The organism is Longimicrobiales bacterium (assembly GCA_035764935.1).
Lineage (GTDB): Bacteria > Gemmatimonadota > Gemmatimonadetes > Longimicrobiales > RSA9 > DASTYK01.
In genome coordinates, this window is record DASTYK010000173.1 from 1 (window position 1) to 46,233 (window position 46,233).

At 68.4% G+C, this 46,233-nt stretch carries 35 protein-coding genes; 19 read left to right on the forward strand and 16 right to left on the reverse strand.

Features of this window, described 5'->3' with window-relative positions; translation table 11 throughout:
- Nucleotides 1-49: 49 nt before the first annotated feature.
- From VFU06_15305 to trpC, 5 genes are read right to left on the reverse strand one after another with little or no spacing between them, the layout of a single operon-like run.
- Nucleotides 50-1,495 carry an HD-GYP domain-containing protein gene (locus tag VFU06_15305; GenBank protein ID HEU5210761.1) on the reverse strand — a complete coding sequence of 482 codons (1,446 nt, stop codon included), beginning with the start codon at nucleotides 1,493-1,495 and terminating at the stop codon, nucleotides 50-52.
- Nucleotides 1,492-3,372, reverse strand: a complete 1,881-nt coding sequence (locus VFU06_15310; protein ID HEU5210762.1) for a HEAT repeat domain-containing protein — start codon at nucleotides 3,370-3,372, stop codon at nucleotides 1,492-1,494. The genes VFU06_15305 and VFU06_15310 overlap by 4 nt, the downstream gene beginning before the upstream one ends.
- Nucleotides 3,373-3,385: 13 nt before the next feature.
- Entirely contained in the window at nucleotides 3,386-4,582 is a 1,197-nt protein-coding gene (gene trpB / locus VFU06_15315) for a tryptophan synthase subunit beta (GenBank protein ID HEU5210763.1), read from the reverse strand.
- Entirely contained in the window at nucleotides 4,582-5,241 is a 660-nt protein-coding gene (locus VFU06_15320) for a phosphoribosylanthranilate isomerase (GenBank protein ID HEU5210764.1), read from the reverse strand. Before VFU06_15320 ends, trpB begins: the two co-directional genes overlap by 1 nt.
- 46 nt (nucleotides 5,242-5,287) lie before the next feature.
- Nucleotides 5,288-6,100, reverse strand: coding sequence for an indole-3-glycerol phosphate synthase TrpC (gene trpC, locus VFU06_15325; protein ID HEU5210765.1), 813 nt, complete (start codon nucleotides 6,098-6,100; stop codon nucleotides 5,288-5,290).
- 58 nt (nucleotides 6,101-6,158) lie between these two features.
- Here trpC and lexA point away from each other — a divergent pair, with 58 nt between their 5' ends.
- Nucleotides 6,159-6,767: a transcriptional repressor LexA gene (gene lexA, locus VFU06_15330; protein HEU5210766.1), complete on the forward strand. Its 609-nt coding sequence runs from the start codon at nucleotides 6,159-6,161 to the stop codon at nucleotides 6,765-6,767.
- A gap of 68 nt (nucleotides 6,768-6,835) precedes the next feature.
- Nucleotides 6,836-6,967 (forward strand): hypothetical protein, encoded by a 132-nt coding sequence (locus VFU06_15335; protein ID HEU5210767.1) that lies wholly within the window; start codon nucleotides 6,836-6,838, stop codon nucleotides 6,965-6,967.
- Between the two features lie 48 nt (nucleotides 6,968-7,015).
- Here the strand turns inward: VFU06_15335 and trpD are convergent, their stop codons facing one another.
- Entirely contained in the window at nucleotides 7,016-8,068 is a 1,053-nt protein-coding gene (gene trpD / locus VFU06_15340) for an anthranilate phosphoribosyltransferase (GenBank protein HEU5210768.1), read from the reverse strand.
- Between the two features lie 170 nt (nucleotides 8,069-8,238).
- On the opposite strand from trpD, the gene VFU06_15345 reads away from it, so the two are divergent.
- From VFU06_15345 to purF, 12 genes are all read left to right on the forward strand, one after another.
- Nucleotides 8,239-9,198, forward strand: a complete 960-nt coding sequence (locus tag VFU06_15345) for an NAD-dependent epimerase/dehydratase family protein (protein ID HEU5210769.1) — start codon at nucleotides 8,239-8,241, stop codon at nucleotides 9,196-9,198.
- A gap of 33 nt (nucleotides 9,199-9,231) precedes the next feature.
- Entirely contained in the window at nucleotides 9,232-10,455 is a 1,224-nt protein-coding gene (locus VFU06_15350; GenBank protein ID HEU5210770.1) for a pyridoxal phosphate-dependent aminotransferase family protein, read from the forward strand.
- A gap of 248 nt (nucleotides 10,456-10,703) precedes the next feature.
- Nucleotides 10,704-11,519 (forward strand): tRNA pseudouridine(38-40) synthase TruA, encoded by an 816-nt coding sequence (gene truA / locus VFU06_15355; protein HEU5210771.1) that lies wholly within the window; start codon nucleotides 10,704-10,706, stop codon nucleotides 11,517-11,519.
- Nucleotides 11,503-12,183 (forward strand): fructose-6-phosphate aldolase, encoded by a 681-nt coding sequence (gene fsa / locus VFU06_15360; protein HEU5210772.1) that lies wholly within the window; start codon nucleotides 11,503-11,505, stop codon nucleotides 12,181-12,183. Before truA ends, fsa begins: the two co-directional genes overlap by 17 nt.
- A 1-nt stretch (nucleotide 12,184) precedes the next feature.
- On the forward strand, nucleotides 12,185-13,645 hold the full coding sequence (locus VFU06_15365; GenBank protein ID HEU5210773.1) for a trypsin-like peptidase domain-containing protein: 1,461 nt from the start codon (nucleotides 12,185-12,187) through the stop codon (nucleotides 13,643-13,645).
- A 2-nt stretch (nucleotides 13,646-13,647) separates the two neighbouring features.
- Nucleotides 13,648-15,120: an adenylosuccinate lyase gene (gene purB, locus VFU06_15370; protein HEU5210774.1), complete on the forward strand. Its 1,473-nt coding sequence runs from the start codon at nucleotides 13,648-13,650 to the stop codon at nucleotides 15,118-15,120.
- On the forward strand, nucleotides 15,117-16,082 hold the full coding sequence (locus tag VFU06_15375; GenBank protein ID HEU5210775.1) for a phosphoribosylaminoimidazolesuccinocarboxamide synthase: 966 nt from the start codon (nucleotides 15,117-15,119) through the stop codon (nucleotides 16,080-16,082). The genes purB and VFU06_15375 overlap by 4 nt, the downstream gene beginning before the upstream one ends.
- A gap of 5 nt (nucleotides 16,083-16,087) precedes the next feature.
- A complete protein-coding gene (gene pssA / locus VFU06_15380; protein ID HEU5210776.1) occupies nucleotides 16,088-16,960 on the forward strand; it encodes a CDP-diacylglycerol--serine O-phosphatidyltransferase in 873 nt (290 codons plus the stop codon).
- The gene (gene purS, locus VFU06_15385) at nucleotides 16,957-17,214 is read left to right on the forward strand and encodes a phosphoribosylformylglycinamidine synthase subunit PurS (protein ID HEU5210777.1); all 258 of its coding nucleotides are present in this window, start codon (nucleotides 16,957-16,959) and stop codon (nucleotides 17,212-17,214) included. Before pssA ends, purS begins: the two co-directional genes overlap by 4 nt.
- Nucleotides 17,214-17,918 carry a phosphoribosylformylglycinamidine synthase subunit PurQ gene (gene purQ / locus VFU06_15390; protein HEU5210778.1) on the forward strand — a complete coding sequence of 235 codons (705 nt, stop codon included), beginning with the start codon at nucleotides 17,214-17,216 and terminating at the stop codon, nucleotides 17,916-17,918. The genes purS and purQ overlap by 1 nt, the downstream gene beginning before the upstream one ends.
- 72 nt (nucleotides 17,919-17,990) lie before the next feature.
- A complete protein-coding gene (gene purL / locus VFU06_15395) occupies nucleotides 17,991-20,273 on the forward strand; it encodes a phosphoribosylformylglycinamidine synthase subunit PurL (protein HEU5210779.1) in 2,283 nt (760 codons plus the stop codon).
- A gap of 83 nt (nucleotides 20,274-20,356) precedes the next feature.
- Entirely contained in the window at nucleotides 20,357-21,739 is a 1,383-nt protein-coding gene (gene purF / locus VFU06_15400; protein HEU5210780.1) for an amidophosphoribosyltransferase, read from the forward strand.
- Nucleotides 21,740-21,828: 89 nt separating this feature from the next.
- On the opposite strand, the gene VFU06_15405 is transcribed toward purF, so the two are convergent.
- Nucleotides 21,829-22,191 carry a four helix bundle protein gene (locus VFU06_15405; GenBank protein HEU5210781.1) on the reverse strand — a complete coding sequence of 121 codons (363 nt, stop codon included), beginning with the start codon at nucleotides 22,189-22,191 and terminating at the stop codon, nucleotides 21,829-21,831.
- Between the two features lie 201 nt (nucleotides 22,192-22,392).
- Between VFU06_15405 and ppdK the strand changes: the two genes are divergently transcribed.
- The 3 genes from ppdK to add all read left to right on the forward strand — a co-directional run bounded on the left by ppdK (nucleotide 22,393) and on the right by add (nucleotide 29,671).
- Nucleotides 22,393-25,119, forward strand: coding sequence for a pyruvate, phosphate dikinase (gene ppdK, locus VFU06_15410; protein ID HEU5210782.1), 2,727 nt, complete (start codon nucleotides 22,393-22,395; stop codon nucleotides 25,117-25,119).
- 205 nt (nucleotides 25,120-25,324) lie between these two features.
- On the forward strand, nucleotides 25,325-28,582 hold the full coding sequence (locus tag VFU06_15415) for a 5'-nucleotidase C-terminal domain-containing protein (protein HEU5210783.1): 3,258 nt from the start codon (nucleotides 25,325-25,327) through the stop codon (nucleotides 28,580-28,582).
- A 39-nt stretch (nucleotides 28,583-28,621) separates the two neighbouring features.
- Nucleotides 28,622-29,671: an adenosine deaminase gene (add, locus tag VFU06_15420; GenBank protein ID HEU5210784.1), complete on the forward strand. Its 1,050-nt coding sequence runs from the start codon at nucleotides 28,622-28,624 to the stop codon at nucleotides 29,669-29,671.
- A gap of 211 nt (nucleotides 29,672-29,882) precedes the next feature.
- On the opposite strand, the gene VFU06_15425 is transcribed toward add, so the two are convergent.
- From VFU06_15425 to alr, 8 genes are all read right to left on the reverse strand, one after another.
- Nucleotides 29,883-33,275: a TonB-dependent receptor gene (locus VFU06_15425; GenBank protein HEU5210785.1), complete on the reverse strand. Its 3,393-nt coding sequence runs from the start codon at nucleotides 33,273-33,275 to the stop codon at nucleotides 29,883-29,885.
- A gap of 354 nt (nucleotides 33,276-33,629) precedes the next feature.
- On the reverse strand, nucleotides 33,630-35,087 hold the full coding sequence (gene fbp / locus VFU06_15430; GenBank protein HEU5210786.1) for a class 1 fructose-bisphosphatase: 1,458 nt from the start codon (nucleotides 35,085-35,087) through the stop codon (nucleotides 33,630-33,632).
- Entirely contained in the window at nucleotides 35,084-37,438 is a 2,355-nt protein-coding gene (locus VFU06_15435) for a ComEC/Rec2 family competence protein (GenBank protein ID HEU5210787.1), read from the reverse strand. Before VFU06_15435 ends, fbp begins: the two co-directional genes overlap by 4 nt.
- Nucleotides 37,439-37,611: 173 nt before the next feature.
- Complete coding sequence (locus VFU06_15440; GenBank protein ID HEU5210788.1) at nucleotides 37,612-39,186, reverse strand: MiaB/RimO family radical SAM methylthiotransferase; 1,575 nt, start codon at nucleotides 39,184-39,186, stop codon at nucleotides 37,612-37,614.
- A gap of 27 nt (nucleotides 39,187-39,213) precedes the next feature.
- Entirely contained in the window at nucleotides 39,214-40,398 is a 1,185-nt protein-coding gene (locus tag VFU06_15445) for a hypothetical protein (protein HEU5210789.1), read from the reverse strand.
- Entirely contained in the window at nucleotides 40,395-41,678 is a 1,284-nt protein-coding gene (locus VFU06_15450; protein ID HEU5210790.1) for a hypothetical protein, read from the reverse strand. Before VFU06_15450 ends, VFU06_15445 begins: the two co-directional genes overlap by 4 nt.
- On the reverse strand, nucleotides 41,675-42,070 hold the full coding sequence (cdd, locus tag VFU06_15455; GenBank protein HEU5210791.1) for a cytidine deaminase: 396 nt from the start codon (nucleotides 42,068-42,070) through the stop codon (nucleotides 41,675-41,677). Before cdd ends, VFU06_15450 begins: the two co-directional genes overlap by 4 nt.
- Nucleotides 42,067-43,194 (reverse strand): alanine racemase, encoded by a 1,128-nt coding sequence (gene alr / locus VFU06_15460; GenBank protein HEU5210792.1) that lies wholly within the window; start codon nucleotides 43,192-43,194, stop codon nucleotides 42,067-42,069. Before alr ends, cdd begins: the two co-directional genes overlap by 4 nt.
- Before the next feature lie 133 nt (nucleotides 43,195-43,327).
- Between alr and mazG the strand changes: the two genes are divergently transcribed.
- Nucleotides 43,328-44,101 carry a nucleoside triphosphate pyrophosphohydrolase gene (gene mazG / locus VFU06_15465; GenBank protein ID HEU5210793.1) on the forward strand — a complete coding sequence of 258 codons (774 nt, stop codon included), beginning with the start codon at nucleotides 43,328-43,330 and terminating at the stop codon, nucleotides 44,099-44,101.
- Nucleotides 44,102-44,160: 59 nt separating this feature from the next.
- Nucleotides 44,161-44,562 (forward strand): immunoglobulin-like domain-containing protein, encoded by a 402-nt coding sequence (locus tag VFU06_15470; protein HEU5210794.1) that lies wholly within the window; start codon nucleotides 44,161-44,163, stop codon nucleotides 44,560-44,562.
- A gap of 193 nt (nucleotides 44,563-44,755) precedes the next feature.
- Here VFU06_15470 and asnS read toward each other — a convergent pair whose 3' ends face one another.
- Nucleotides 44,756-46,051, reverse strand: coding sequence for an asparagine--tRNA ligase (gene asnS / locus VFU06_15475; GenBank protein ID HEU5210795.1), 1,296 nt, complete (start codon nucleotides 46,049-46,051; stop codon nucleotides 44,756-44,758).
- Nucleotides 46,052-46,233 lie beyond the last annotated feature (182 nt).

The following is a 46,233-nucleotide window of genomic DNA, read 5'->3' on the forward strand; positions in this document are numbered from 1 at the left end:
CGCGCGGTGGCCGGCGGCGCGCCAGGCAGCGAAGCGGGAGTCGAGCGTATCAGACGAAGTAGTCGGCAACCCGGATACCATACTTCTCGGGATCAGTCGTTTTGATGATCGTACGCACGGGCTCACCCGTCACCGCATGCACCTCGCTCAGGTCGGCGGTCACGGGCTCGGCGAGGCGCATGCCCCAGGCGTTCGTGATGATGCGCACGATCGGCTTGTGAACCTGATCGGGATCCGGGTTGCGCGCAACGACGACGGCCAGCTCGTTGGTGTCCAGGATGACGGCGGTGCCCGGCGGGAACACGCCGGTCACGTTGATGAGCGCCTTGACGAGCAGCGGATCGAAGCCGCGCTGCTTCGACTCGCGCATCTCGCGCAGCACCTCGTCGGGCGGCCAGGGCTGCGACTGGTAGCTGCGCTTGGACGTCGCGGCGTCGAAGCCGTCGGCCGTGGCCACGATTCGGCTGAAGAGCGTCGGCTCACGGGGTCGCCGGTTCCGCGGGTAGCCGGTCAGGTCGAGCTTCATGTGGTGCTCGTAGGCCTGCAGCATCGCGCGGTACGGCATCTCGGAGAGGCCGCGCATGGTGAACAGTGCGAGCAGCCCCTCGACGGGATGCCGCTGCATCTGGTTCCACTCCTCCTCGTTCAGCTTGGCCGGCTTGTTCACGATCTCCGGGTCGATGCGCATCTTGCCGATGTCGTGGAACAGCGCGCCCAGGCCGAGCTCGTAGAGCTGGACCTTGCTGAGGCCGAGCTTCTGCCCGATCACGACGCTGAAGATGCACACGTTCACGGAGTGCGTGAACGTGTACTGGTCGTAGTCGCGCAGGGTGGTCATGCCGATGATCGACGTCTCGTTGTTGAGCACCTGGTCGACGATCGACTGCACCGCGCGCTTTACCCTGCGGAGGTTGACCGCGCGCCCCATGCGCATGTCGGTGAGCACGTCCTTGGCGACCTGGACCGACTGGAAGTACGTCGCCTTGGCCGCCTGTTTTGCGTCCTCGTCGAGGATCTGCTCGTAGGCCCCGCGCGTGGGCTCGACCGCGATGTGCTGCGTGGGCGTCTGCCGGAAGCGGTCCTCGAACTGTGCGTACGCCTCCTCCGCCCTGGACGGCCCCTCCCGCAGCAGCAGCGAGAGAAAGAGCGCCAGGTCCCGGGGCGTGACCCCCTGCTGGATCTCGATCTGCCCGATACCGTGCCGGCGCAGCATGCCGGCGAACTGCGCGAAGGACGCGTAGTCCGAGAGGTCGAGACGAAGCCGTGCGTCGTTGAGGAACATGAAGTCGCCGACGAGTCGCAGCTCGACGACGCCCTCACGCTCCAGCACCCGGTCGACGATCTTCATGCCCTCGCCGACCGTGTTCTGCACGGTGGCATTCTCGAGCGGGTAGATGCGGAGCGCCTGTGTCGCCGCGTAGAGCGCAGTGACCAGTGCGCGGCCGAGCGGCTGGAGGACGGTCTCGCTCTGGACGAGCGGCTGCCCCGCGCTCACGATGCGCCTCCCTGCTCGCGCCGCAGCGCCTTCAGCACGGCGTTGCGGACGATCGGCTGCGGGTCGCTGGCCGCCTGCTCGAGTGCCGTGCGCGCAGCCGGTGCGTTGATCTTGCCGAGTGCGAGCGCGGCGCACGCACGCAGCTCCGGCGTCGTACGCGAGAACAGCTTCTTGCCGTTCAGCATGCGGTCGAGCATGTCGATGTTGTCGGCGGTCGCGACTGCACCGAATGCCTCGAAGAACGCCATCTTCTCCGTGAGATCCGCGTCGCGGACGAGCTTGCCGTCGAGCGCCTTTTCCAGGCGCTGCCGTGCGGGGGCATAACGGAGGCTGCCGAGGCCGCGCAGCGCCGCGAGGCGAACCTCGCGGTCCTCGTCGTCGATGGTGTTCTGCAAGGCGTCGAGCGCCGCTGCATTGCGGATGCGGATCAGCGCGTCCACGGCCGTCCGACGCGCGGGTGCGCTCCCGCGCTCGACCAGTGCGACGATGCCCGGTACGGCATCGCCGATGCCGATACGGCCCGCGAGACGCGCGGCGCCGGCGGCAACGGACTCCTCGGTGGCCGCCAGCAGCCGCACGACTTCCGGCTGGTGATCGCGCGCGAGCGTTTCGACAGCCGCCTGCAGCCGCGCCTGCAGTGCCGGCGTGGTTGTCGTCTCGACGGCGTGCAGCAGCAGTGGCAGCGCGCGGGGCCCGAGGTGGGCGAGGAAGGCGCCGAGCTCGCCGGGATCGGGCTGGATGGAGGCTTCCTCGATCGAGCGCAGCAGCTGGCCGACGACGGCCGGCTCGCTCACTTCGCCAAACAGGCGATCCGCCTCGCGCTGCACCGCCTCATTGAGCCCTCCGGCGGCTGTGACGGCCCGGAGCTCCGTGATGAGGTAGGTCGCCGAGCGAAGGTCGCCGCGGCTCAGGAACGCCGGCAGCATCTGGCGCAGGATGCGCAGGATCTCCTCCTGCCACTCGGGAACCTGGTCCTCGAGCCGGTCGAACAGCGCGTTCAGCACGTCCCGCTTGGTATCGCGCGTCCACTCGCGCTCCACTTCCCGCTGCAGGACCTGCATCTCGTCGGGCTCGAGGAAGTACAGCGTCTCCTGGAAATCCTCACGCGTGATCGATGATGCGACCGGCGGCATGCCCGCCTGCACCATCGGCGACTGCTCCTCCACCGGACCGCCCGTCGCGAGCTCCTGCTGGATGGTCGCCGGATCGATGCGAAGTGTCTCGTCGTCTGCAGCTACCACCGGGGGCGGCGCCTGCGGGACGTCGAGGCCCTCTGCAAGCGCATCCACGTAGCTGTACTGGAAGCAGGTGAACTCCTCCTCCCACAGCAGGGTGACCATGTCGTCATCGCCCTGCTGGTCGGCGGCCCGCGCGCGATGCACCACGGAAAGGAAGCGGTCCACCTCGTCCTGGAAGCCGTCGAGGAACGTGAGCTGGCGGACGCCGTCCTTGAAGAACAGGAAGGCCAGGTTGTCGCGGCCGCTGCCCGTCTCGATCAGGTGCCCGTACCAGCGCAGGCCGTTTTCTTCGACGTTGACCGTGACGCTGGCCCCGAGAGAGAAGACATGCGCCGCAATGTCGTGCAGCGTGCGCCGGAAGTTCTGGTAGACCGGGTTGTTGTCCTGGTACAGCCGCCGGGCCCGGACAGTCTTGTCGAGCGCGCCGAACAGCTCGATGACCTCGGCCTCGGGGATGGGCGAGATGCGCTTGGACTCGAGGTCCGACGGACCGTCGGATCCGGCAGCCTGCACGGAAGCGTCAGCAGCGCCGGTGGCAGGCGCGACCGCGGGGCTTTGCTGCGACGCACCGGGGGCAGCGTCGGGCGTCCCCTCGACGCTTGCGCCCGTCCTCAGCGGTCCGTCGGCAGCGCTTCCCATGCGTTCAGCGAGTTCAGTTGACTGGGTCGTCGTCGAATGCGGCGACCTGCTCCACGTCCTTGTCGCCACGGCCACTCAGGCAGATCACGGCCGGACCCGCCGCGCGCCACTGACGCGCCTCCCGCAGGTAGTACGCGACGGCATGCGCGCTCTCGAGCGCGGGGATGATGCCCTCCAGGCGTGCGAGCCGGTGGAACGCATCCAGTGCCTCCGCATCCGTCACGCTCACGTAGCGTGCGCGGCCGCTGTCCTTCAGCCAGGAATGCTCCGGTCCCACGCCGGGGTAGTCGAGGCCTGCGGAGATGGAGTGCGCCGGCGCGACCTGACCGCCTGCATCCTGCAGCAGGTAGCTGAGCGAGCCGTGCAGCACGCCGGGTGATCCGGCGGCCAGCGACGCGGAATGCCGACCGGTGTCGATGCCCGCACCGGCCGCTTCCACTCCGATGAGCTCGACGTCGCTGTCCGCCACGAACGAATGAAAGATGCCCATCGCATTCGATCCGCCACCGACGCAGGCGATCACGGCAGCGGGCAGGCAGCCTTCGCGTTCCTGCACCTGCTGCCGGGCCTCCCGGCCGATCACGGACTGCAGGTCGCGCACGAGACGAGGGTAGGGATCCGGGCCTACGACCGACCCGATAATGTAGTGCGTGCCCTCGACCGAGGCCACCCAGTCGCGCAGCGCCTCGTTGGTCGCATCCTTCAGGGTGCGCGTGCCGCTGTGCACCTCGCGCACTTCTGCGCCCAGCAGCTTCATGCGGAACACGTTCAGCGCCTGGCGCCGCGCGTCCTCCGCGCCCATGTAGACAACGCACTCCAGCCCGAAGAGCGCGCACACGGTCGCGGTCGCCACCCCATGCTGCCCCGCGCCGGTCTCCGCGATGATCCGGTGCTTGCCCATCCGGCGCGCGAGCAGGACCTGGCCCAGCGTGTTGTTGATCTTGTGCGCGCCGGTGTGGTTCAGGTCCTCTCGCTTGAGGTAGACGGTACCGCCCCCGGCGGCTTCCTCCAGGCGACGCGCACGATACAGCGGCGTCGGCCTGCCCACGTAATCCCGCAGCAGCTCGTCCAGCTCCGCCCAGAACGACGCATCCGCGCGGGCCTCGCTCCACGCGGTGTCGAGCTCGTCCAGCGCTGCCATCAGTGTCTCCGGCACATAACGGCCGCCGAACTGGCCGAAACGCCCGGGCCGCACCTTGATCGTGCTCATCAGGTCGCTGCTTCCTTCCGCTGCATGCGCGCCGCTGCCACGAACGCGCGAATCTTCTCCTCGGACTTCTCACCCGGTCCCGTCTCGACACCGCTGCTCACGTCGACCACGTCCGGTGCCAGCACTTCGATCGCGCGCGCGACGTTCTCGGCGCTCAGCCCGCCAGCGACGACCAGCGTGACGTGCTCCGGTACCAGCGCACGGACGTCGTGCAGTGCTTCCCATTCGAACGCAGTGCCGGTACCCCCCGCAGCGTGCGGCGACCATCCGTCCAGCAGGAGCCCGTCCACATGCGACGTCCACGCCGCGACCGCCTCGCGCGCTCCGCGTGCATCCCGCACGCGCACCGACTTCCAGATCGACGCATCCGTGCGTGAGCGCAACATGCCGACGTCCGCGATCGTTTCGCGGCCGTGCAGCTGGAGCGCCCCCAGGCGCAGCCGCTCTGCACATGCGACGATGCGGTCGAGGGGCTCGTCCACGAATACACCGACCGCGCGCGCAGCTCCGCGCTCCGCCAGCACGGCGCGCGCACGCGCCTCGTCCAGTGCGCGCGGCCCGTGCGCGCTCAGGATGACGCCGACGTACGACGCCCCCGCGGCAACAGCCGCTGCCGCATCTTCGGGCCGGCACAGGCCGCACACCTTCACACTGGTCATTGCCCCGGATACACTCCGTCAGAGCCCGTCGGCTTTCGCAACGGAATCACCGACGCGCTCCCCGGTCCCGCGGGCAGGCCGTGAATGCGCGCAGTGCGCCAGCGGGATCCGGCGCGCGCATCAGCGTTTCGCCCATCAGGACCGCGTCCACCCCCGCACGCCCGAGCCGCTCCACGTCCGCAGGACTGCCGATGCCGCTTTCGCCGACGAGCACGACGTCCGCGGGTACCCGTGCCGCCAGGCGCTCAGAAACCGCCAGGTCCGTGCGGAACACCGAAAGGTCGCGGTTGTTGACGCCCACGATGCGCGCGCCTGCGCCGAGTGCCCGCTCCAGCTCCGCCTCGTCGTGTACTTCGACGAGCGCCGCCACCCCCGCGTCACCTGCGGTGGCCAGGAGATCACCAAGCAGCGCGTCATCCAGGATGCGTACGATCAGCAGCACCGCGTCGGCACCTGCCGCGCGCGCTTCCCAGATCTGCGCCGCGGCAACCACGAAATCCTTGCGCAGCACCGGCACGTCGACCGCGGCCCGGATCGCGCCCAGGTCGTCCAGCGAGCCGCCGAACCACTCCCTGTCCGTCAGCACGCTGATCGCGGCGGCGCCGGACACGGCATAGCCGCGGCCTGTCAAGGCGGCGTCGGCGTCTTCGCGGATCCAGCCGGCCGAAGGGGAGCGCCGCTTGAACTCTGCGATCACGCGCACCACACCGGCGTCCCGCAGGGCGCCGCCGAAATCCCGCGCCGGCGGCGCATCTGCCGCTATGGCCTGCACTTCGGCGAGTCGCAGCCGCGCCGCGGCGCCACGCTTGGCCGCCACGATGTCATCGAGCACGGAGACGACTCTTGCGCTTCGGTTCACCTTCGGGTACCTTCCTTCGGTAGATGTTCGGCCCAACCGCACTGCCCAGAGGCTTGCCATGCCGCTGACGAAGCGCCAGAAGGAGATCCTGGATTTTCTCGAGGAGTTCCACGGCGAGAACGGCTACTCACCGAGCTTCGAGGAAATCGCGCAGCACTTCGGGTACACCTCGCTCGCGACGGTGCACGAGCACCTCGAGAATCTGCGCCAGAAGGGCTACATCCGGAAGTCCTACAACGCGAGCCGTTCGATCGAGCTGGTGCCCGCCACCGTTTCGGCGGCGGCGGTCGAGCTGCCCCTGTTCGGCAGCGTTGCGGCGGGTGAGCCGATCGAGGCGATCAACGACACCGAGACGATCGCGGTTCCGGAGGACATGCTGAGCCGGCGCGGCGAGCACTATGTGCTGCGCGTGCGCGGAGACTCGATGATCGAGGAGCAGATCCGCGACGGCGACTACGTCGTCGTCAATTCGCGCAACACCGCGGAGAATGGCGACATGGTCGTCGCGCTGGTCCAGGGCGAGGCGGCGACAGTGAAGCGGTTCTACCGGGAGCGCGACGGTCGCATCCGCCTGCAGCCGGCGAACGAGCGGATGAAGCCCATGTACTTCCCGTCGCACAGCGTGATGGTACAGGGAATCGTGGTCGGCGTGATCCGGCGCTACTGATGTCGCCGGAACGGAACGGTCGCTGGCCGGGACCCCGGGTCCCGGCCGACACAACGCGAGGAGCGAAGATGTCCCAGTCGAGGCGTGGATTCGTGGTAGGCCGCTGCAGCAGGAAGAACACGACGTACGTGGTGCTGACGCTTTCGGCGGGCCCGATCCTCGGCCCGTGGACGCTGAAGGCGGTGGTGTCGAGCAACTGAGATGGACGGAGGTGCCGCGGCATTTCCCCGATGCCCGGATGCTCCTCCTCACACCTCGTGCGTCGCCAGGCGCAAGCGCTCCAGCGTGGCGAACGCCGTACCCTCCTCGATTGCGGCAGCTGCTGTCGCGACGCCCTCCTCCAGGGTTGCCGCGCGGCCGGCGACGTAGATAGCGGCACCCGCGTTCAGCTCCACTGCCGCGCGGGCGGCGCCGCGGGTTCTCCCTGCGAAGATGTCGTGGATGATGCGCGCATTGTCGGCGGGGTCGCCGCCGGCGAGCTCGTCTGCCGTCAGCCCGCTCCAGCCGTACTCCGCGGGATCGATGCGAAGCGGGCGCAGCTCACCCCCTGCGACCTCCACGCCTGACGTGATGCCGAGCGGGCTGATCTCATCCAGCCCGGGCTCGCCGTGCACTACCAGCGCATGGTCGTGGCCCAGCTCGTTCAGTGCGCCCGCGATCAGCTCGATCAGGCGTGGATCCGCAACGCCGACGACCTGCCGGTGCGCGCCTGCCGGGTTCGCCAGCGGGCCGAGCACGTTCATGATGGTGGGCATTGCGAGCTCGCGGCGCACGGGTCCGACGTGTCGCATTGCGGGATGGAGCAGCGGCGCGAACATGAACACGATGCCGGTCGCGTCGAGCACCGCGCCCATCTGTTCCGGGGACAGCTCGATGCGGACACCGAGTGCCTCCAGCACGTCGGCGCTGCCGCAGCGGGAGCTGAACGAACGGTTGCCGTGCTTCGCGATGCGAACGCCGGCCGCGGCCGCGACGACCGCGGCGGCGGTCGAGATGTTGAAGGTGGTGACGGAGCCGCCACCCGTACCGCAGGTATCGACGACGTCGTCGCCGTCCGAGACCGGCACGGGTACCATCACGCGTCGCAGCGCGCGCACGCCCCCGGCGATTTCGGAGGACGACTCCCCGCGCACGCGCATCCCCATGAGCAGCGCACTGACCTGCACGGGCGACGCGCGCCCTTCCATGATCTCGGCAAAGGCGGCTTCGGCGTCGTCTGCCTGGAGACGCTCGCCGCGACCCACGCGCACGATCAGCTCACGCAGTGCGGGCCCCCCGGCGGCTTCATTCTCGCTCGTCATCGATTCTCCTGCAGGGCGCCGGACGTGAGCGGCGCCGCGTGTTTCCGGCGTAACGCGTACGCCCTGACCGCCTCGCTGGCAAGTGCGCGCACGTGCTTGCGCGTGCGCCGGGTGCGCTTATGCTACCCGCGGCCGCGCGCGAAGCAGCGGCATCCACACGGGCGGAACCGATGAAGAGGATCCTTGTTACAGGGGCGGCGGGCCAGGTCGGCACGGAGCTGGTCGCGGCACTGCGCGAACGCTTCGGCGCGGACGAGGTGCTGGCCACGGACATCCGCCAGCCTGCGACCGAAGGGAACGGCCCGTTCCGGACGCTGGACGCGATGGATGCCGCCGCACTGTCGGCCGCGATCGACGCGCACCGGGCGGACACGGTCTACCACCTCGCCGCGATCCTTTCGGCCAACGCCGAGCGCAACCCGCAGCTCGCGTGGGATGTCAACATGCAGACGCTGGTGCATGTTCTCGAGGCCGCGCGCGAGCGAGGGCTGGCGGTGTTCGTGCCGAGCTCCATCGCCGCGTTCGGCCCCGATACACCGGCCGACCCGACGCCACAGGACACGATCCAGCGACCGACATCGATGTACGGAGTGACCAAGGTCGCGGGAGAGCTGCTCTGCGACTATTACGCGCAGCGCTACGACATCGACGTGCGCGGCCTGCGCTACCCGGGGCTGATCTCCTACACCGCGCCACCCGGCGGCGGCACGACGGATTACGCCGTGGAGATCTTCCACCAGGCGCTGCTCCACGGCCGCTACACGTGTTTTCTCGGTCCGGACACGCAGCTCGACATGATGTACATGCCGGACGCTGTGCGGGCGTCGATCGACGTGATGCTCGCCGACCGCTCGTCGCTGCGACACCGCAATGCGTTCAATGTCTCGGCGATGCAGGTCACGCCGGCGGTACTCGCGGACGCGATACGCGAGCACATCCCGGGGTTCCAGGTCGATTACGACGTCGATCCGGTGCGCCAGGCGATCGCGGACTCCTGGCCGCGCCGACTCGATGATTCCGCCGCGCGCGAGGAGTGGGGCTGGCAGCACCAGTACGACCTGCCGCGCATGGTCACAGACATGATCACCCGGCTGCGCGAGCGACTCGGCTCCAGCGCAGCAGCGGGCTGAACGAATCGACGGTTGACCTTCACGGAGCACAGCATGCCTCTCGATCGCCTGGATGACGTACTCGCAGCACATGTCGCGAAGCTGGACGAGGCCGGCACCGCCAAGGGCGCCGAGACCGTGGTGGTCGAAGTGCTCCCATCATCCGGTGAGCGCGGACCGCGCTTCCGGCTCGAGGGAGAGGGCCAGCGCGAGTTCATCCGGATGAACTCCAACTCCTACCTCGGACTGTCGCTGGTCCCCGAGATCATGAGCGCCGAAGAGGAAGCAACCGCACGCTGGGGCGCGGGCCCGGGCGCGGTGCGCTTCATCAGCGGCACCTACGAGCCGCATGTCGCGCTCGAGCGGCGGCTCGCCGCGTTCCACGGCCGCGAGGCCGCGATGATCTTCAGCTCCGCCTACGCCACGGTGCTCAGCACGATCGTGCCGCTCACCACCGACCAGACGGTTCTCATCAGCGACGAGCTGAACCACAACTGCATCATCAACGCGATGCGCCTGGCCAGGCCGGCGGACAAGTTCGTGTACCGCCACAACGACGTGGCCGACCTGGAGCGCGCGCTCGAGGAGGCCAGCGGCAAGGGGCAGCGTGCGATCGTCGTCACGGACGGCATCTTCTCGATGCGCGGTGATCACGCGCCGCTCGCGGAAATCGCCGAACTGTGCAGCCGCTACGACGACCGCTTCGCGGAGAACGTCGTGCTGGTCGTCGACGACTCCCATGGCGTGGGCGCCTTTGGCCGCACCGGCCGCGGCACGGAGGAGTACACGGGCGCCCACTGTGACGTCCTGGTCGGCACACTCGGCAAGGCGTTCGGCGTGAACGGCGGCTACGTCACGGCCGACGCTGCGGTCATCCGTTTCCTGCGCGAGACCAGCCCCATGTACATCTATTCGAATCCGATCACCGTCGGCGAAGCCGCCGCCGCGCTGCGCGCCGTCGAGCTGCTCGACAGCGACGCCGGGCGCGCGCGACTGGATCGCCTCCGCTCGCTCACCCGCCGCTTCGAGCAGGGGCTCCTGGACGCCGGCTTCGAGACGATTCCGGGCGAGCACCCGGTCGTTCCCCTGATGGTCCGCGACACCGCGCGCACCCGCGCGCTCATCGCCCACCTCCGCGCCAACGGCGTCCTCGCCACGGGACTCGCCTACCCCGTCGTGCCGCGCGGCGACGAGGAGATCCGGTTCCAGGTGAACGCGGATCATACGGAAGGGGACATCGATGAGGTGCTGGCGGTTTTGCGGGCGTTTACGGCATGAACGGCGGGTTATGGGCGGTGGGGGTCGGGAGACGCGCTTCGCTGCGCTCGCGCTTGGGTGGTGGACACTTCGGGACGTCTTGACACCGGGCGCTCGGCGGTGGGTGCCGGGCGGCCCACCCAGGGTCCGCCGCCCGGTGTCGTGACGTCCCGAAGTGTCCACCACCCACGCCTGCCCCCGACGCCCATAACCCGAATTTCTTTACCACACCGAGTTGACAGCCCCTCGCGCGCGCGTAGAATTCCGCCGTGACTCCAACGACAGCGGAGCAGGACGACCGGCGGCGGGTGAAGCTGACGCTCCACTACGACGGGGCGGGCTTTTTCGGATGGCAGACGCAGCCGGACACGCGCACCGTGCAGGGAGAGCTGGAAGCGGCGCTGGAGCGGCTGACGCAGACGCGCGGCAGCGTGATCGCGGCGGGCCGGACGGACCGCGGGGTGCACGCGACCGGCCAGGTGGTCGGGGTGGCGGTGCCGCGGCGGTGGGAGCCGGCGGAGCTGCGGCGTGCGTTGAACGCGGTGCTGCCGCCGGACGTGTGGGTTGCCAGGGCGGAAGCGGTTCCGTGGAGCTTTCACGCGCGCTACGATGCGATCGGCCGCGCGTACGTGTACCGGGTCGGCGTGGACGGGGTGGCGCGCTCGCCCTTTCTCCGGCGCTGGTGCTGGCCGCTCGGCCGGGCACTGGCGCCGGCTGCATTGGAGGCGGCGGCGTCGCGCTTCCCTGGCGAGCACTCGTTCCGTGCCTTCGCAAAGTCGGGCCAGCCGGAACGTGGCGAGATGTGCACGGTACACCGTGCCGGGTGGCGGCCGTGGCGCTCGCTCGGATGGGAGCTGCACGTAACGGCGAACCGGTTCCTGCACCACATGGTGCGCTACATGGTGGGCACCATGGTGGACGTGGGACTGGGGCGACGTCCGGTCGAGGACATCGACCGGCTGCTGGCCAACGAGCCGGGGGCGGAGACCAGTGTTCCCGCACCGCCGGAAGGGCTGTATCTGAGCCGCGTCATCTACGAACGCGACGAACTGGAGAGCGAGACGGCAGATGAAGTTCTTTCTTGACAGCGCCGACCTGGACGAGATCCGCCGCGCAATGGACGCGGGGCTGATCGACGGCATCACCACCAACCCGTCGCTGCTGTCGAAGGCCGCGGGCAATGGCGCGAGCCCGCGCGACATCCTGAAGGGGGTCTGCGAGCTGGTGCCGGGCCCGATCAGCGCGGAAGTCGTCGCGGTCGACAAGGACCGGATGTACGCCGAGGGGCGCGAGCTGGCGAAGCTGGCGGACAACATCGTGATCAAGGTCCCGCTCACGGAGGACGGGCTGATCGCGTGCCGCCGCTTCCGTGCCGACGGCATCCACGTCAACGTGACGCTGTGCTTTTCCCCCGCGCAGGCACTCCTCGCCGCCAAGGCCGGTGCGTCCTACATCTCGCCCTTCGTCGGGCGGCTGGACGACGTGGGCGAGAACGGGATGGACCTGATCGCGCAGATCGTGCAGATCTACGACAACTACGACTTCGAGACCGAGGTGCTGGTCGCCTCGGTGCGGCATCCGATGCACGTGGTCGAGGCGGCCCTGCTGGGCGCGCACGTGGCCACCGTCCCGGCCAAGGTGCTGCACCAGCTGATCGGGCATCCGCTGACGGACAAGGGGCTGAAGGCCTTCCTGGCCGACTGGGAGAAGCTGCCGGAGAGTGCGCGACACATCGTCACGCAGGGGTAGGGTGCGCAGGCTCGCCTGGATCGCGCTGCTGCTGTTCGCGGCACCGCCGGCGGTGCTCGCGTTCTACGCGCGCACGGATGCAGAACGTCCGGCGGCGATTGCGGAAGCGCTGCGCGAGGCCGCGCCTGCGGCCAACGCGCAGGCGGTCGCGGACGCGCAGCAGACGGTCGCCGAGGAGCGTCGCAACGCCATCGTGCGCGCGGCGCAGCGGGCGGCGCCGTCGGTGGTGAGCGTGAACACGGTGCGCCGCCAGCGCGTGCGTCCACGCTCCATCTGGGAGCAGTTCTTCATTGGCCCCGGCGTTTCGCGCGAGGTACCCGGGCTCGGCTCGGGCTTCATCATCGATGCGAGCGGGCTGATTCTCACCAACGAGCATGTCGTACGCGGCGCGGACGAGGTGGTGGTCACGCTGAGCGACGGCACGGACCTTCCCGCAGAGATCGTCGGTGCGGACGAGGCGACGGACCTGGCGCTGCTGCGGGTTACGGCGCCGGCAGGACGTCGCCTGCCGGTGGCGCCGCTCGGGACGTCCAGTGATCTGGTGATCGGCGAATGGGCGGTCGCGATCGGCAACCCGTTCGGCTTCCTGCTTTCGAACGTGGAGCCGACCGTGACGGCCGGCGTGATCAGCGGCGTCGGCCGCAACATCATTCCGGACGCGACGGGCCAGGAGCGCGGCTTCTACCTCGACATGATCCAGACGGACGCGTCGATCAACCCGGGCAACTCCGGCGGCCCGCTGCTGAACGCGCTGGGCGACGTGATCGGCGTGAACAGCTCGATCATCTCGGGCAGCGGCGGCAGCGTGGGCCTCGGCTTCGCGATCCCGATCGACCGCGCACGCCGCGTGGCGGCGGACCTGCTCGAGCATGGTGAAGTGCGGCGTGCCTGGGTGGGTGTGACGCTGGAGACGGGTGACACCGACCGCTTCGGCCGCTCGCGCGACGTCCGCATCGCCAGCGTCGCGCCGGGCTCCCCGGCGGAGCGCGCGGGGCTGCGGCCCGGCGACACGATCATCCGTGCGAACGGCCGCCGTGTCGCGACGCCGCTCGACTGGGAGGCGCGCCTGCTCGACTCCAGCGTGGCCCAGCCGCTGCAGCTCGTGACGCGGCGTGGCGGCAGCGAGCGGCAGATCACGGTGACGCCCACGGCACTGCCCTCGCTCACCGCGGAGCGGGTGCGGGCGCTGAGCGATCTCCAGCTCGTGACGGTGACGCCCGCGATCCGGGCGGAGCGCAACCTCGCGAGCGAGCAGGGCGCGCTGATCGTGGAACTGTCCGACGTCGCCCGTTCCGTGGGTCTCGCACAGGGCGACGTCATCGTGCAGATCAACCGCGTGCCGGTCGGCAGCGCCGAGGACGCGGCGGCGCTCCTCCGTCGCCTTGCCGGCGGAGCGGCACGTGTCATCATCGAGCGGCGCGGGCAGTACGGCTCCGTCTCGTTCACCATCGGCCAGGAGTGACGTTGAGCGCAGATCCCGACGCCGGCTACGCGGCCCCCGAGCCGCCCGCCGGCGCCACGTACCGCAATCCTCTTGTGGAGCGGTACGCGTCGCAGGAAATGACGCGGATCTTTTCGGACGAGTACAAGTTCGGCATGTGGCGCCGGCTGTGGCTGGCGCTCGCGGAATCCGAGAAGGAGCTGGGGCTCGAGATCAGCGACGAGGCACTCGCCGCGATGCGCGCGAACCTCGACACGCTGGATCTGGCGCGCGCCGCCGAGCTGGAGAAGAAGCTGCGACACGACGTGATGGCGCACGTCCACCACTTCGGTGAGGTCGCTCCGGCGGCGAAGCCGTACATCCACCTGGGCGCGACCAGCGCCTTCGTCACCGACAACACGGAACTGCTGCAGCACCGCGAGGCGCTGCTGCTGGTGCGGCAGCGGCTGATCGCCGCGATCGGCGCGCTGGCCGGCTTTGCGCGCGAGTACCGCGACCTGCCGACACTCGGCTACACGCACTTCCAGCCGGCGCAGCCCACGACGGTGGGCAAGCGCGCCTGCCTCTGGCTGCAGGACTTCGTGCTCGATGTCGAGGAGATCGAGCACCGGCTGGACACGCTGCGCTTCCGCGGCGTGCGCGGCACGACCGGCACCGAGGCGAGCTTCCTGGAGCTGTTCGACGGCGACGGCGCGAAGATCGACGAGCTCAACCGTCGCATTGCGGCGAAGCTCGGCTTCGACCGGCTGTACGGCGTCACCGGCCAGACATACACGCGCAAGAGCGATTACGCCTTCCTTTCGACGCTCGCAGGGCTCGCCACCTCCGCGTCCAAGTACGCGCACGACCTGCGGCTGCTGCAGCACCTCAAGGAGATCGAGGAGCCGTACGAGAAGCACCAGATCGGGTCCAGCGCGATGGCGTACAAGCGCAACCCGATGCGCACCGAGCGGATCACCGCGCTGGCGCGCCACGTGATCGCGCTCACGATCGATCCGGCGTTCACGGCGGCGACGCAGTGGCTCGAGCGCACGCTCGACGACTCGGCGAACCGCCGCATCGCGATCCCGGAATCGTATATCGCCACGGACGCGATCCTGCTGCTGGTGCACAACGTGTCCGCAGGGCTGGTCGTGCGGCCGGGCGTGATCCGGAAGCACCTGATGGAGGAGCTGCCGTTCATGGCGACGGAGCCGATCCTGATGCGTGCCGTCAAGGCCGGCGGCGACCGGCAGGAGCTGCACGAGCGGATCCGGCAGCACAGCGTCGCGGCGGCGAACCGGGTCAAGGACGACGGCGCCCCGAACGATCTGATCGAGCGGATCGCGTCGGACTCCGCGTTCGGCCTGAGCCGTGCAGCAATCGAGGAGACGCTCGACCCGGCGCGTCACACGGGCCGCGCCGCGGAACAGGTGGACCATTTCCTGGAGACGCACGTCGCGCCGGTGCTCGCGCGCTACGCGGCGGATGCGTCCGTACCGGAGCTGCGTGCATGAGTAACGGAACCGCGGTGGATCGAACCGAGCTTCCCTTCCCTCTCCTGGCGCGGGGCAAGGTCCGCGACGTCTATGACGTCGGGGACGACCGCCTGCTGCTGGTCGCGACCGACCGGATCAGCGCGTTCGACGTCGTGATGGAGGAGCCGATCCCGCACAAGGGCGCGGTGCTCACGCAGATCACGGCGTGGTGGCTCGCCCGCCTGGGCGACCTCACGCCCAACCACCTGATCACCGCCGACCCGGACGAGATCCAGAAGGCGCTGCCCAAGCTGAAGGCGACGCGCCAGGTCTGGGAGCGCAGAAGCATGCTCGTGCACAAGGCGAAGGTGGTGCCGATCGAGTGCGTGGTTCGCGGCTACATCTCCGGCTCGGCGTGGAAGGAGTACCGGTCACACGGAACGCTGGCCGGCGAGCGGCTGCCGGAGGGACTGACGGAGAGCGCGCGGCTGGATCCGCCGATCTTCTCGCCCGCCACCAAGGCCGCGGTGGGTGAGCACGACGAGAACATCACGTTCGACGACATGAAGCGTCGCATCGGCGACGAGCTGGCGAACGAGCTGCGCGAGCGCAGCCTGGCGATCTACGAGCGAGGCCGCGAGGTCGCCGAGCTGGCGGGCATCATCGTCCCCGACACCAAGTTCGAGTTCGGCACATTGCCGGACGGGACGCTCGTCATCATCGACGAGGTGCTGACGCCGGACAGCTCGCGCTTCTGGCCGCGCGAGAGCTACCAGCCCGGGCGCGGCCAGCCGTCGCTCGACAAGCAGCCGGTCCGCGACTACCTCGACGAGCTGGTCGAGGAGGGCGGCTGGGACAAGAAGGCGCCGCCGCCCGCGCTGCCCGGCCACGTGATCGATGCGACGTCGGAGCGCTACCGCGCGCTCTTCCGCCGGCTGACCGGCTTCACGCTGGACGAGTTCCCCATGCACGATCCCGGCGCGGAGCCGGTACCGGAGTAAGCGACATGCGCCGGCCACGGCTGCAGCAGGGCGTCATCATCGTACCGAGCGCCCTCACACTGGGGAACCTGTTCTTCGGTGTGTGGGCGATCGTGTCCGCGGCATCCGGCGATTTCATGCGGGCCGGGTGGCTGATCGTCTTCGCCGGAATCTTCGACACCCTGGACGGCCGGATCGCGCGCGCGACGCAGACCGGCAGCCGCTTCGGCGAGGAACTGGACTCGCTGGTCGATGCGATCAGCTTCGGCGTCGCGCCGGCGCTGATCATGTACCACCTGTTCCTTGCGCAGACGGACAGCTGGGGCTGGGTCGCGGTGTTCTTCTACGTCACTGCCGCAGTGATCCGTCTCGCCCGCTTCAACGTGGAGCAGGCCGGCCACGCCAAGGTCGCCTTCCACGGGCTGCCCTCGCCCTCGGCGGGCATGACGCTGGCCACGTTCTACCCGTTCAGCCAGACAGACTTTTTCCAGACGTACCTGTCGCACTGGCGCTGGCCCGAGCTGATGATCGGGCTGATGCTCGTCATCGCGTTCCTGATGATGAGCCACGTGCTGTACCCGGTGGTTCCCAAGATCGGGATCCGCACACGCAAGCACATCGTGAACGGGCTCTTCCTCGGGACCATGATCGTGCTTGCGATCACGATACCCCGCCTCTTCTTCTTCCCCGCGCTGATCGGATACCTGGCCTACGGGGTACTGAAGTCGACGCTGCTCGGGTTCCTCGAGCGTCTGCCGGAGCGTGACCCGATGGACGACGAGGAGGAAGAGGCCGACGAGGCGGGCGCGGAGCTCCGCGACATCGATTACGCCGAGCTGTCTCACGTTGAACCATTGCAGCCGCGCCGCTTCCGGCGGCCCGGCCGGGGGGGACATTGAACGCATATCAGGTCGAGGTCCGTATCACGCCGCGCGCCGGCCTGCTGGATCCGGAAGGCAACGCAGTGCAGCACGCACTGACCTCGCTCGAATTCGACGGCGTGGAGGACGTGCGCGTGGGTCGGCTGATCCGGCTGCGCGTCCAGGCGGATTCCGAAACGGCTGCACGCGACGCCGCCGACGCGATGTGCCGGCGCCTGCTCGCCAACCCGGTGACCGAGGATTACGAGATCGCGCTCGCGGGAGGCCGGTGATGCGCGTCGCGATCATCACGTTCCCGGGCTCCAACTGCGACTACGACTGCTTCAAGGCGATCAACGACGTCCTCGGTGCCGAGGCGTACTACCGCTGGCATCGCGAGACGGAGCTGGGCGAGTGCGATGCTGTCATCCTGCCCGGCGGCTTCAGCTACGGCGACTACCTGCGCGCGGGCGCGATCGCACGCTTCAGCCCGATCATGGATGCGGTGATCGCGTTCGCAAAGAGCGGTGGTCCCCTGCTCGGCGTCTGCAACGGGTTCCAGGTGCTGTGCGAGTCCGGGCTGCTGCCGGGCGCGCTCGTGAAGAACCGCTCCATGCAGTTCCAGGGCGAGACAGTGCGCGTCCGCGTGGACAACAACCAGACGCTGTTCACGCACCTGTACGACCGCAACGAGATCCTGGACCTGCACATCGCGCACGGCGTCGGCAACTACGTGGCGGACGACGAAACGCTGGCACGACTCGAAGGCGACGGCCGCATCGTGTTCCGCTACGTCGACGAGCGCGGCGTGCCGAGCGATGAGGGCAACGCAAACGGCTCGATGCACAACATTGCCGGCATCATCAACGAGGAAGGCAACGTGCTCGGCATGATGCCGCACCCGGAACGATCCGTGGAGTCGCTGCTCGGCTCGGCGGACGGGCTGCCGATCTTCCAGTCGCTGGCCGCTCACCTGAGCGGGACAGGAGTGGCGTGATGGTTTCGCAGATACGCGCAGAAGTTCACGCGCGGACGTCGCATGACCTGAAGTGTGTGCAGGAGGGCTGTCTTGGCTGAGACGATGACACAGGGACCCGCACCGCGCCCCGGTGATCCGGAGATCACGCCCGAGCTGTTCACGGAGCATGGACTCTCGGATCACGAGCGCGGGCTGATCCTCGATATTCTCGGTCGCGAGCCCACGCACACGGAGCTGGGAGTCTTCAGTGCGCTCTGGTCGGAGCACTGCGGCTACAAGAACTCCAGGCCGCTGCTGCGCACGCTGCCCACGGAGGCACCCTGGGTGCTCCAGGGCCCGGGCGAGAACGCCGGCGTGATCGACATCGGCGACGACCATGCGATCGCGTTCAAGATCGAGTCGCACAATCATCCGTCGGCGATCGAGCCGTACCAGGGCGCTGCGACCGGCGTCGGCGGCATCCTGCGCGACGTGTTCACGATGGGCGCACGCCCCGTTGCGGTGCTCGACTCGCTGCGCTTCGGCTCGCTCGCCAACCCGCGCGTGCGCTGGCTGTTCGCCGGCGTCGTCAAGGGCATCGGCGACTACGGCAACTGCGTCGGCATCCCCAACATCGGCGGCGAGGTCTACTTCGACGAGGCATACGAAGGCAACCCGCTCGTCAATGCCATGGCCATCGGCCACATGCGCAGGGATGAGCTGATCCGCGCGTATGCAGAAGGCAAGGGGAACCCGATCATCGCGGTGGGCGCGCGCACCGGCCGCGACGGCATCCACGGCGCGACGTTCGCCTCCGAGGAGCTGTCCGATGAGGACGAGGCCAAGCGCCCGCAGGTGCAGGTCGGCGACCCGTTCACGGAGAAGCTGCTGCTCGAGGCGTCACTCGAGCTGATCCGCAGCGGCCACATCGTCGGCATCCAGGACATGGGCGCCGCGGGTCTCGCCTCGTCGTCGACGGAGATGGCCGCGCGCGCTGGCACCGGCGTGGATCTCGACGTCGCGCTCGTTCCCGTGCGCGAGGCGAACATGACGCCGTACGAGATCCTGCTGTCGGAGTCGCAGGAGCGCATGCTCGTCGTCGCGAAGCAGGGACGCGAGGACGAGGTGAAGAAGATCCTCGAGAAGTGGGAGCTGGAGGCCGCGGTGATCGGTCATGTCACGGATGACGGCCTTTACCGCGTGCGTGAGAACGGCGTCGTCGTGTGCGAGATCCCCGGCTATCCGCTGGTCACCGGCTGTCCGACGTACACGCGCGAAGGTGTCGAGTCGAAGGACGTGCAGGAGCTGCGCGCCTGGACGCCGTCCGCCGAGCACCTGGAGCCGGCCGCGGATCACCCGACCAAGGTGCTGCTGCGGCTGCTCGCGTCGCCGACGATCGCCTCCAAGACATGGGTGCACCGGCAGTACGACTCGACGGTGCGCACCAACACCGTGATCGGCCCGGGCGGCGACGCCGGCGTGATCCGCATCCGCGGCACACAGAAGGGCGTCGCGGCAAGCGTCGACTGCAACGGCCGCTACGTGTACCTGAACCCGCGCCGCGGCGCGATGATCGCCGTCGCGGAAGCCGCTCGCAACGTCGCCTGCACGGGCGCAGTACCAAAGGCGATCACGAACAACCTGAACTTCGGGAATCCGCTCAAGCCCGAGGTGTACTACCAGATGCAGCAGGCCGTCGCGGGCATGGGCGAGGCGTGTCGGGCGTTCGAGACGCCGGTGACCGGCGGCAACGTGTCGCTCTACAACGAGAACCCGACCGGTGCGATCTACCCGACGCCGGTCGTCGGCATGATCGGCGTGCTCGAGGACATCGAAAAGCACGTGCGCATGGCGTTCCAGGACGACGGCGACGCGATCGTGCTGCTGGGCGACAACACCGACGAGCTGGGCGGCAGCGAGTACCTGAAGGTCGTGCACGGTCTCGTCGCGGGCGACGCGCCGCGTGTCGATCTCGAACGCGAGCGCGCGTTGCAGCAAACGCTCGTCGCGCTGGCGGACGCCCGCCTCGCGAAGAGCGCGCACGACTGTGCGGAAGGCGGGCTGGCGGTCGCCATCGCGGAATCGGCGATCGCGGGCGGTCTCGGCGTCGATGTGGACCTCGAGGCAGCCGGAGCGAACGCGCTCCACCCTGCCCCGCTGTTCTTCGGCGAGGGACAGGGGCGCGCGATCGTATCGTGTGCGGCTGGCGAGCTGGAGCGCGTGCTGCAGGTGGCGCGTGACCACGGCGTGCCGGCAGTCCAGCTCGGTCGCGTCACGGGCGACGGGTTCCGGATGCGTGCCGGCGACATCGCCATCGACGCGCCCCTCGCCAGCCTGGCCGAGGTGTACGAGACCGCGATCCCGCGGCTCATGCAGCGCGCGGCGCACGACTGAACTGAGCGCACGGCAGCGGCCGTGCAGACCTGATGTTGCGCGGCCGACGCAGGCCGTTCACTCGATATGGAGCAGGACACGCCATGTGTGGGATCGTCGGCATCACCGGCACTGAGCGCGCAGCAGAGCTCGCGTTCCTCGGGCTCTACGGGCTGCAGCACCGCGGCCAGGAAGCCGCGGGCATCTCCGCGGTGGACGCCGACGGACGCACCCGGTTGCACAAGGCCGAAGGGCTCGTCGTCGAGGCATTCGACGACGAGCGGCTGAGCGACCTGCCCGGCCGCACCGCGCTCGGTCACGTGCGCTACTCGACGGCGGGCGGCGTCGGGCTGGTGAATGCTCAACCCATCGTGGTGCGTTACCACCAGGGTGACCTCGGGCTCGTCCACAACGGCAACATCACCAATGCGCAGATGCTCCGTGAGGAGCTGGTCCGCGAAGGTGCGCTCTTCCAGTCGACGGTGGACTCGGAAGTGCTCGTGCACCTGATCGCACGCTCACGCGAACCAACCGTGGAACTGCAGCTGGCGGACGCTCTGTCGCGGCTGGCAGGTGCGTTCTCGGTGCTCGTGACGGTGGGCGAGACGCTGTATGCAGCGCGCGACCCGTGGGGCTACCGGCCCCTGATCATGGGGCGGCTGCCGGACGGCGGTGTTGCCGTCGCGAGCGAGACGTGTGCGCTCGACCTGATCGGCGCCCGCAACCATTGCACCCTCGGCCCGGGCGAGGTCGTGCGGATCGAAGGCGACGAGATCACGTACCTGCCACGCCTGGAAGGTGCGGAGCGCCAGGCACCGTGCATCTTCGAGCTGGTCTACTTCGCGCGACCGGACTCGCGCATCTGGGACGTGAGCGTGGACCGCGCCCGCCGCGCGTTCGGGCGCCAGCTTGCAAAGGAGCATCCGGTCGACGCCGACTGCGTCTTCAGCGTCCCCGACTCCTCCAACTCCGCCGCGCTCGGCTACGCCGAGCAGAGCGGTATCCCGCTGGAGCTCGGCCTGATCCGCAACCACTACGTCGGCCGCACGTTCATCCACCCATCGCAGACGGGCCGCGACTTCAAGGTCCGCATCAAGTACAACGCGGTCCGCGAGGTAATCGAGGGCAAGCGCGTCATCGTCGTCGACGACTCGCTCGTCCGCGGCACGACCAGCCGCGGCCTGATCAGCATGATCCGCGAGGCCGGCGCCACGGAAGTGCATTTCCGCGTCGCCAGCCCCCCCGTGATCTCCCCCTGCTACTACGGCATCGACATGCCGACCAAGGACGAGCTGATCGGCGCGAACCACACGATTGAAGAAATCCGCGAGCACCTCAACGTGGACACCCTCGGATACCTGTCACTGGACGGGATGCACGGAGCCGTCGCGGAGCGCGGGCCGTTCTGTGATGCGTGTTTTTCGGGGAACTACGTGGCGCCGCTGGTGGATTTGAAGATGGGGCGGCCTGTTTCTTCGCACTGCTGATACCTGCGGGTTTTGGGCGGTGGGAGATGCGAGTTGGGTGGTGGGCACTTCGGGACTCGACGGCGGGTGGTGGGCGGTGGGTATCGCCCTCAGCCGCTGCGAGCACGCTCCTCGAGGGTCAGGATCGCCTTTGTCAGCATGGACATGAGCATTCCTCCCAGATCCCAGGCGCGGCGGATCCTCTCGTCGGTGACGACCCTCTTCAGAACCAGGCGGCGTAACACGGCACGCGCCTCATTGGCTTCCTTCCTGGCGATTTCGTAGCAACCGATCTTCACTCGTGGCCGGTATGCACCAGCGCCTTCCGCGATGTTGAACAGTACCGATTCCGCTGATCGCTCGAGATGATTGGCGGAGTTCGATGCCGTGAAGCGCACTTGCTCCACGATCCCATCGACCTCCGCCACATACTGCTCTGCGGCCTGCCACATGCGCATCTTCTCGTATTGCATGACGGCAGGATGAACCCAGTGACGGGGCGTCGGAATAGCGCGGCGGGTCGCCCGCCGCCCGCAGTCGAGTCCCGAATTGTCCACCACCCACCTCGCATCCCCCCACCGCCCAGAACCCGCCGTTACAGGAAAAGCGGCCTGATTGTTGAAACGCCTTCTCTCCATTCGCCACTCAGCCAACTCATTCGGAGGCCCGCACAGATGCCCGGGAAGTACGTGTTCTACTTCGGCAACGGCTTCGCGGAAGGATCGAAGGACGACAAGCAGGCACTCGGCGGCAAGGGCGCCAACCTCGCCGAGATGACGCGCATCGGTGTGCCGGTGCCGCCGGGGTTCACGATCAACACGGATGCCTGCCGCGTCTACCTGCGTGAGGAGCGGTATCCGCCGGACCTGGAGCAGGAGGTCGCGGCTGCGCTCCAGCGGGTCGAACAGGATACCGGCAAGCGGTTCGGGGCGCTGGAGAATCCGCTGCTGCTGTCCGTCCGGAGCGGTGCGGCCATCTCGATGCCGGGCATGATGGACACGATCCTGAACCTCGGGCTGAACGACCACACCGTGGAGGCGCTTGCCAGCGCCTCGAACGACGCGCGCTTCGCGTGGGACTCCTACCGTCGGTTCGTGCAGATGTACAGCGATGTGGTGCTGGGCGTGCCCGGCTCGGAGTTCGAGGAGCAGCTCGAGGTGGTGAAGCACGAGCGTGGCGTTGTCGAGGACACGGAGCTGAGTGCCGATGACCTGCGGGGCCTCGTCGGGAAGTTCAAGGCGCATGTGCGCGACCGCATCGGGATGTCCTTCCCTGATGATCCGCAGATCCAGCTATGGGGTGCGATCGAGGCCGTGTTCCGCTCCTGGAACGTCGAACGCGCGATCGCCTACCGTCGCGTGCACGGCATTCCCGACTACCTCGGCACGGCGGTGAACGTCCAGTCGATGGTGTACGGCAACCTCGGCGACGATTCGGGGACCGGTGTCGCGTTTACGCGAAATCCGTCAACTGGTGAGCGCAGGTTCTTCGGCGAGTTCCTGGTGAACGCGCAGGGAGAAGACGTGGTTGCGGGGATCCGCACGCCGCTGTCGATCGAGGAAATGGAGCACAGGCTGCCGGGGGCGTACCGGCAGCTGCTGGAGGTGCAGGACCGGCTGGAGCAGCACTACCGCGAAATGCAGGACCTCGAGTTCACGGTGGAGCGCGGAACCCTCTATCTGTTGCAGACGCGCACCGGCAAGCGGACCGCATCGGCGGCGATCCGCATTGCAGTCGAGATGGTCGCAGAAGGGCTGATCGACCAGCGGGAGGCTGTGCTGCGCGTCGATCCCGCGCAGCTCGACCAGCTGCTCCATCCGCGCCTGGACCCGGATGCGGAGGTGACAGTGCTGGCGAGCGGTCTGCCGGCGTCGCCCGGGGCGGCGACGGGCGTCGTCGTATTCCACCCGGACCACGCGGTGGAGCTCGCGGCGGAGGGGCAGCCGGTCATCCTGGTGCGCAACGAGACCTCCCCGGACGACTTCCACGGCATGGTCGCCGCCAGGGCGGTGGTCACGGCGCGGGGCGGCATGACGTCGCACGCCGCGGTCGTCGCACGTGGGATGGGCAAGACGTGCGTTGTCGGTGCTTCGGAGCTGCACGTGCGCGGCGGCGAGTGCCGGGCGAGCGGCCACACGCTGCGCGAGGGCGACTGGATCACGGTCGACGGCACGGCAGGCCGGGTGCTGCTGGGCAAGCTGCCGACGGTCGATCCGGAGCCCGACGAGAACTTCAAACTGCTCATGAGCTGGGCGGATTCCTTCCGGCGCCTTGCGGTTCGTACGAATGCGGACACACCGCATGACGCCGAGAAAGCGCGCGAGTTCGGTGCCGAAGGCATCGGCCTCTGTCGCACGGAGCACATGTTCTTCGATGGCGAGCGCATCCAGGCCGTGCGCGAGATGATCCTGGCCGAAACGCCGCAGGGGCGGACGAACGCGCTCGCCAGGATTCTGCCCATGCAGCGCGACGACTTCGTCGGCATCTTCCGCGCAATGGACGGACTGCCGGTCACGATCCGCCTCATCGATCCGCCATTGCACGAGTTCTTGCCGCACGACGAAGACGAGGTGCAGCAGTTTGCCGCTGCTGCGGGCATCACGATCGACGTCGTGCGGCGGCTGATCGACCGGTACACCGAGCAGAATCCGATGCTGGGGTTCCGCGGTGTGCGACTGAGCGTCGCGTACCCGGAGATCATCGAGATGCAGGTGCGCGCGATCTTCGAGGCAGCGACCCGGGTTACCAGGGATGGCGGCGACGTCCGGCCGGAGGTGATGGTCCCGCTCGTTGCGGATGTGAAGGAGCTCGCGCGGCTGCGCAGCGCGATCGAGCAGATCGCCGAGCAGGTGCTCGGGGAGGCCGGCGTCGAGCTGCCGTACCTGGTCGGCACGATGATCGAGCTGCCGCGCGCCTGCCTGCTCGCGGGCGACATCGCCAAGGAGGCAGACTTCTTCTCCTTCGGTACCAACGATCTCACGCAGACGACGTTCGGCATCTCGCGCGACGACGCGGCGAACTTCCTCCCGCAATACCTGGAAGCGGGCCTCTTCAAGGACGATCCGTTCCAGGTGCTGGACCGCGAGGGCGTCGGACAGCTCGTGCAGATGGCGACGTGGGAGGGACGCCAGCGACGCCGTGACCTCAAGGTCGGCATCTGCGGCGAGCACGGCGGCGAGCCGAGCTCGGTCGAGTTCTGCCATGAGACCGGACTCGATTACGTCTCGTGCTCCCCCTTCCGTGTGCCGATTGCACGCCTCGCCGCGGCGCACGCCGCGCTGCGGACCGACGGCTTCCTCACCGACAAGGCACAGGTTCGTGTAGAGCGCGCCGAGTCGGGCGCTGCAGCGCAGACGCTGGCCGCACGGCAGCGACCGGAGGTGGGGATCAGCGGGGATTGACGCCGAGGGTGCGCAGTGGGGCTCGCAGCCCACGGCGCCACTCAGCGGGGATTGACGCCGAGAGCGCGCAGCCGACGGGCCCGTACCCCCTTTCCTGCCCACTCGCCGGCCGATTGCCCCGCCCTGCGCCCCCGCATAGATTCTTTCCATGGAAGCACAGACCCGACGACTCAGCTTGAAACGAGCGGCCCTTTTGCGGCCGCTCGTGTGCATTCTGCCCCTGGTCGCCGCGCTCGCCGCCGCCTGCGCACCGGCCACCACGACGACGGCCGGGCCTCCCGCCATCCCGCCGTCCGCCGTACGGGACACCCTCGTGCTGCTCGGCACGACCGACGTACACAACCGACTGTACCCGTACGATTACTACGCGCGTGAGCCGATCGACTACTCGCTCGGGCACCTCAAGCCGCTGATCGACAGCGTGCGCGCAGCGCACCCCGGCGACACGTACCTCTTCGATTCCGGTGACCTGCTGCAGGGCAACCCGCTCGGGTTCCTGTATGCACGCCGCTTCGCCGATCAGCCGAACCCGGTCATCCGGGCGATGAACCTGCTCGGCTATGACGCGGCCGCGCTCGGCAACCACGAGTACAACTACGGGCTCGCGCACCTCGACACGGCGCTCGCGCAGGCGGACTTCCCGTTCGTCTCGGCGAACATCTTCCGCGCCGGCACGAGGGAGCATGCGTACGCACCGTACGTGCTGCTGCCGCACGCGACCAACGCGGGCGACACCCTGCTGATCGGCGTGACGGGCAATACGCCGCCGGGGGTGCACGTGTGGGATCGTGCGAACGTAGAGGGCATCCTCGAGTTCAGGGACGTCGTCTCGTCCGTGGCTCCTGTCGTGGCGAGGATGCGCGCCGAGGGCGCAGACGTGGTCGTCGTGCTCTCGCACGGCGGCCTCGAGGGGACGTCGTACGACACGGTGACGACTGGGCTGCCGCCGGAGAACGCAGCCGCGCGGCTGGCGCACGAGGTGCCGGAGATCGACGTCATCTTCCTCGGTCACACGCATCGCGAGATGGCCGACACCACGATCAACGGTGTGCTGCTCACGCAGGCGCGCAACTGGGCGCGGTCGCTCGCCGCCGTGACGGTGGAGGTTGCGCAGCGCGCGCAGAACGAGTGGGCGGTAGTACGCGGCGACGGCGCGGTCCTGCGGCCGCGCGCGGAGCAGGTCGACCGCAGCTTCCTCGACTCGCTGCGCTGGGAGCACGAGCGCACGGTCGCGTACGTCAACGAGACGATCGGCCGCGCGACGGAGCGCATGGATGCGCGTACCGCACGCACGCAGGATACGCCCATTCTCGATTTCATCAACGAGGTGCAGCGTGCACGCGGCAACGCACAGCTCTCGTCCACCGCGGCGTTCCGGCTGGACGCGGCACTGCCGGAGGGCGAGATCACCATTGCCGACGTCGCGGCGCTCTATCCGTACGACAACACCCTCAAGGTGATCCGTGTCACGGGCGCGCAGCTCCGTGCGTACCTCGAAAAGTCCGCCGAATACTACGACGGCTTCCCTGCCCCCGACGGCACGGTCACGAATTTCGACGTGCCCGGCTACAACTTCGATGTCGTGAGTGGTGTCGACTACGTTATCGACGTCTCGCGACCCAACGGACAGCGCATCACGACCCTCACGTTCGAGGGGCGCCCCGTTCGCGACGACGACACGTTCACGCTCGCGCTCAACAACTACCGCCAGAGTGGTGGCGGCGGTTACGGCATGATCGCGGATGCACCGGTGATCTACGACCGGCAGGAGGATATCCGTGACCTGCTGATCGAGGAGGTGCGACGCCGGGGTATCATCCGACCGGAAGACTTCTTCGTGGAGAGCTGGCAGCTCGTGCCCGAGGGCGCTGCAGCCGCGGCTCGACAGGAGCAGGCGGAATCCGAGGCGGGCGCGCCGGCAGAGTCGCCCGGCGCAGCCACTGCGCAGCCCGGCAAGCGGCTGCGCGTGCTGGCGACCAACGACTTCCACGGCCGCCTGGAACCGGAGCACCCTTCATGGGTCGACCGCGCGCCACTGGGCGGCGCGGCCGTCCTGGCAAGCTACTTCACGCATGAGCGCGCGGGCTTCCGCGGCCCCGTGATCCTGCTCGATGGCGGCGACGTCATGCAGGGCACACCGGTGTCCAACCTGACGGAAGGTCGCAGCACGGTCGACTACTACAACCGCGTGCGCTACGGCGGTGCTGCTCTCGGCAACCACGAGTTCGACTGGACCGTCGACGTCCTGAAGCAGCGCATCGAGCAGGCCGAGTTCCCCTGGATGTCGGCCAACCTGTTCGACGCCGGGACCGATACTGCGCCATCGTGGGTTCAGCCGACGGCGATCGTCGATGTCGATGGTGTGCGCGTCGGCCTGATCGGGCTGTCGACCGAGGAGACGCCGGACGCGACGCGCGGCAGCAATGTCGCAGGGCTGGAGTTCCGCGACGGCGCCGCCGCGATGGACCGCGAGGTGCCGCGGCTGCGCGCGCAGGGCGCGGACTTCGTCATCGTGGTTGCACATGCCGGCGCGGTCTGCGAGACCGAGACCGGCGGCTGCAGCGACGAGATCATCGACTGGGCTCGTCGCACCGCGCAGCGACCCGACCTGATCGTGGCCGGGCACACGCACCGCGTCGCGCGCACCGTCGAGAACGGCATACCGATCATCGAGACGGGCTCCTACGGCACACGATACGGCGTGGTCGACCTCGAGCGAGTGAGCGACGACAGCGTCGATGTCTGGATCCGCGGCACGCCGGCGACGTGGCACTGGCGCGTCGAGCCGGACAGCAGCGTCGGTGCGCTGGTCGAGCGCTACGCCTCCGAGATCCGGCCACGCGTCGAGCGACAGATCGCGACCCTGGCCGAGCCGCTCGAGAGGCGCCCGCCGGAGTACGCGCTCGGTCGACTCATTGCCGACGCACAGCGTGCGGCCGGCAACGCCCAGCTTGCGCTCATGAACAACGGCGGCATCCGCGCTGCCATCGATGCCGGCCCGCTGACCTGGGGCGAAGCGTACAACACGCACCCGTTCGACAACGAGGTCGTGGTCATCCGACTGACCGGGGCGCAGGTGCGCGCCGCGCTCGAGCACGCGCTCGCAAGCGGCCGCCCGGGCGTGCACATCAGCGGCCTGACCGTGCACTACTCGCCCGACGCACCGCGCGGCCAGCGCGTGCAGCGCGTGACTCTGGACGACGGCTCTCCGCTCCGCGACGACGCCATCTACACGATGGCCGTGAACGACTTCCTGGCCGAAGGCGGCGACGGCTACACGATGTTTGCGGAAGCGCAGGCGCACTCGCCCACCGGAATCAGCGACCTGGACGCATTCATCACGTACGTCCAGGGGCTGCCGCAGCCGGTCCATGCACCGGCGCAGCCGCGCTTCGTGCCGGTACAAACCCAGGGCACCAGCAACGGCGCGGGCAGCGCGGACCTCGAGAGATCCCGCGGCTGATCGTCCGCGGCACAATGCACTGATAACTGAATGGATCGCATGAAGGTTACACGTGAACTGATCCGGCAGCTGCCAAAGACCGATCTGCACCTGCACCTGGACGGCAGCCTGCGTCCGTCCACGATGATCGAGCTTGCCCGCGAGTACGGCATCCACCTGCCGAAGTCCGACCCGCAGGATCTCGGCGCGTACATGCACGTCACCGACGCGCGCAATCTCGTCGATTACCTCGCACGCTTCGACATCACCGTGTCGCTGATGCAGACCGCCGAGTCACTGGAGCGAATCGCGTACGAGCTGATCGAGGACTGCGCCGCGGAGAATCTGCGCTATATCGAGGTGCGGTTCGCCCCCTGGCTGAACACCAAGGCCGGGCTCTCGGAGGAGGAAGTGCTGGAGGCAGTGCTGAACGGCCTCCGTCGCGGCGAGAAGGACTTCGGCACGCGCAGCGGCGTGATCGTTTGCTCCCTGCGCCACCGTCCCGCTAACGAATCCCTGCATTCGGCACAGGTCGCCGTCACGTTCAAGGACCGGGGGGTCGTTGCCTACGACCTCGCGGGGCCGGAGCACGGCCATCCGCCGACGCAGCACCAGCTCGCGTTCGACTACGCCGCGACCAACAACCTCGCGATCACGATTCACGCCGGTGAGGCGTACGGGCCGGCATCGATTCGCGAAGCGCTGCACCGCTGTCACGCGCGCCGGCTGGGGCACGGCACGCGGCTGCACGAGGACCCCGACCTCATGAATTTCGTCAACGACTTCCGGATCCCGATCGAAATCTGCCTGACGTCCAACGTGCAGACGCGCGTGACGCCGGACTTCGCGGAGCATCCGGTGCGCCTCTACTACGACCAGGGACTGGTCGTCACGCTGTGCACGGACAACCGGCTGATGAGCGCCACGACCGTGAGCGACGAGTACTGGCGCGCGCACGAGCACCTCGGCTTCGATGCCCAGGAGCTGGGGGAAATCGCGCTGATGGGCTTCGAGAGCGCGTTCCTGCCGCACGCCGAGAAGGTGGCCCTGATCGAGGCGGTCAGCGCGGAGATCGAAGGGGTGATCGGCGGGGAGATGGTGGTAGCGTAGGCGGGCCGATCTGGTGCCGTGCGGCGCGTCCGGGTGGCACGCTGCGACACCCGACGATGGAAGCCGACAGGACCGTGTTCATGACGGGACAGCTGTTGAACGAGCAAGGGCGCGGGTCAATGACCCGCGCCCTTGGTTCTACCTGCCCATCCGCCAGCAGCCGGTGCCGCTCGAACGGGTACGGCCCGGGGCGAAGCCCCGGGCCCCGTTGTCAGAACGAGTAGCGCAACCCGAACTGCATGAGCCAGCGGGAGCCGTAGCTGCCGAAGTCCAGGACCCGGCGCTCCCAGTACTCGTCCATGTTCTCGACGCCGACCTCGTCGCCCTCACCCCGCTGGCTGATCATGGGGAAACGGTAGACGGGGGTCAGGTCGTCCTCACTGACGAACCGGCGGAAGGTCAGGAGGTCCACCGTGCGGAAGCCGGGGTTGTAGCGAACGCCCCAGCTCCTGTTCAGCAGGTTCGTGAAGTTGAAGATGTCCAGCGTCGCCTCGATGGAGTTACGCCGGCCGCCGATGTCGGCGAAGATCTCCTGCGCGAGCCGGACGTCGACCACGTGCTCGAACGGCGTGCGCTGCGCGTTGCGCTCAGCGTACTGCCCACGGCGGCTGTTCAGGTACTCGTTGTTCGCGATGAACTCCTCGAATGCCGCTGCCTGCTCGGCCGCCGTGTACGTCACACCGCCGGTCGTCCAGTCCTCGAACGTCAGGTCGCTGCCGTTCTCCGGAATGAACGCCAGTGGGGCCGTGCCGGAGCCCTCGCCCGTGAACCCGATGTTGCTGCCGATCTGGAACGAGTATGGCCGCCCCGACTCACCCGTGTAGATCGCCGAGATCGTCGTGCCGAGGTTGCCCAGGAACTCCTTGCGGTACGTCGCCATCGCCAGAACGCGGTGGCCGATCGACCAGTCGGACCGCGCCAGCTCCAGGAAGTTGTTGCCGTGCACGTTCTCGTTGAATCGCCACGTCGACTGGATCTGGTCCGACGTCGCGTCGTTCAGCGACTTCGAGTCACCGTACGTGTACGAGAGGCGCGTGCTCAGGTCCTCACCGAAGAACGTGCGCTGCAGGCTCGCCGTGAGGTCGTACGCGTAGCCCTCGCTGGTCGAGCCGACCTTGTAGATGCCGCCGCCGTACCGCGGATCGATCAGGGATGCACTCTGGTTGATCGAGTTGAACGTGCTGTTCCACCCGTAGTAGTACACCCGCCGGTTGTCGGGACCGTTCAACTGCGCATTCTGCTCGCGCAGGTTGATGTTGGTCACGACGATGTTCGACATGTTCTTGGTGTACTGCGCCTCGAGCGTCCCGAGGAAGCCGTACGGCAGCTGGGCGTCGAGGCCCAGGCTGGTCCGGAACACCTGCGGATACTTGAAATCCTCGGTGAACAGGTCCAGCTCACCGTTCGGGATCGGGTCGAGGCCGAAGTCCTCCGCCGTCAGGCCATTCTCCGGATTCGGAACGAACGGGATCGGGTCGCCGTTCTCCAGCAGTGTGCCGCTCACGAAACCTGTGGTCACACCGTTGTTCGTGTACATCGCGCCCGGGTAGACGAAGGGCACGCGGCCCGTGAAGATCCCGAGCCCGCCGCGGAGCTGCAGCGTCTGGTCACCGGCCAGGTCGTAATTGAAGCCCAGGCGGGGCGCAATGTAGGGCTGCGCCTTGGGCGTCTCGCCCGGCTGTGCACCCTCCAGGTCGTACCCCTCGGCCACGATGGCTGCGAGCGTCTGGTCGGCGTCATCGGCGAAGCGCGGCTTCGTCGTGATCTTCGGGATGTCGACGCGAATGCCCGCCGTCAGGCGCAGCCGATCCGTCGCCTGGAACTCGTCCTGCGCGTAGAAGCCGACCTGGTACGCGTTGAACGCGGCCGATGCGTTCGACTCGTCGCCGATCAGGTCATCGACCAGCGAGAAGCCGCGGTTGAAGGAGAGCGGTCGCGCCGGTGCGACCGGTCCCAGGTCCTGGCAGTACTGCGATGCTCCTGTGCCAGCGGCGCAGACCGACTGCAGGAAGTCGTCGACACTGCCGTACGTGTACGCGCCGAAGTTCTGACGGATGAACAGGTTCATGATGTCGAAGTACTCGAAGCTCGCGCCGAACGTCAGCGTGTGCTCGCCCAGGAACCAGTTCAGGTTGTTCGTGACGGAGAAGATCGTCTGTTCCAGGATGTTGCCGGTCGAGAATGCCTCGGATCCCAGTGCGATCTCGCCGCTCCCGTCCTCGATCGTCACCGCCGGGAACGGATCGCCCGCATAGTCACGGTCGTCGCTCACGACGTTCAGCCCCAACAGCAGGCGGTTGGCGAACTGCGTACCGAAGCGGCTGTTCAGCTCGAGCGCCGTCGAGTTCGTCGTGTTCGGGAACACCTCCGAGTTGTTCGCGTAGTTGATCTCGTCGATCGTGCTCGCGAACGCGTCGATGTTGTCCGACTGCGAGTAGCTGTGGCGCAGCGACATGCGATGATCGTCGTTGATGCTCCAGTCGATCTTCGCCAGCACCTTGTTGTCGTCCAGCGTGCTCGCCTTGGTGCCGAAGTCGCCCGCGTCGTAACCCGTCTCCTCGAGCACGATCTGACGCAGGTCCTCGATCATGTCGCGCGAGTCGCCCTCGTAGTCCGTCAGCTGGAACGGCCGCGGGGTCTCGGAGCGGAACAGCTCACCGTTCACGAAGAAGAACAGCTTGTTGCGGACGATCGGACCGCCCAGGCGGAAGCCGATCCGGTCGTTCGAGAACTCCGGCAGCTCGAGACGGGGGTTGTCCTCACCGAACAGGTAGTCCGGGCCCGGTGACTCACCCGCGAACGTCGCACTCCGCGTCTGCCAGTACAGCGAGCCCGTGAACTCGTTCGTCCCCGAGCGCGTGATCGCGTTGATCGCACCGCCCGTGAAGCCGCTCTGCGTCACGTCGAAGGGTGAGATCGCGATCTGCATCTGCTCGAGCGCGTCGAAGCTGATCGGCGGCGCGCCCGTCTGGCCACCCGGCGTTCCCTGCGCCGACAGGCCGAACACGTCGTTGTTCACCACGCCGTCGATGAACAGGCCGTTGTACTCGGCGTTCTGCCCCGCGATCGAGATCGCGGCACCGTCATCGTCCTCGTTCGACACGAACGCCTGCGGCGTCAGCCGCGCGACATCCACGATCTCGCGGTTCAGCGTCGGTGCCCGCTCGATCGTCGCTGCATCGACCACCGTCCGCACGCCACCCGACACGTCTGTGCCGCGCCGCCCCTCGACCGCGATCCCCTCCAGCGCGACCGCCTGCGTCGAAAGCGTGATATCCACATTGCGCGTCTCACCCAGCGCGAGGCGCACATCCTCCACTGCATTCGCCTGATAACCGATGCTCGTCGCCTCGATCCGGTACGGACCGCCCGGACGCAGCGCCGGCATCAGATAACGACCATCTCCACGCGTCAGCGTCTGCACCTGCGCGCCGGTCGACGTGTTCGTGATAACGACTTCGACGTTGCTCAACGGCGCACCGCTCTCGTCGGTGACTCGGCCCGTCAGCGTCGACGTCGTGACACCCTGTGCCTCCACGCTCGCCGGCAGCGCAAACAGCGCCGTCGCGACGACCGCAAAGAGCACCCGTAGCCCGCGGTTCATATCCCTGCCTTGGTTGATTTGCATGACCTGGAACCACCCTCCCGGTCGGGGCGCAGACAGGATATGCGACCTTCCTGTCTGCCGGGCGACAATATTGTAGCGAAGGCGTCACATCGAAAGGCTGAAATCCGTCCCTGACGGGGGCAGGTTCTCGATACTACAAAGTGGAGGCGCCCCACAGCGAGAGCGGCCGGCAGAGCTGCCGGCCGCGCGCGCCAAGTTCAATGCTACCAGTTACTTGGGATGAAGGGCGGCGCGGCCGCCGCACCGGCACGATTGCGCTGGCGGGCGCGACCGTTCGGGCTTCCTGCAGCTCACACGCCACGCGCCCGCCTGCCCCGGAATCCGTGCGATTCAGACCGCAATCGCCGCCTCTGCCCTGACGTAGCGTTCCGCGAGGTCGACATGCTCCCTGGACCCGATGTAGATGGGCATGCGCTGATGCAGCGACGTCGGCTCCACGTCCAGCACGTCCCCTGTCCCGGTCGACGCCCGACCTCCGGCTGCCTCCATGATCATTGCCATGGGCGAGCATTCGTAGAGCAGCCGCAGCTTGCCGTTGGGGTTCTTCCGGTCGGCCGGATACATGTAGATGCCACCGTACAGCAGCGTGCGGTGGACATCGGCGACCATGGAGCCCACGTAGCGTGACGAGAAGGGCCGGTCGTTCTCACCGTCGAGGCCCTTGAGGTGGTTGATGAAGCGACGCTGCCCCTCGGACCAGTTGAGGTAGTTCCCCTCGTTGACGCTGTAGATGCGCTGCCCGGGCTCCGGGATCCGCATGTTCGGGTGGCTCAGCAGGAACTCGCCGATCGAGGGATCGAGGGTGAAGCCATGCACGCCGTGCCCCGTCGTGTAGACCAGCATCGTCGAGGACCCGTATACGACGTATCCTGCCGCGATCTGCTTCCGGCCGGCCTGCAGGCAGTCGTCGAGGCAGCCGCGCGGGTGATCGGAAACCTTGCGATGGATGGAGAAGATCGTGCCGACGGACACGTTCGCGTCGATGTTGGAGCTGCCGTCCAGCGGATCGTAGAGAAGCGCATAGTTGCCGGTCGGGAACTTCGACGGGATCTCGAGGACGTCCTCGTTCTCCTCGCTCGCCATGCAGCAGAGGTGGCCGGTGTGGTCGAGCGCCTTGTAGATAACCTCGTCGGCGTAGACGTCCAGCTTCCTGACGTTCTCGCCGTGAACGTTCTTCGCACCGACCTCGCCCAGGATCTCGACCAGGCCGGCCTTGTTCACCTCGCGTGAGATCACCTTTGCGGCGATCGCGATGTCGGAGAGGATCCTGCTGAATGCGCCCGTCGCCTCAGGAAACATCCGTTCCTGTTCGATGATGTGGCGCTCGATGGTGACGATGCCCTTCGCCGTCATCTCGTCCTCCAGCCGGATGCCTGCGCTCCGGCCTTCTCGAGGGGCGGTCGACCCGGCATCCGCGCCGTCGCGGTGCCCGGGAACCGGCCGTGGCTCCTGATGTTCGGCTGCGCGTGCGGCGACCTCGTACGGATTGTCGCGGTAACCGCAGCGCAGGTGCTGCCAGGCGTAGCGCACCGGAAACGTCCAGGGCGCTGCCTTCCACTGCTCGACGTGCGCCAGCTCGTGCCGCAGCAGGCGCGTGGTGAGCGATGCGTCGTCGTGCAAAACGATCGTCCGTCCGATCGTGACCGCGGCGGCGGGCCGCTTCATGCCCGCGAGTCTGCCGCTCAGTGCCGGCAGCCACCTGCCTCGCAGGATCACGACGTCCTCCGGGACGCGTCCCGGCAGCGCCAGCGGCCGCCCTGCCATTGCTCGCAACAGCGCGGTGATCATCGTTCCGTCTCGACGCTCATCCGGCCGTGCGCGTCCGCACGTACCAGGATCGCCCCGCGCTCATCCGTCCGCAGGACCGCGATCCGGTTACGCTGCAGTCGCGCGAGCACATCCGGTGCCGGGTGCCCGTAGCGGTTCTGCCGGCCGACGGGGATCAATGCGAGAGATGGCTGCACTGCATCCAGCAGCGCTTCCCCCGTCGAGGTCGTGCTGCCGTGATGGCCCACCTTCAGCACCTGCGCTCGCAATTCCCCCGCGTACTGCCTGGTGATCCACTGCTCCACCGCAACCGGCGCATCGCCAAGTAACAACGCGTGAAACGTGCCATAACGGAGCAGTATCACGGCGCTATTATCGTTGGCCCGTTCAGGGGGAGCAAGGCGATCGGCCGGAAAGAGCACTTCCATCTCCACGCCATCCATCCGGATGCGCGTTCCCGCGCGAGCGGCGATCAGGCGTGTGCCGCGCCTGCGCGCTGCATCCAGCGTCTGCAGGTACATCCCGCGCGGGTCGGGCTGCACGGGCTCCAGCAGGGCGTGCACGCTGAGTGCCCGCACGGTTGCCGCGGCCCCGCCGATGTGATCGGCATCCGGATGCGTGATCACCAGCACGCTGAGAGCATCTGCCTGCCTGCGCTTCAGGTACGGCAGGACGCGTGTGACGCCCGCATCATAGCTCCGGCCGCGTGGTCCTGCGTCGATCAGCGCCCAGCGACCGCGCGGCGAGCGGATCGCGATGGCATCGCCCTGCCCGACATCGATCACGTGCAGTTCCAGCGTCGGGCCGGAAATGGCCCGCTCGGCCGCGGGACGCAGCGCGACAACGAGCACGGCTGCGCACGCCGCACTGAGGCCTGGCAGCAGCAACCCGACAGCACGGTGTCGGAAGCGTGCAGCAGTTGCGCAGCCTCCATCTGCGTCTCGTGCGGTGCTCGGCAGTGACCCCGCCCGTTCCGCTGCAAACCATGGCTCGACCGTGCGGAACGCTGCGATCGCGGCCCCACCGGCGAGCAGCAATGCGTACACGCCGGACGTGCTCGTGAAGCCGTGCCCGCCCGGCACCTGCGCGGCGACCAGAGCGATCTGATCGAGCGTGTGCAGGGTCACGGCAGCGGCGGGAACGAAGAAGGATGCCAGGGCGTTGCTGGCGTAGGACAGCACGAGGGGCAGCGCCGAAGCGGGCACGGCCATTCCGGTGGCGGGGATGCCCGGCAGTCCGGCAAGGATCCCGATGGGCGCGAGTGTCCCGAAGTGCAGGCCTGCGATCGGCAGCGTCGTGATGCTTGCGGCCGTTCCGGCGGCAAGCGGGCGCGCGAACCACGGCGGTGTCCGCTGCAGCACGCGCTCGATCGATGGTGCAAACGCGACGATGCCGGCGACGCCCGCGAACGACAGCTGCGCGCCCACGTCCAGGACCACGCCGGGTTGCCACGCGACCAGGAACAATCCGGACGCCGCCAGCACACCGCGCGCGTCGGTAGGTCTCTGCAGCGATCGCCCTGCCGAGAAGAGCAGGAGCTGAACAGCGGCCCGCGCCGCTGGCGGCGGCGAGCCGAGGAATATGACGTACGCGACCACGCCGACGAGTGCCGCCACCCGTGCCGCGCGTGGCGGCAGCCGCACGGCCTGGCCAAGCACGAGCAGCACGCCCAGGATGAGCACGACGTGCGAGCCGGAGATCGCGAGCAGGTGCACCATGCCGCTGTCGGCGAAACGCTGACGCACGTCGCGCGGCAGCGTTTCGGTTCGCGCAAGCAGCAGTGCCTCGACGAGTGGCGCGTCGCCCCCGTAAAGCGTACGCACCCGCGCCTGCGCATCGAGCTGCGCACGCTCACGCCATGGGCGCACCGCGATCTCGTCCGCCGCTTCGACCGAGCGCGCGCGCACCATCCCGGCGCGCTCCGGCTGCACTACACTGGCATCGGGCCAGCGCAGCCACGTGCCCTCCACGCGAACGCGTGTGTCCCAGTCGTCCAGCGGCACGCGCAGGTCGACGCGGAGCACGACGCCCCGGCACGTGACGCCTCCGCCGCGCAGCTCGTCCGCGTGCAGCAGCGCCCGGGCACCGCTGTCCGGCAGTGTCGTGAACCGCCCTGTGACGCGGATGGCCGCCGCGTCCGGGATGCTCAGCCGGCAGTCACCGGCCGCCTCCTGTGCCGAGCCGCTCCCGAGCGCCACGCCCAGCGCGATGTACAGCGCCAGCACGCAACCGCTCGTGCGCAGCTGCAGCAGGAGCAGGCACGCGATGACGGAACCGACGATAGCGGCGCTGAAGAGCGGGCCCGGGAGAGTGAGGAACTGCGCCAGGGCGGCGCCCGCCGCGATCCCGAACGCCGCATGCACGATGGGCATGGCCGCTACGAACGGTTCGCGGCCGGGGCTCAGGAATGGCTGGTCGGGCTAGATCTCCGGTCTGTCACGGAGGACACAGAGTGCACCGAGTAAACTTCACGGAGGCGGACTGCGTCGTTTTCACGCAGAGCCGCGGAGGAGCAGAGGCGCAGTATTCCTGCGGTAGACAAGACCTATGCGACGGCAGCAGCCTCGAGGAGCCTGCCACGGAAGGTAGCGCCCGTCGTGGACGTGAGGCGCACGCTCAGGTACTTGCCGATCAGCGAGGCGCCGCCCGGGAACGCGACCACCTTGTTGCGCTCCGTGCGACCGAGCATGTCGCCGGCGCTCTTTGCCGCGCGCTCGACCAGCACCTCCACGGTGCTGCCGACCTCCTCACGATTGATCTGCGACTGGATGTCGCGGTGCAGCTCGATCAGCCGCTCCAGGCGCGACTGCGCGACGTCGTCCGGAATGAACTGCGCCTCGGGCAGGCGCGTTGCCGGTGTGCCGTCGCGCAGCGAGTAGCGGTAGAGGTAGGCGTCGTCGAAGCGGACGGTGCGCATCAGGTCGAGCGTGGCCTCGTACTCGTCATCCGTTTCGCCAGGAAATGCGACGATGATGTCGGTCGAGAGCGCGATGTCGGGCATCGCGGCGCGCACCATCTCGACCTTGGACAGGAACTCGTCGACGGTGTAGCGGCGGACCATGCGCTTGAGCACGCGGTCGCTGCCGGACTGCGCGGGGAGGTGCAGCTGCCGGCAGACGTGCGGCTCGGTCGCCATGACTTCGACCAGCTCGGGCGTCACGTCGCGCGGGTGCGGCGACATGAAGCGGACACGGCGGATGCCATCCACGCGTGCGACCTCGCGCAGCAGCCGGGCGAAGCTCCAGTCGCCGTGCACGTACGAGTTGACGGTCTGGCCGAGCAGCGTGACTTCGGTGATGCCCTGCTCTGCCACGTCGCGGACCTCGCGCAGCACCATCGCCGGATCGCGATTCTTTTCGGGACCGCGTACGTACGGCACGATGCAGTAGGTGCAGCGATGATCGCAGCCGCGCTGCACCGAAACCCATGCGCTAACGCCTGCGGCGCGGCGGATCGGGATGCCCTCGTAGTGCTCGTCCGCGTCGAACGCGAGGACGGCAACGCGGCCGTCGTCCATGTACTCGGTTGCGGCTGCATCGAGCACCGGCAGTGCACGACGCGCCCGCTGACCGGGCGCTGAGACACCCAGTGTGCCCGTCGGAAGGGGTTCCCCTGTCTCCTCGGCAACCGCGTCGTCCGACTCCTGCGAGACAGCAACCGCCCGCGCGCCGCGCTCGCTCTCGCTGCCGATCTCCTCGATCACGGTCGCGAGCGAGCGGTACCCGTCGGGACCCATAACCAGGTCCACGTACGGCGCCTTCTCGAGGAGCTGCGTTCCGAGCCGCTGCGCCATGCACCCGGTGACACCGATCACGAGGTCGGGCTTTTCGCGCTTGAGCCGACTCAGCTCACCGACCCGGCCAATGACACGCTGCTCCGCATGCTCGCGGATAGCGCACGTATTCACGAGCACGACGTCGGCGCCCTCGGGCGAGTGCGTGATCTCGTAGCCGTGCGCGGCGAGCACGCCCTGCATCAGCTCGCCATCCGACTGGTTCATCTGGCAGCCGTACGTCTCGACGTACGCCTTTCGAGGCGTACGCTGCGGCGCCGATGGCCGATCGACGCCGGTGAGCTCCGGCGTGGACGTCGTCTGCGATGCGGAAGGACGGATGGTCATGCTGCTGCCTGCGCTCTGGGGATCGTCTCAGCGGCCGAACAGCGACAGCGAGATCGTCACGCGCCAGAAGGACTCCTCGAGGCCGCTCTCGATGGTCGGCGACGCAAAGCCCGAGCGCGATCCGCGCTCCAGCGTGACGTCCGCTGCCGCGTACGGCTCGCGTGCCGCGTCGGCCAGTCGCATGCCGATGCCCCCGCCGACGGTCCACTCGGTCGCCTTCTCCTCGTCGGCGAGGTGGTAGGGCAGGTTCGCCCAGGAGCCGCCGATGCGGATCGGGAAGGAGCGCGTCGCGTCGGGCCGGCCGCTCCACTCGATGCCGCCACCCACGCGCCAGGTCTCGTCTGCCGTCGCGAGCGGCAGCGCCGCGCCGCCGTCCGCCTCCGCCTCGGCCTCGCTCCACTCGGCGCCCAGCGTAGCGATCAGCTCGGTGCCGAGCAGGCCGCTCGCGCCGAATGCAACGCGCAACGGCGTGGAGAACGAGCGACTCACGGCGTCGCCCTCCTTGCCTTCCGCCTCGATGTCACCGCCGAAGGTGGCGCTGGCCGCGAGCCGGAGCGCGGGATCCGGATCCCAGCGCGCGCCCACGGCACCGACGACGCCGCTGTAGTCCCACCGGATCTGCGTGGTGAACGGGTTGTAGATCGCGGAATCGCCGAACGTGCGATCGACCTGTCGCTCCAGTGAGCCCGTGTGCAGTCCGACCGCAGCACCGACGGCAAAGTTGCTGGTCAGCATCACCGCCGCGCTGAGCCGCGCGTGCCCGAGACCGCCGTCGGAGCGCACGACGTCGGTCACGCCGACCTCGCTGTCACCGATCATGACGGTGTCCTGCATCTCGATCGACCAGAACTGGTCGTACGACGCGCCGTAGCCGAGTCCGAGCACGACGCGTGAGCCGACGGGCAGCACCGCGTGCATCAGCGGGAAGCGTGAGCCGGTCACGTTGTCGCTCGCGTCGCCGATGCTGATGTCGGTCATGGTCGGCTGCAGTGCCGCGGTCACGCCGCGGCGCGAGAAGCCGGCGATCTCCGCCGGGTTGACCATGGACATGTTCAGGCCGAACAGGCCGACACCGACGCCGCCGAGGGCGCGTGTGCGCGCATCGACCGGCTGCACCGGCAGTCCGAGGCCGCGCGCCGAGAACAGCGACTGTCCGCGCGCGGGTGCGGCGACGAGCAGCGTCGCCACCAGGATCATGAACGCGCGCTTCATTGGAGCTGAACCTCCTCGGAGACCGTCAGGACCAGTCGCAGGATGGGATTCGGTTCGAGCGGCACGAAACCGATCGTGCCCAGGGTCACGGCCGGCACGAGCGCGATGCCGACATTGTTCGCGTCGTCCGGCAGCAGCGAGCGAACCGCACCGGTCACCGGCAGACGCACCGGATCGGCGGACGCGACGTCGTCGAACTCGTCCGGCTGGATCCAGCGATCGGACGGCACTGCGCTCGCCACACTGCCGAGCAGTGAGCGTGAGAACGGAACGCCCGGCGCCTCGAACAGCGGCACGGCGGCGAGTCGCACCGAGTCCTCGACCACGAACCCTGCTGGCGGCGCAGCGATCTGGTATTCCAGCGTCGCCAGCGTGATCTCCGCATCGCCCAGGCGAATCGTGCAGCCCGGGCTCGCGGGGCACGGCACCTCCACGTCGCGCAGGTCGGGCGAAAGGCGGATCAGCGTGCGCCACGCGGGAATGCCGCCGACACGGGGGTCGTCGGAGCGTGGTTCCAGCTCGGGTGTGAAGATGAACGTCCGCCCCGAGCCCACGCCGGTGACCGTCACCACCGTATCCGCCCGCGACGAGCGCGCGTCCGCTTCCAGTCCGATCGCGTTGATGCGCATGCGCGCACCGGGGGTTTCCGTCACGAGCATGAAGCCGAGGCGGGCGTTGGCGCTGTCGCGCAGCGCCGCGACGTCCGCGCCAGCCATCTCGATCAGCAGCGTGTCGCCATCCTCGCGCGACCAGGTCGCCTCGCCGACGCGCGCACCGAGCGAGCCGCCGGGTTGCGCCCACGGCTCCTGCACGCTGCCGCTGTCGATCCGCATGGTCCACGTGGCACTGCGGGCGTCCCATTCCTCGGCGAGGCGGTACACCGCGAAGGACGCTTCGTCGTGAGAGCCGCGCAGCGTGTCGACGAGCACCACGAGCCGGCCGCCTTCATACGTCGGCAGCGTGTCCGTCGCGCTCGTGTTGCTGGCCGAGTCGATCACGGTGATCGAGCGCGGCAGGGGGGCGAAGCGGGACAGTGCGCGTGCGTCCAGCACGCCGTCGAAATCCTCGGCGACATACTGCGCACCCGCCTGGTACGGTCGGTTGTAGAGCGCGAACGCACTGTCGAGGACCAGGAACTGTTCCGCCCCGAGCACGACCTCGAAGCTGGTGACCGGCTGCCCCGGCAGCAGCTGCTCGCCGATCCCGACGGGGGACTCGGTTCCGCACGCGGCGCTGCCCAGCAGCGCGAACGATGCAAGCAATGACAGCGCGCGCTTCACGCGTCCCTCCCCGGCAGATGGAAGCTGCCGGGAAGCAGCGCATCCAGTGTCCACGTCGTCCGCGCGCCCGAATCGGCGACGGCCGTGATCTCGAGCTGCGGAGCGAACTCGCTCAGCACCTGCCGGCAGGCGCCGCACGGCGATACCGGCCCGGGCGCGTCGCTCACCAGCACCATTGCGCGAAATGCGCGCTCCCCCGCCGTCACCGCCGAGGTGAGCGCCACGCGCTCTGCACAGATCGTCATTCCGAAAGATGCGTTCTCCACGTTGCAGCCGGTGTAGACCCGACCGCTCTCAGCCTCGAGGGCGCAGCCGACCCTGAACTTCGAGTACGGTGCGTATGCGTTCTCGCGTGCGGCACGTGCCGCGGCAAGGAGCTCGTCTGACTTCATGTATAACGTTCGAGCCGCGGCAGTCGGGGACGCAGCCCCGTCAGGATCTCGTAACTGATCGTGTCCGCCTGGGCCGCGACATCCTCTATCGGTATCGATTCGCCGCCGTCCGAACCGAGCACGGTTGCGACGTCGCCCACCTCCACATCGGACACGGACGAGATGTCTACCACCGTCATGTCCATCGAGGTCCGTCCGATGAACGGCACGCGCTGGCCGCGGATGATCGCCTCCGACCTTCCGGTCAGGCTGCGCGGCCAGCCGTCACCATACCCGAGCGGCAGCGTCGCCCATCGCTCCCAGCCGCGCGCCGTATGCAGCGAGCCGTACCCCACCGTGCTTCCCGGCGGCGCGTCCTTGATGCGCACGACCCGCGCATGCACGCTCACCACCGGTCGCGGCGGCTCGAAGCCACTCACGCCAGGCGCGGGATTCCCGCCGTACAGATAGATGCCGGGGCGCACCGCGTCCGCGGCGAGCTCCGGCCAGCGCATCACTCCCGCACTGTTGCACACGTGGACCAGCAGGTCCTCACGCGAAAACGGCAGCTGCGCGAGCGCGTCCTGGAAACGCTGCCATTGCGTCATGCTGGACGTCGGATCAACCGCGTCCGCACTGTGCAGGTGCGTGTAGACGCCGCGCAGCCGCACACCGGTGCCGAGCGCTGCCTGCAGATGGTCCGCCCACGTGCCGACCTCCCGGAAGTCGAAGCCGGCCCGCCCCATCCCGGTGTCGATCTCGAGGTGCGCATCGAGATCGCCATGCCGCTGCGCGGCCTCCGCCCAGCGTGCGACGCCGCCCGGGTCCGAAAGCGTTGCCGTGAGCCGCGCAGCCGCCGCCAGCTCCACGGAGTCCGGCGGCAGCGGCGAGAACACGATGACCGGCCGCTCGATGCCGAGTGCGCGGACCTGCGCACCCTCGTTCGCAGTCGCAACCCCGTACGCCAGCGGCGCCAGTGGCTCCAGCGCCGTCACCACTCGCTCCGCGCCGACACCGTACGAGTCCGCCTTCACCATCGCGATCACGCCGGCACCGCCGGCGCGGGCGCGCACCGTCTCGAAATTCGCACGCAGCGCGTCCAGATCCACCTCGACCCACGCGCGCGCACGCTCGTTCGCCGCCATCACCGCACCACAGAAAGAAAGCCGGCCGGGACCACCGTCGTCCCGGAGCAAAGCGGGGGAACATAGAGTCCGTCGCGGGCCCGCCGCAACCGCCGACGAGAGCGGGACTTGCGGCAGAATGTTAGCTTGCCCCATGCCTTTCCAACGATCGCTCGATCTCGTCCGGTTCCTGCGCGCCGGCTGCCCCTGGGACGCCGAGCAGACGCCCACCTCCCTGCTGCCGTACCTCCTGGAAGAGGCGCACGAGGTGGCTGAAGCCGTTTCCAACGGCGACGATTCCCTGCTCGCAAAGGAGCTGGGCGACCTGCTCATGAACGTCGCCTTCCAGGCCGTGCTGGCCGAGGAGCGCGGTGCATTCACCGCGGAGGACGTCGTCTCCACGCTGGAGGAGAAGATGCGACGTCGCCACCCCCACCTCTACGGCCTGGGCCCGCAGCAGGACTGGGAAGCGCTCAAGGCGCAGGAACGAGCCGCCGAGGCCGGCGACGGGCCGACCTCCATCCTCGCGGGGCTCACCAAGGGCCTCGAGCCCCTTTCCCGCGCGCACCGCATACAGGACAGGGTCGCCAGCGTCGGCTTCGACTGGTCGAGCGCGCATGGCGCCTTCGAGAAGGTCGCCGAAGAGCTCGAGGAAGTGCGCCAGGCACTCGAGGCGGAGCCGTCACCGGCACTGGAAGAGGAGCTGGGCGATCTGCTGTTCGCCGTCGTGAACCTGACCCGTCTCTCCGGCGTGCACGCGATGCGGGCGCTGCAGCAGGCCAACCGGAAGTTCACGCGTCGCTTCGAGGCGCTGGAGCAGCTCGCCCGGGAGCGCGGCGTGCAGCTCGGCGCTGCATCGCTCCAGGAGCTGGACGTGCTCTGGGACGACGTGAAGCGGCAGGAGGCACCGGCGCGCGAAGAACAGTGAGCCGGCAAAGGGCACGTGTCGTGCAACCACACGGCGCGCAACCCGAAAGAGGAGATCACATGCGAACACTCCTGGCATCCGCCCTCGTGCTCGTCGTCGGCTGTGCATCCGGCCAGTGGGGCAGCTCCGTAGACGGAATCCGGCTGCAGGCGCGCGTCAACCCCGCGGATCCCGGTACCATGATCCTGACCCTGGAGAACGGCTCGAGCCAGTCGGTGGGTTACAACCTCTGCAGCAGCAGCATCGAACGCATGGACGGCACATCCTGGACGCGCGTCGAGGAGGACCGCGCATGCACCATGGAGCTGCGCATGCTCGAGCCCGGCGGCACGGACCAGTTCACCGTTTCGCTTCCCCCCGGCGCCGAGCCCGGTGAGTACCGCTACACGACCAGCGTGAACCGCGACGACACCGGCGACGCACTCACCGTGTCGAGCAACACGTTCCGCATCGGCGGCTGAAGCGACTGAAGCGCCCGCGCCCGCAGGTCGCGCGGCGCCAGGGAGCCAGCGGTTCGCTGATCAACGAAACGGGCCGGCCGCGACACCGTCGCGCCGGCCCTGCTCCCTTGGGCGCCCTGCCCCTGCCCCTGCCCGGGCCACCATTCGCCCCGACGGCCCCGACGGCCCCGACGGCCCCGACGGCCCGAGTCCCTCAGGGATAAATCCGATTCAGCATCCGCGGAAACGGGATCATCTCGCGGATGTGCGGACGCCCCGTGATCCACGCCACCGTGCGCTCCACGCCCAGGCCGAAGCCCGAGTGGGGGAACGTGCCGTACTTCCGCAGATCGAGGTACCAGCGGTAGCTGTCCTCCGGCAGGCCCTCCTCGCGGATGCGCGCGAGCAGCCTGTCGTGATCGTCCTCGCGCTGGCTGCCGCCGATGATCTCGCCGTAGCCTTCCGGCGCGATCATGTCGTTGCACAGCACGGTGCGCGGATCGGCCGGGTTCTCCTTCATGTAGAAGGCCTTGGCCGCCTTCGGATAATTCATGATGAAGACCGGGCGGTCGTGCATGTTGCCGATCACCGTCTCGTCCGGCGCACCGAGATCGTCGCCCCACTGGATCTCGTTGCCCTGCTCCTGCAGCAGCCTCACAGCCTCGCCGTAGTCCACGCGCGGGAACGGCGGCTTCACGGACTCGAGCTTCGACGTGTCCCGCTCCAGCACCTCCAGCTCACCCGCACAGCGCTCCAGCGCGCGCTCCACGATGTAGCTGACGAACTGCTCCTGCAGTTCCATGTTGCCGTCACTGTCGATCCACGCGACTTCGGGCTCCACCATCCAGAACTCGGTGAGGTGGCGACGCGTCTTCGACTTCTCTGCGCGAAACGTCGGCCCGAAGCAGTAGATCTTTCCCAGCGCCGCAGCAGCCGCTTCACCGTAGAGCTGCCCCGTCTGGGCGAGGTACGCCTTGTCTTCGAAGTAGTCGACCTCGAACAGCCCCGCGCCGCCCTCGCCGATCGCGCCGGTCAGGATCGGGGTGTCGATGCGCGTGAAGCCGCGGTCGTAGAAGAAGTCGTGGATCGCCTGCTCGACCTCGCTGCGCACGCGCATGATCGCGCGCTGCTGCTGCGAGCGCAGCCAGAGATGCCGGTGGTCGAGCAGGAAGTCGACGCCGTGCTCCTTCGGCTGGATCGGGTACTCGTCGCTCCTGCCGACGATCTCCAGGGTCTCGAGCGTGAGCTCGTAGCCGCCGGGCGCGCGCGCATCGGCGCGCACGCTGCCGGTCACGTACAGGCTCGTCTCCTGGGTGAGCGACTGGAAGTCCGACCAGACCTGCTCGCTCACCTGCTTCTGCACGACGACGCACTGCACGATCCCCGTGCCGTCGCGCACGACGATGAAGCCGACCTTGCCGTGGGTGCGGACGGTCTGGACCCAGCCACGGACGAGCACGGTGCCGCCCTCGTGCTCGCCAAGCCGGTTGATATCACTGATGGTAGCCATGGGGGCTGCTCTCGCGTTTCTCTCTGTGCGACAGGGACGCGAAAGCTAGAGGCGGGAAGCGACGGACGTCAACGCGAGGTTGGGCTCCGTGTCATGCCGGGTCGCATCGAGAGCCCCCGCGGGCCGGTGTCAGGATCCGGTGTTGACGCGATACATGACTACGTGGTCGACGCCTAGATCGT

What these genes read in the sequence shown, in the direction of transcription:
- VFU06_15310 (HEU5210762.1), bottom strand. Translation starts at nt 3,372, where the DNA reads ATGGGAAGCGCTGCCGACGGACCGCTGAGGACGGGCGCAAGCGTCGAG.
- trpB (HEU5210763.1), bottom strand. Translation starts at nt 4,582, where the DNA reads ATGAGCACGATCAAGGTGCGGCCCGGGCGTTTCGGCCAGTTCGGCGGC.
- VFU06_15320 (HEU5210764.1), bottom strand. Translation starts at nt 5,241, where the DNA reads ATGACCAGTGTGAAGGTGTGCGGCCTGTGCCGGCCCGAAGATGCGGCA.
- lexA (HEU5210766.1), top strand. Translation starts at nt 6,159, where the DNA reads ATGCCGCTGACGAAGCGCCAGAAGGAGATCCTGGATTTTCTCGAGGAG.
- VFU06_15335 (HEU5210767.1), top strand. Translation starts at nt 6,836, where the DNA reads ATGTCCCAGTCGAGGCGTGGATTCGTGGTAGGCCGCTGCAGCAGGAAG.
- trpD (HEU5210768.1), bottom strand. Translation starts at nt 8,068, where the DNA reads ATGACGAGCGAGAATGAAGCCGCCGGGGGGCCCGCACTGCGTGAGCTG.
- VFU06_15345 (HEU5210769.1), top strand. Translation starts at nt 8,239, where the DNA reads ATGAAGAGGATCCTTGTTACAGGGGCGGCGGGCCAGGTCGGCACGGAG.
- VFU06_15350 (HEU5210770.1), top strand. Translation starts at nt 9,232, where the DNA reads ATGCCTCTCGATCGCCTGGATGACGTACTCGCAGCACATGTCGCGAAG.
- fsa (HEU5210772.1), top strand. Translation starts at nt 11,503, where the DNA reads ATGAAGTTCTTTCTTGACAGCGCCGACCTGGACGAGATCCGCCGCGCA.
- VFU06_15375 (HEU5210775.1), top strand. Translation starts at nt 15,117, where the DNA reads ATGAGTAACGGAACCGCGGTGGATCGAACCGAGCTTCCCTTCCCTCTC.
- pssA (HEU5210776.1), top strand. Translation starts at nt 16,088, where the DNA reads ATGCGCCGGCCACGGCTGCAGCAGGGCGTCATCATCGTACCGAGCGCC.
- purQ (HEU5210778.1), top strand. Translation starts at nt 17,214, where the DNA reads ATGCGCGTCGCGATCATCACGTTCCCGGGCTCCAACTGCGACTACGAC.
- purF (HEU5210780.1), top strand. Translation starts at nt 20,357, where the DNA reads ATGTGTGGGATCGTCGGCATCACCGGCACTGAGCGCGCAGCAGAGCTC.
- VFU06_15405 (HEU5210781.1), bottom strand. Translation starts at nt 22,191, where the DNA reads ATGCAATACGAGAAGATGCGCATGTGGCAGGCCGCAGAGCAGTATGTG.
- ppdK (HEU5210782.1), top strand. Translation starts at nt 22,393, where the DNA reads ATGCCCGGGAAGTACGTGTTCTACTTCGGCAACGGCTTCGCGGAAGGA.
- add (HEU5210784.1), top strand. Translation starts at nt 28,622, where the DNA reads ATGAAGGTTACACGTGAACTGATCCGGCAGCTGCCAAAGACCGATCTG.
- VFU06_15425 (HEU5210785.1), bottom strand. Translation starts at nt 33,275, where the DNA reads ATGAACCGCGGGCTACGGGTGCTCTTTGCGGTCGTCGCGACGGCGCTG.
- fbp (HEU5210786.1), bottom strand. Translation starts at nt 35,087, where the DNA reads ATGATCACCGCGCTGTTGCGAGCAATGGCAGGGCGGCCGCTGGCGCTG.
- VFU06_15435 (HEU5210787.1), bottom strand. Translation starts at nt 37,438, where the DNA reads ATGCCCATCGTGCATGCGGCGTTCGGGATCGCGGCGGGCGCCGCCCTG.
- VFU06_15440 (HEU5210788.1), bottom strand. Translation starts at nt 39,186, where the DNA reads ATGACCATCCGTCCTTCCGCATCGCAGACGACGTCCACGCCGGAGCTC.
- VFU06_15445 (HEU5210789.1), bottom strand. Translation starts at nt 40,398, where the DNA reads ATGAAGCGCGCGTTCATGATCCTGGTGGCGACGCTGCTCGTCGCCGCA.
- cdd (HEU5210791.1), bottom strand. Translation starts at nt 42,070, where the DNA reads ATGAAGTCAGACGAGCTCCTTGCCGCGGCACGTGCCGCACGCGAGAAC.
- alr (HEU5210792.1), bottom strand. Translation starts at nt 43,194, where the DNA reads ATGGCGGCGAACGAGCGTGCGCGCGCGTGGGTCGAGGTGGATCTGGAC.
- mazG (HEU5210793.1), top strand. Translation starts at nt 43,328, where the DNA reads ATGCCTTTCCAACGATCGCTCGATCTCGTCCGGTTCCTGCGCGCCGGC.
- VFU06_15470 (HEU5210794.1), top strand. Translation starts at nt 44,161, where the DNA reads ATGCGAACACTCCTGGCATCCGCCCTCGTGCTCGTCGTCGGCTGTGCA.
- asnS (HEU5210795.1), bottom strand. Translation starts at nt 46,051, where the DNA reads ATGGCTACCATCAGTGATATCAACCGGCTTGGCGAGCACGAGGGCGGC.